Here is a 55,607-nt window from a genome sequence, read left to right on the forward strand (position 1 = left end):
CCGGGGGCGGCCAGGGCGGGCTGTTCCCGGTCCAGGTCCCACATCCTGGCGCCGGTGCGGCCGATCAGCTGCCAGCCTCCCGGGGACCTGCGCGGGTACACGGCCGAATAGTTTCCGGCCAACGCCACCGAACCCGCAGGGACCGCGGTGCGCGGGGAGCTGCGCCGCGGCACCTCACGGTCCTGATTCTCCCCCACCATGTAGCCGAAACCGGGGGCGAAGCCAGCGAAGGCCACGGTCCAGATCTGGCCCGTGTGGGCTGCGATCACGCCGTCGGGTCCAAGGCCGGTCAGCTGCCCCACCTCGGCGAGGTCCTCGCCGTCGTACACGGTGTCGATGAGCACCAGTTCGCCGTCCCGCTGCACGGGGGCCGTGAGGTCGAGCTGGAGCAGCCGGGCCGCGATGCGCCGGGCCGACACCGGCGAATCCGCGGTGACCAGCACCGTCTGGGCCGCCGCGAGGACGTCCAACTGCCCCGGCAGGGGGTGCTCCAGGAGCAGCGCCTGAAGTGCCAGCACGTCCTGGGTTCCGGAGAGCTCGGCGAGTACCGCGCGGGTTCCCACGGGCCGCACCGAGCTCACTTTGGAAACTACCGCGTTCTGTACTTCCAGGGTTTGCCCTGCTGTCTCAATCATGAGCTGCCTTCATCGTTGACGGTGCTTCGAGGTGGTCCGGCCCACTTAGGCGGGGGCGAATGCGGCGGTGCTGATGCCGGCGGCGGCCAGGGCCTCGCGTACTGCGGCGGCCATGGTGACGGCTCCCGGGGAGTCGCCGTGCACGCAGATGCTCTCTGCGCGGATCTTCAGGATGGAGCCGTCGATGGTGCGGACGGCGGAATCGGAGGCCATCCGGAGGACATGCTCAGTGACCTCCGCGTGGTTGTGCAGGACGGCTCCGGGCAGGGTGCGGGACACGAGGGTTCCGTCCGGGTTGTAGGCGCGGTCCGCGAAGGCTTCGGTCACGGCGCGGAGGCCGGCGGCCTCGGCCAGCCGGAGCACTTCGGAGCCCGGCAGGCCCAAGATGGACAAGTTCGGATCGACGGATTTTACGGCGTCGACGACGGCTTTCGCCTGCGCGGTGTGCGCCACGATCGCGTTGTACAGGCCGCCGTGCGGCTTGACGTACGCGACCTTGCCGCCTTCCGCGGCGGCGAGGGCCTGCAGCGCGCCGATCTGATAGACGACGTCGTCCGCGAGTTCGATCGGGTCGATGTCCAGGAAGCGGCGACCGAAACCTGCGAGGTCCCGGTAGCCCACATGGGCGCCGATCACGACGCCGGCGGCCACCGCCTCGCGGCAGGTCTTCCGGATCACGCTGGGGTCGCCGGCATGGAAGCCGCAGGCCACGTTGGCGCTGGAAACCGAACGGAACATCGCCGTGTCGTCTCCCAGGCTCCAGCGGCCGTAGGACTCGCCGACGTCGCTATTTAGGTCGATGGTTGCCATTTGTGATCCTCGTCTCATTGATTCCCTCTATCAAGGATGCATCAAATCTTCGGATTGTTCAACAATTCCTGGAATCCAGGATATGGCGGTCGTGTAAATTTTCACGTATGACCAGCGCCGAATCAGGATTCCGTGGCATTCCCGGCTCGGCCCCCGCGGGGGGCAGGCAGTCTCCCGGCGAAGCTGGTGCGACCCTGGGGTTGGCGGCCCGGCTGCGGGTGGCCATCCCCTCGGTGGCGGACAGGGTTGCGGCGGAGCTGCGGCTCCAACTGGCGGAAGGGCTGCTGCTGCCGGGTGCACGGCTGACCGAGTCAACCATCTCCGAGGAGCTGGGCGTTTCCCGCAACACCGTCCGCGAGGCCTTTGCCGAGCTGGCCGCTGAGCGGCTTGTGATCCGGCAGCCCAACCGGGGCGTGTTCGTGGCGAGCCTGGGGCCGGGTGACATCCATGACGTCTACACCGTGCGCCGGTTCATCGAGGTGAGCGCCATTCGGGGCGGCGGGAGCCCGGAGCGGGTGGCGGCAGTCCGCGCGGCCGTGGAGGAAGGCAGGGCCGCGGCGACCGCAGACGATGAGGAAGCCCTCGGCACCGCCAACCAGCATTTCCACGGAGCGATCGTGGCGATGGCCGAGAGCCGGCGCCTCAACACAATCATGGGCCAGGTACTGGCGGAGATGCGGCTGTTTTTCCACAAGGCCACCGTGGATGCACACTTCTACCGCAGCTACCTCGACGACAACGAGGCAATCTGCGAAGCCTTGGAAGCCGGCCAGCTGGAGCGCGCCGCTGACCTGCTGCTGGCCTACCTGAACCGCTCAGAACAGAAGCAGAGAGCCGTCCACGGGGACTGAGCGAAGCGCACCGTTCCGGCGGCGCAACGTCCGCCGGCGTCGACGGGGGCGGGAGAAGCCCCGTCCGATTGTTGAACAATTCCTTGCGCAGATTGTTCAACAGTCTGTACAGTGGGTGGAAACAATCGTTGTGACGCAAGTCACCCAACTGTTGGGACCCCCATGGAAACCACCACCGTCAAGGCCGCGTTAAAGCCGGCCGCCCGGCGTTCCGCCCTGCTGGGCGCCATGTTCCTCATGGCCACCAGCGCCATCGGCCCGGGGTTCATCACCCAGACAACGGCCTTCACCGTCCAGCTCGGTGCCGCCTTCGCGTTTGCGATCCTGGTCTCCATTCTGGTCGACATCGCCGTGCAGGCCAACGTCTGGCGGATCATCGGCGTCTCCGGCCTGCGGGCCCAGGAGCTTGGCAACAAGGTCCTCCCCGGCGTCGGCTGGTTCCTCGCCGGGCTCGTCTTCCTGGGTGGCATCGTCTTCAACATTGGCAATATCGCCGGCACCGGGCTCGGCACCAACGCCATGATGGGGCTGGATCCCAAACTCGGCGGGGCCATCTCCGCCGTCCTTGCCATCCTCATCTTCCTCAGCAAGCGGGCGGGGGTGGCCCTCGACCGGATCGTGGTGATCCTCGGCGCCCTGATGATCCTGATGACCCTGTATGTTGCGGTGGTTTCCGCCCCGCCGCTGGGTGAGGCCCTCAAGAACACCGTAATGCCCGAGGAGATCGACTTCCTGGTCATCACCACCCTTATCGGCGGAACGATCGGCGGCTACATCACGTACGCGGGCGCCCACCGCATGCTGGACACCGGCGTCACCGGTGTGGCAAACGTCAAACAGATCACGCAGAGCTCGATCGTGGGGATCCTGGTCACCTGCGTCATGCGCATCCTGCTGTTCCTGGCCATCTTCGGTGTCGTCGCCGGCGGCGTGGCCCTGACCGGCGACAACCTGGCCGCGTCGGCATTCCAGGCCGCAGCGGGAGATATCGGCATGCGGGTCTTCGGTGTCATCCTGTGGGCTGCTTCCATCACCTCCGTGATCGGCGCGGCGTACACCTCGGTCTCGTTCGTGACGAAGTCCAGCACCAAAGACCGCACCCGCAACCTGATCACCGTCGGCTTCATCGCGTTCTGCACCGCGGCCTACCTGCTGATCGGCCAGGCCCCGCAGCAGCTCCTCATCTTCGCGGGTGCCTTCAACGGTCTCATCCTCCCCGTCGGATTCGGAGTGCTGCTCTGGGTGGCCTGGCGCCGCCGGGACCTCATGCAGGGCTACGTCTACCCCAAGGGCCTGCTCGTCATCGGCATTGTGGCCTGGCTGCTGACCTTGTTCCTCGGCTACAGCTCGCTGACCAGCCTTGCCAAGCTGTGGGCCTAGAACCCATGAAATTACGTGAGGTGAACGTGCCGTCCGGCGTCTCCCGTCCCGCAAACCCGGCAGGGCTGCTCCCGGCCGACGCGCGGGCCCTGTTCCGCGCCGGCCTGGTGACTCCCACCTCCGGCTGGAGCAGCGGCTACGCGCAGGCCAACCTGATCATCGTGCCCAAGGCGCAGGCCTTCGACGTTCTGCTGTTCTCGCAGCGCAATCCCAAGTCCTGCCCTGTCCTGGGCGTGCTGGATGCCGGGGACACCTCCGGGCCGCTACTGGCTGGAGGGGATATCCGCACCGATGTGCCGAAGTACGTGGTGTATCAGGACGGCCGGAAAGTCGACGAACCAACCGACATTTCGAACCACTGGCGCGATGACCTCGTGACGTTCATTGTGGGCTGCAGCTTCACGTTCGAATCCGCCCTCCAGGACAACGGCATTCGGGTGGCCCACATCGACCAGGGAGTGAACGTTCCCATGTACCGCACGTCGGTCCGCTGCGAACCGGCCGGACAAATGGCCGGTCCCCTGGTGGTCTCCATGCGCCCCATTCCGGCCTCCCAAGTGGCCGACGCCGTCCGCATCACCTCCCGCTATCCAGCCGTGCACGGCGCCCCGGTCCACGTGGGCAACCCCGCCGAGCTGGGGATCACCGATGTGGGCCGCCCGGACTTCGGCGACCCGGTCAAGGTCCCGGACGGCCATGTGCCGGTCTTCTGGGCGTGCGGGGTGACGCCGCAGGCAGCCGTGATGGAGTCAAAGCCGGCGCTGGCAATAGGCCACGCCCCCGGGCACATGCTCATTACGGACGCACGGGACACGTCGTACCAGGTCCCGTAGCTTCAAATCCGCGGAATGGCTCCAATATGCACCAGGAGTTCGTGCTCGGCGGCATCCAGGTACCGGCGCAACTCTGCCGCGGCTTCTTCCCTGTCGCCGGCCCGCAGCTGCGCCACCAGGGCGGCGTTGCGTTCCACGTAGTGGCTGTGGAAGTCGGACGTAGTTGCCATGGCATGGAAAACCAGCCGCATCTGGGCGAGGACCTTGTCCATCAGGGCGGCCACTGACGCACTGCCGGAGAGCGCCACGAGCGCCTTGTGCAGGTCCTGGTTGGCGTCGGCCATATCCGTCACGGACCCCGCATCCAGGGCGGCACGTGCCCGGCCGATGATGGCGTCCAAGGCGTCCAGGTTCTCAGCCCGGTAGTCTCCCCACAGCACGGCCGCCGGCTCGATCAGCCGGCGGACCCGGTAGATTTCGCGGACATCGTCGGCCTGTGGCGCGGAGACGAACACGCCGCGGTTGGGAATGCGCTGCACCACGGACTCACCGGCGAGGACGGTGAATGCCTCCCGCAACGTATTCCGTGAGACGCCTAGGACCTCGGAGAGTTTCTGCTCGGAGAGTTTCGTTCCCGGGGCGAGCTGGCCCGCCGAGATGCGCGAACGCAACACAGTGGCCACCCACGATCCGGTGTGGGCGTGGGTGGCCTGGACCTCGTCGGAGATCCCTTCAAGCGCGGCATTCATCGGCATGGATCCCAATCTACAGAAGAAGCGTGCGCTCCCGGCGCCACGTCCGGCGCGCGCGGTGCTGCGCGGCCCTTGAGTCCAGGCCCCACCGGAATATCGGCGCGCCGGGTATTTCGCGCGTCGTGGAAAATTTCCGAAGCGCTGGCCTATTCGGCCTCAGGGGCGCTGCTGGCCCGCACGACTAGCCGCGCGGGGTAGATCACCGGATCCCGGAAGGCCCCCGGGTCTTCGATATCCGCGAGAAGGAGGCGCCCTGCTTGGACGGCCATTTCCACAGTTGGCTGGTTTATGGTGGTCAGCGGCAGCTCGCCCGGCGCCGTCAGATGGTCGTCAAAGCCGACGACGGCGACGTCCCCGGGCACCGACCGCCCCGAGGCACGGATGGCCGTGATCGCGCCGCGGGCCATGAGGTCGGAGGCGGCGAAGATGCCGTCAAGCCCGCCGTCTTCGGCCAGGAGGCGTTCGGCTGCCTCGGTGCCCCCAGCGGGGGTGAAATCCCCGTGGGCGACCAGTCCTGCCGGCAGGCCGGCTTCCTTGAGGCCGGCCTGCCATCCGTCGAGCCGGTCCTCTGCCGCCGTCATGTCGAGCGGGCCGGTGATCGTTCCAAGCCGTGTCCGTCCGGCCGCTGCCAGGTGCAGCGCGGCCAGCCGGCCACCCTCGAAACTGTCCACATCGACGTAGTGGATGCCGAGCCCGGTATCCCAGGGCCGCCCGATGAAGACGGTGGGCAGGCCCGAGGCGGCGAGCTCTTCTGTCCAGCCATCCGCCTTGTGGTGCGAGACCACAATGGCACCGTCGACGTGGCCTCCACGAAGGTAGCGGACCGTCCGGGAGGGATCGCCTCCGGCCCGGGACATGAGCAGGACCAGCTGCATATCCGTCTCGCGCAGTGCCTCCGTCACCCCGGTGATGACGGCGGCGAAGAACGGGTCCATCATGACCCGGGCATCGGGTTCGTTGATCACCAGGGCAATGGACGAGGTCCGGCGTGTGACAAGGCTGCGCGCGGCCCGGTTCGGGGTGTAGCCGAGGGACAGCACCGCCGCGTCTACCGCCGCCTGGGCTTCCGGGCTGACCCGGGAGCCGCCGTTGATGGCCCGCGAGGCGGTGGAGCGGGACACTCCAGCCGCCGTCGCGAGGTCTTCAAGTGTGGGGCTGGGTCTGGCCGGCACGGTTCGGAGACCCCGGTGGATCTGTTCGTTCATCACTTTGAGAATACGACATCCCCGGTCATGCCACGTGCGAGGCCGCCTGGCTGGATGGGAGGGCGTTCGACGCCGCCACCTTCGCGTACCAGAGGCCGCTCGCCTTGGGGATGCGTTCCAGGGTTTCGTAGTCGACCCGGACCAGCCCGAAGCGCTGGTGGTAGCCGTAGGCCCACTCGAAATTGTCCAGCAGCGACCAGGCGAGGTAGCCCCGGACGTCCGCCCCGGCGTCGATCGCGTCCCGCACCGCCCGCAGGTGGACGTCGAAGAAGGCGCGCCGGTCCTGGTCGTCGACGAATCCGTCGGCGTCGGCAACGTCGGGGTAAGCGGCGCCGTTTTCCGTCATGTAAAGCGGGATGCCGGCCGGCCCCGTGTACTCCCGCTGGAGCCTGGTCAGCAGGCGGGACAGGCCTTCGGGCTGGACCTCCCAGCCCATGCCGGTCACCGGGAGCCCGCGCGGCACCGAGTGCACTCCCTCGGCGGAGACAAACGGCGTTGCCGCCGGCCGCGAGGCCGATTCAGGTGCTGCCTGCGCTGTGGTGGTCACGGTCTCCGGCTGGTCCTGCTCTTCCGCGCGGGCCGGCGTCTTGGTCAGGGCCTCGCCCTGGTAATAGTTGACGCCGAGCAGATCCATGGGCGCCGAGATGATGCCCAGGTCACCGTCCTGCACCACTGTGTCGAAGCCGAGGCCGGGGATGTCTGCCAGCACGTCCGCGGGATACTCGCCGCGGAAGAGCGGGTCGAGGAAAATGCGGTTGTGCATCCCGTCGATCCGCCGGGCCGCGTCCAGGTCGTCCGCCGAGTTGGGGTCGGCCGGATCGGCAACCGTGAGATTCAAGGTGATGCCGAGGCTTGCCTCCGGGTCGAGCCGGCGCAGTTCCGCAGCAGCCAGGCCGTGGCCCAGGAGGAGGTGGTGGGCCGCAGCGAGGGCGGCCGCCGGTTCCTGACGGCCCGGGGCGTGGACACCGGCGGCGTAACCAAGGAACGCCGAGCACCACGGTTCGTTGAGCGTGGTCCAGATGCGGACCCGGTCGCCGAGGGCCTCGTGCATGACGGCCGCATAGGCCGCGAACAGCGAGGCTGTTTCGCGGTTGGCCCAGCCGCCCTCATCCTCCAGTGCCTGCGGCAGGTCCCAGTGGTACAGCGTCAGCCAGGGAGTGATCCCCGCGGCAAGGAGCTCGTCCACCAGACGGGAGTAGAAGGCGATCCCCTCGGGGTTGGGCGTCCTGCCGTCCGGCATGCAGCGCGCCCACGACGTCGAGAAGCGGTACGCCTTGAGGTTCAGCGATTTCATCAGCTCAACGTCCTGGCCCGAGCGGTGGTAGTGGTCGCAGGCCACGTCGCCATTGTGGGCATCCGCGACGGCGCCCGGGACCCGGGCGAAGGTGTCCCAGATCGAGTCTTTCCGCCCGCCGGTGTGTGCTGCTCCCTCGATCTGATACGCAGCGGTGGCCGCGCCCCACAGAAAACCCTCGGGGAATGTAATCGGGGTGGTGCTCATCCTTTGACTGCTCCTTGCATAATTCCTGAAACGAGTTGGCGCCCTGCCGCGATGAAGAGCAGCAGCAGCGGGATGGTGGCCAGTACGGCACCGGCCAGCACCACCGAGTAGTCCACAAAGTGTGCGGCCTGCAGCAGCTGCAGCGCTACCGGCAGGGTGGGATTTGAGGGGTCCAGCACAATGAAGGGCCAGAAGAAGTTGGTCCAGGTGGCGACAAACGTGAAGAGCGCCAGCATGGCCGCGGCCGGCCTCGCCGCGGGCAATCCTACATACCAGAAGGCCTGGATCATGGAGGCCCCGTCCATCCGGACAGCCTCGATGAGTTCATCCGGGAGGGCGTCGCGGAGGTACTGCGTCATCCAGAACACGCCGAAGGCCGTGACAATTCCGGGGACGATGACGGCCCAGAGGGTGCCGGTCCAGCCCAGCTTGGCCCTCACAATGAACAGCGGCACCACGCCGAGCTGCGTGGGCACCGCCATGGTGGCGATCACGAAGACGAGCAGTCCCTTGCTCCCGCGGAAGCGGAGTTTGGCGAACGCGAAGCCGGCGAGGGTCGAGAAGATCACCACCGAGGCGGCCGTGACGGTGGAGACCAGGATGCTGTTGCCCATGGCTTTCCAGAATGGAATGCTGTCGAAGACTTTGGCGGCATTGGCCAGGAAGTTCCCGCCCGGAAGGAGCGGGATGCCCCTGCTCAGCGCAGTGCTGTCGTGGCTGCCCACCAGGAAAGACCAGTACAGCGGGAACAGGGAGGCCAGCAGGACGGCACCCAGGGAACCGTAGGTCAAGAGCCCGGGACGCCGGATGTCTCCGGCGCCGCCGCGGTTCCGGGGCCGCCCGGCCCGCGGGTTCGGGCGGTTGGCGGCTGCCATGGCGGCCCCCTTCCCGGCAGTCTGTCGGATCATGGGGATGGAGCTCATTTGCGGCCTCCCTGGTTGGCGATGCGCCGGGTGAGAAGGAAATTCACGAGGGCGATCAGCACAATCATCAGGAACAGCAGCCACGCCACCGCGGATGCCCTGCCAAAGTTGCGCTGGCCCCAGCCAAGCTCCCAGATGTACATGGTCAGTGTTTGCCACTGCCGGTCGGCGCCGCCGAGTCCGGACTGGTCGAACACCCGCGGCTCATCGAAGATCTGCAGCCCGCCAATGGTGGACGTGATGGCCACGAAAATCACGGTGGGCCGGAGCATCGGAACCGTCACCGACAGGAACTGGCGGACGCGGCCGGCCCCGTCGATGGTGGCCGCCTCGAAGACGTCGCGCGGGATGGCCTGCATCGCCGCCAAGAAGATCAGTGCGTTGTAGCCGATCCATCGGAAGTTCACCATCGTGGCGATGGCAAGGTGGCTGGCGAGCTGGTCGGAGTGCCAGCGGACCGGGTCAAGGCCCAGGAGGCCCAGAAGTTCATTGACGAGGCCGAACTGGTCGGCAAACAGGTTGTTGAAGATCAGTCCAACCGCCACAGGAGCCACAACGAAGGGCACCAGCACCCCCATCCGCCAGAACGTCTTGGCGCGCAGGTTGGCGTCCAGCACCGCTGCGATCAGCAGCGCCAGCACCACCTGCGGCACGGAGGAGAGCAGGAAGATGCTCAACGTGTTGCCCACCGCGTTCCAGAAGTACGGCTGCCCGAGGACAAAACCGAAGTTCTCCAGGCCGATGAACTTGCCCTGCCCGCCGATCAGGTTCCAGTTGTGCAGGGATACCCAGCCTGTGTAGAGCAGCGGAAACAGTCCCGTGACGGCGAACAGCAGGAAGAACGGCGAGATATAGAGGTAGGGCGACAGCTTGACGTCCCACTTTGATACCTGCTGCGAAAACGCGAGCCTCCGGACGTCCCTGTTGCCGGGTTTTTCCTCGTCAGTTGATTGGCCTTGGGGCCTGACCCGGTCCGTTACTGACATGGCCTAGAGCGACTTCACGGCCGTGAGGAACTTCGCCCAGGAGGCCTCGGCGTCGTCCGACTTGTCCACGTCAACGCGGGTGAGCGCCTGCTGCATGGCGTCATTGATGGCGAAGAACTTCGGTCCCTTGAACGGGGAGTCGCCGACGGCCTTGGCACGCTCTGCGAAGATCTTGCCGGTGGGGGCGTTGTTGAAGAACGCGTTGGTCTGGCCCAGCAGCTCCTCACTGGTCAGTGCCTCGACCTGGCTCGGGAACGTGCCCTTGGCGGTGAACGCCTTGACCTGCTGCTCGGGAGCGGTCAGCCAGGCTGCGAGTTTCTTGGCCTCAGCCTGGTTTTTGCCCTGCGACGGAACGGTCAGGTAGGAACCGCCCCAGTTGCCGCCGCCACCCGGGAAGACATTGGCGACGTCCCAGCCCTCGACTCCGGCAGCGTTGCCTTCAATGACACCAAGCATCCAGCCGGGGCAGAGGGTCGTGGCGAACTTCTGAGACTGGAAACCGGCCACCCAGTCGCTGCTCCATTGGCCCAGGTGCGCCGAGAGGTTATCCTTCGTCGAGGCGTTGAGGACCTTGGTGTAGACCTCCTTGACCTCCGGGTTGTCGGCGGCGATGACCGTGCCGTCCTCGTTCTCGTAGGCCTTCGACATCTGGTTGCTCATGCCCTGGTAGATGGCTCCGGCGGAGTCGAACCATGCCGGGCCCGTCCCTGCGGCGACGAACTTCTTGCCGGCGTCGAAGTAGCTGTCCCAGGTGGTGCCGAGCATCTTGGCGACAGATTCGCGGTCCGATGGCATCCCTGCGGCTTCAAGTAGTGCCGCGTTGTAGCAGACAGCCTCGGGTCCGGAGTCTGTGCCGTAGCCGATAAGGTGCCCGTCCTGGGTGGTGGCTGCCTCCGTCTTCCATTCCAGCCAGCGGCCTTCCACGGCAGGATCCTTCAGATCCACGAACTGGTCCGGGTACTCCTTGAGTTCGGACAGCCAGTCGACCTCGATGGCCTCGATGTCCGAAAGGCCTGATCCCGCCGCCAGGCGCGTGGTCAGGTTGTCGCGCGCTTCGTTCGTGGTGGCGGCCTTCTTGTGCTGGATCGTCACGTTGGGGTTGAGGGTCTCGTATTCCTTGAGCAGCTCCTCGTAGCCGAACTCGTTGAAAGTCGCGAGGCTGAGGGTGACCGGCTCCTTGCCTGTTTCGCCAGTGGGCCCGGCGGTCTTGGGGGCATCCGCGCCGCAGCCACTCAGTGCGAGTGTGAGGCAGGCGGCAGACGCCGACAGGGCGGCAAGTTTGCGAGGGAATTTCACGCGGGGACTCCTTTGTCAGGGTGTGGGGACCGGAGGGATGAGGGGCTGGCCGCCCCGGATCGGTCGATGAGAGCGCTCCCAGATCGATCATGGGAGCGCTCTCACCAGCATGGTGTCCTACATCACGCCGGATTGTCAACAGCGGAAAACGGGCGCATCTCGAGCCCTTGCCCGGCCCTGGATGCGGTGTTAGGCTTCCCGGCGGGAGCGCTCCCACACCTCGCGGTCACCGGGAGCAGGGCTCCAGTTCCCCGGCGGCCCCGTGTGCATCCGCAGGGAAATCCGCCCCAACAGAGAGCAGGACCAGCAATGCCGCTAGCCCACTTCCGCCTCCGACCAGGGGCCTCGCAGCCCCGTCTCCGGAGGCCTCTGCGTCTCCACAGCCGGCTGTTCGCCGGCAGCGTCGCCGTCCTACTGGGCGTGCTGGCCACCGGCGCCGGAGCCGCATCGGCGGCCGATACCGCCGCACCGGCGAAGCCGGCCCCGGCCCAGCCGCAGCCCGCGAAAGCGAACACGGCGCCGGCGCCCGAGTTCGGTCCCAACGTCCGGATCTTCGACCCCAGCATGCCGGTGGCCGATATCCAGGCCACCGTCGACGCCATTCACGCCGAACAGGTCGACGACGAAATGGGCTCCAAGCGGTACTCCTTGCTGTTCAAGCCCGGCACCTATGGCAGCGCCGAGGAGCCCCTCATCGTCCAGGTCGGCTATTCGACGGAGGTCGCGGGCCTGGGCGATTCACCCACGGATGTCACCATCAACGGGCACGTGGACGTCTACAACCGGTGCCTGACCGCGGACAACTGCATCGCGCTGAACAACTTCTGGCGCTCATTGTCCAACCTCACCATCAACGTCACCGGCCTTGACGGCTGCCGGAGTTCGGCCAACTTCTGGGCTGCCTCGCAGGCCTCTCCCATGCGGCGGGTCAACATCACCGGTGGCAACCTGTCCTTGATGGACTACTGCACCGCCGGACCGCAGTACGCCAGCGGCGGTTTCATTTCCGATTCAAAGACCGGCCCTGTGATCAACGGTTCACAGCAGCAGTATTTCGTGCGTGACAGCAGCATCGGCGATTGGTCCAACGGGGTCTGGAACCAGGTCTTTTCCGGCGTGGATGGCGCCCCGGCGCAGTCCTTCCCGAATCCGCCCTACACCACCCTCGCGAGCACCCCGGTCAGCCGGGAGAAGCCGTACCTCACCGTCGACGCCGCTGGCCAGTACGGCGTCTTCGTTCCCGCGGTCCGCAAGGACTCCGCCGGGACCACGTGGGAAAACGGCCCGACGGCGGGCCGCAGCATTCCGCTCTCCGACTTCTTCGTGGCCAGGCCCGGCGATTCGGTCAAGACCATCAACTCCCAGTTGGCTCGCGGCAAGAACCTGCTGCTGACCCCGGGGGTCTACGACGTCGACCAGAGCATCGAGGTCAAGCGGGCGAACACGATCGTACTCGGACTCGGCATGGCGACCCTCACCGCTGTCAATGGCGCCGTGCCGCTGACAGTGGCGGATGTTCCCGGCGTCGACATTGCCGCCGTCACGGTGGACGCCGGCGAGGTGAACTCGCCCGCGCTGATGCGGATCGGGAAGGCCATGAAGCCCGGAGCCGGCGGAGTCTCGAGCGCACTGAAGCACAGCGATCCGGCCAACCCCACCACGCTCCACGACGTGTTCTTCCGGATTGGCGGCCCGCACGTTGGCAAGGCCTCGCTCAGCCTGGAAGTCAACAGCGACAACGTGCTCCTGGACCACATCTGGGCCTGGCGGGCGGACCACGGCAACGGCGTCGGCTGGACAACCAACACGGGCGACAACGGCGTCATCATCAACGGCGACCATGTCACGGCCACCGGCCTTTTCGTGGAGCACTACCAGCAGTACAACGTCATCTGGAACGGCGAACACGGCAAAACGGTGTTCTTCCAGAACGAACTGCCCTACGACGCGCCCAACCAGGCTGCCTGGCAACATGACGGTGTCCTTGGCTGGGCCGGCTACAAAGTCGCCGACTCCGTCAAGACCCACGAACTCTGGGGCGGGGGCAGCTACGTTTACAACAACGTCGACCCCACGATTCACGCCACCCGGGGCTTCGAAGTTCCGGTCACGCCCGGCGTCAGGCTTCACGGCCTGCTGACCGTCAACCTCGGTGCAGGGACCCTGGACCACGTCGTCAACGACACCGGCGCGCCGGTCTCGACGGACGCCGTCGGGGTGCCCAGCTACGTGGCCAGCTTCGGCTAAGGCGCCGCCTGCGGGCGGGATCCCCTGTCCCGCCCGCCGGACGGCAGGCCCTTTCGGCCACCGCCCGACACGCCGTCCATCCCGCGCGGCGCTAATTTCCTGTCGCTGCCCGAATACCGGCGCGACAGGAAATTAGCGCGTCGAGGGGGTGGATCCGCGTCGCCGGCGTGACGTCGTGAGCCGCCCGTGCACGGCGGCCGCTCCCCAGACCGTCAGCAGGCAGGCGACCAGCAGCAGCCCGGCCTCGCCCAGGTCGATTCCGCCCAGCCAGGTGGTCACCGGGTCCTCCAGGCCGAAGGCGGCGTTGAAGAAACCGCCCAGGGTGATGAACGAAATGAACAGGGCCGACACGGCGGAGATCCCGGTGATCAGTGCGTTGAAGCCCAGCCGCCTTTGCGGACTGTGGATAGCTGAGCCGTACATGCGCATCATCACCACCCCGTTGGCGGTGTCGCACAGCGTCATGGCGGCGGTGAACGCCAGCGGAAGGGCCAGGAGGGCCAGCGGGGAAACTCCGGCCAGGGATGCCGACGTCGCCATGACCAGCAGCCCGATGGTGGTGGCGGTGTCAAAGCCCAGGCCGAACAGGAACCCGATGACGTAAATGTTCCGCGGCCGCTGGACCCGGCTGAGGGGCTTCGCCAGCAGCCGGGCCACGAATCCCCGGGCCTCAAGATCCTCGTCCCGCACCTCTCCGCCGCCCTGCACACTCCGGTAAGCCTTCGAGGCCCGGAGAAAAGCGGAGCCGTTGAACAGGCCCATGGCCAGCAGGAAGGTCCCCGAGACCCCGCTGCCGACCAGGCCCAGCACGAGGTTTCCGGTGGTGCCGTCCGACATGAGCTCGCCCAGGATCGCGGCACCGCCCACGGCGAGGATGCCGGCCAGGATCACCACCGAGCTGTGCCCCAGGCTGAAAGCGAACCCGACACTCACCGGGTCTTTCCGCTGGGCCACGAACTTGCGGGTCGAATTGTCGATGGCGGCGAGGTGGTCCCAGTCGTAGCTGTGTTTGATGCCCGCCGCATAGGCAGTCAGCACCAGGCCAAGTGCCAGCGGAGCGCCGGACGTCACCAAACCTGCGAGGAGAAGGACGACGGCGGCGGCGTGCAGGGCGACCACCGCACCGAAGGTGATGAACAACCGGGTCCGCAACGGGAGATTCCCGCGCTGACGGTACAGGGCGGCGAATGCGGTTAACGTGGTCATCAGTACTTCCTGAGGTCCAGGGGCGCCGTGCCGTGCCACCGCTGCCGGACCAGCGCGGTGCAGGCCCCCAGCAGCCTCTTGAGTTCTTCGGTGCTGTTCGACAGGGACCGGAGTACCAGACCGCTGATGCCATCAACTGAAGAAGTCAGCGAGACCCCTGTGCAGGCGTCGTGCCTGTCCGTCAGTGCATGCAGTTCGTCCGCGAGTTCCTGGTCGACGCGCCCGTCGACGACGATCATGGATCCCAGATGACTGAAGCCCTCCATAAATCCCAGACCGGTGACGTCGTGCTGGGGAGGCCGGATCAGCAGGTTGTCGAGCGCCAGCAGCCTGCCCCGCCCCGCGGATCCGATGGTGATCTCGGTCCGCAGCCGCAGTTCCTGGTAGCGGAACGCGGCGCCGTCCGGTGACCAGCCGGGAGTGATCACCTCTGACATGACCAGGCTCGACGTCGGGTGCATGGTGATGTGGGTGTTCTGCCGGTAGCTGGCTTCCCGGTAGGCGATCAGCTGGTCCGGCGCCAGTTCCAGCTGGGCCCGCTCCCCCAGCCGCAACCGCATCCGCTGCTCGGCAAACGAACCCGGTGTCCGGTACACCTTGGTGGCCGACTGGGTAGTGAGCAGCAGCTTCGCCCCCGCCGCCACCTCCACGTCAATGACATACAGGTCAGCCCCCAAATACGCCCCGCCAGGATTCACCACCACATAACAAACCTGCCCGGACCCATCCAAGTAATGGGGCCGCAAAACCCGCAAGGCGCCCTGATGAAACTGACGCGCGGCCACGGAGCGGCCCGCACGGTCGGCGATGACAAGCTCGAGGTGACCCATAGGCTCCCGGGCGTTCTGGTTGGCTCCGGCGGCTTCACCGGATTTGGGGCCGTGCCCGCTTCGCGGTGCCCGCCACGCCGCGGCCCCAAAATCCGGCCTCGCCGTCTCAGCGATCAGGTCACCAGCCCGCAGCCCGAGAGTACTCATGGCGCCAGGTCGAGCATCAGGACATCGCGCCGCACCCATTCGATGACCCGCTCCAGCCCTTCATCGGTCTTGAGGTTGGTGAAGCAGAACGGCTTCTCGCCCCGGAATTCGCGCGAGTCCCGCTCCATCACGGCCAGGTCCGCGCCGACGTGCGGCGCCAGGTCGGTCTTGTTGATGATGAAGAGATCGGACTTGATCATGCCCTGGCCGGCTTTCCGCGGGATCTTCTCACCCTGGGCCACGTCGATGATGTAGATGGAGAAGTCCACCAGTTCCGGGCTGAATGTCGCGGAGAGGTTGTCCCCGCCGGATTCCACGAAGATCACCTGCAGGTCAGGGTGGCGCTTCTTGAGCTCCTCGATGGCGGCCGTGTTCATGGACGTGTCTTCACGGATGGCCGTGTGCGGGCAGCCGCCGGTTTCGACGCCGATGATCCGGTCGATCGGAAGGATTCCGTTGGCGGCCAGGATCTTGGCGTCCTCGATCGTGTAGATGTCGTTGGTGATGGCGGCCATGGAGATCTCCCGGCTCATATGGCGCGTGAGTCGCTCCACCAGCTGGGTCTTGCCGGCACCCACCGGGCCGCCGATGCCGATTTTGATGGGCTCAAACATATTCTTCTCCAGACATATTTCTCGTGTGGCGGACTTAGCTCATAAACATGCGGGCACGCTGGCGTTCGTGCCGCATCTGCGAAATTTCAAGGCCGGGGCTGACCGCCCCGAAGTCGGAAAGGTCCAGGCTCCCGGCCCGTGCGACGGCGGCCGTTACGTCGCCGGCGGCCTGCCGCAGCAGCCGCTGGCCGGCGTTCTGCCCCAGAGGAATTGCCCGGACGGCGTTCTGCGTCAACGACGTCACCGCCGCGAAGAGGTAGGCGGAGAGGGCCTCCGGCAGCGGGACGCCCAGGGAACGCGCGACGACGGCGAACGCCAGCGGCTGGTGGCCGGCGGCGCGGCCGGAACCCACCAGCTCCCGGTAGTCCGCCAGTTCAGCGGACGGAAAGATCTCCGCGCCGATCTCCAGCAGCCGGGTGCCCATTTTGACGCTGGCCTCGCGCAGCTGCCGGGGCAGCAGCTGGGCCGTCAGCAATGCATCCAGTTCAGCGACGGAAAAATCCTCATAGAGGAACCGGATAGCCAGGGCGTCCGAATAGGTCAGCTGCTGGCCCACGAAGGCGGACAGCCAGACCCCGAACGACGCCTCATCATGGACCCGTCCGCGCTCGATGTAGCTTTCAAACCCCAGCGAGTGAGCAAACGCCCCGGTCGGCAGCGCCGAATCGCACAGCTGCTGCAGGGCCAGCTGGTAGGGCGCGGGGCTAGTGGCTGTGTTCGGCATGGCGGAAGGGGACGGGCATCACGCGCTCCTGGCGGTCATAGGGCGCTCCGACGAGTTTGAGGTAGTCCTCCACGGTGTGGTCGTACTGGCAGACCATCACGGCGGCGCCATATTCCGAGGAGGGCTCGAAGAACTGGGCTTGCAGGTGCCGGTTCCCGAGGGAATGCGCCACCACGCCCATCTCGTGGATGGAACGCGGCGCGATGACCAGGACATCGGTGGGCAGCACCGACACGACGATCATGTTGGTGTCCGCGACGTGCAGGATGTCGCCGTCGCGCAGGTCCCCGGACCCGGACGGGAGGCGGATGCCGATTTCCTTGCCGTGATCGGTGGTGACGCGCTGGACGCGTTTGACCAGCTGGGCGCTGGGCAGCACCACCCTTTCCCGGTGGAGCCCGGCATACGGGTCGGGTCCGGAGCGAAGGTCGTGGGTGTTGCCGAGGACCTTTTCGATGATCATGCCTGTCTCCTCCGGGAGCCTAGAAAAGGAAGTAGCGCTGCGCCATGGGCAGCACGTCGGACGGTTCGCAGGTGACGTCCTCGCCGTCGACGGTGACCCGGTACGTTTCCGGGTCCACGTCGATGTCCGGGGTGGCACCGTTGTACTTGAGATCCGCTTTCGTGAGGCTGCGGATGCCGGACACGGGCCGGATGACTTTCTCCAGCCCGAGCTCCGCCGGGACCCCGGAGTCGATGGCGGCCTGGGACAGGAAAGTGATGGAGGACTGCTGCAGGGCCTTGCCGTAGGCGGCGAACATGGGCCGCATGGTGCGCGGCTGCGGCGTGGGGATGGAGGCGTTGGCATCCCCCATCAGCGCATAGGCGATCTGCCCGCCCTTAAGCACAAGGTCCGGCTTGACCCCGAAAAACGCCGGCTCCCAGAGCACCAGGTCCGCGAACTTGCCGGCCTCCACCGAGCCGATGGAGTCCGCCATGCCCTGCGCGATGGCCGGGTTGATGGTGTATTTCGCCACGTAGCGCTTGATCCGGAAGTTGTCGCTCTCCGCGCCAAGGCCGGTCGCAGCGCCGTGCACACCGCCGCCTGCATTGTCCCTCTGGGGGTCTTTCAGCACGCCGCGTTGCCGCTTCATCTTGTCCGCCACCTGCCAGGTGCGGATGACCACCTCGCCCACCCGGCCCATCGCCTGCGAGTCCGAGGACGTGATCGCGAAAATCCCCAGATCCTGCAGCACGTCCTCGGCGGCAATGGTCTCGGCGCGGATGCGCGAATCCGCGAAGGCCACGTCCTCCGGGATGTCCGGGTTGAGGTGGTGGCAGACCATGAGCATGTCCAGGTGCTCTTCGATGGTGTTGCGGGTGTACGGCAGCGTGGGGTTGGTGGAGGCCGGCAGGACGTTGGGCAGCCCGGCGATCTTGATGATGTCCGGGGCGTGCCCGCCGCCGGCACCCTCGGTGTGGAAAGTGTGGATCACGCGCCCGTCGATCGCCCGGATGGTGTCCTCCACGAAGCCACACTCGTTCAGCGTGTCGGTGTGGATGGCCACCTGGACGTCGAACTGATCCGCCACCTGCAGCGAGGTGTCGATCGAGGACGTCGTGGAGCCCCAGTCCTCATGGACTTTCAGTCCGATCGCCCCGGCGCGGATCTGCTCGGCCAGGGGCTCGACGGCGGACGCGTGCCCCTTGCCGAGCAGGCCGATGTTGATCGGGAGTCCTTCGGCGGCCTGCAGCATCCGCTGGATGTGCCATTTTCCGGGGGTTACGGTGGTGGCTTTGGTGCCCTCGGCGGGGCCGGTGCCGCCGCCGATCATGGTGGTTACGCCGCTGCACAGCGCGGCGGGAACCTGGTCCGGTGAGATGAAGTGGATGTGGGAGTCCACGCCGCCGGCGGTCAGGATCTTCCGCTCGCCCGCGATGATCTCCGTGCTGGCACCGATCACGATGTCCACGCCGTCGGTGATCTGCGAGTTGCCGGCCTTGCCGATCCGGAAGATATGGCCGTCCCGGAGCGCGACGTCGGCCTTGTAGATCCCGGTGTAATCCAGGATCACGACGTTGGTGATGACGGTGTCCGGAATGTCTTCCCCCTGGACGTCCCCGTCCCGGGTCAGTTGGCCGTTCTGGCCCATGCCGTCGCGGATCACCTTCCCGCCGCCAAACACCACTTCCTCGCCGTAGACGGTGAGGTCTTTCTCGATCTCGAGGAAGAGTTCGGTGTCGGCGAGGCGGATGGCGTCGCCCGTCGTCGGGCCGTACAGGTCCGCGTATTGCCTGCGTGGCAACTCGAAGCTCATTTGCGTCCCTCCTCAACCGGGGCAAGCGGGCCGTTGACCGCGTTGCTCAGGCCGTAGACCTCGCGCCGGCCGGCCAGCTGGATCAGCCGGACGGTCCTGCTGTCCCCGGGTTCGAACCGGGCCGCCGTGCCCGCCGGGATGTCCAGGCGCCGGCCGTAGGCGGCCTGCCGGTTGAACGCCAGGGCGGCGTTCGCTTCGGCAAAGTGAAAGTGCGATCCCACCTGTACGGGGCGGTCGCCGGTGTTGGTCACCACGACGTCGATCGCCTCGCGGCCCGCGTTGACCAGCACCGGCTCCGTGTTGAGGACGTATTCTCCGGGAATCATGCAGCTCCCCTATCGGATGGGATCGTGGACGGTGACGAGCTTGGTCCCGTCCGGGAACGTGGCTTCAATCTGGACGTCGTGGATCATCTCCGGGACGCCTTCCATAACGTCCTCGCGGCCCAGGACGGTGGTGCCGTAGCTCATCAGCTCCGCGACGGTCCTGCCGTCGCGGGCGCCCTCGATCAGCTCGTAGCTGATGATGGCCACCGCCTCCGGGAAGTTCAGCTTCAGCCCACGCGACTGGCGACGGCGGGCGAGGTCGGCCGCGACCACGATCATGAGCTTTTCCTGCTCACGGGGCAAGAGGTGCATGACGGATTCCCTTCACACCGGCGGTCACGGGCCTGGCGGCGCCGTGGTGTTGCCAGAGTAGACGGGGAACGTTTCCTGCAGGTTTCTTACGTCACAAACTGGTGTGCAGCTGACGCAAGCCGGGGCCTGGGTTCCAGCCCGCCTCACGGCCGGAACGTTGCCGGTACCCCGCCGGCGGGCAGCTTCCGCCCAGCCTCCCTTGTTAGGGTGGAGGCATGAAACTCCGCCTCGCCGCCCTGTCCGCTGCCACGCTCATGATCGCCCTGACGGGCTGCGGTCAGGTGCAGGACGCCGCGAACAAGGCCGTCAGCGATGGCGCGTCCCAGGTTGCCACGGCGGCCGGCAGTGAAGTGAAGAAGCAGGCCTGCGCGGTCGTGGAGGACGGCCTGGTCAGTGTCCAGGACAAGGAACTGCTGGGCGGTCTCGTCGCCGGTGCGGAAACCGCGGGTGTTCCCGCCGAGATCACCACCCCGTTGCGCCAGATCGCCGAGTCCGGCGACCAGGTCCCGGGCGATTCCGTCAAGGCCCTCCAGGACGCCTGCGCCAAGTAGCGGCCGCAGGACAAGGGCGGGCCTTAGCGCTTGCCCTTTTTCCGTGATCCCTTGCCCCGGCCCTTATCCGGGTTCGGCGCGTAGCGCTGCGCCACCTTGGGCTTCTTGACGGCCGGACCGCGGCGGTCCGGTTTCGGTTCCTTCTTCGGCTTCTCCTGCTGGGCGGAAGGCTGGCGGGAGCTCGCGGCGGTGCGGCCCCGGACGATCCCGATGAACTCCTCGATCACCTCATCCGTGCTGTCGCTCGGCCAGGCCACGGCAATCTCCGTCGTGGGTGCACCGGTGAGCTTCCGGGCCACGGTGTCCTTGACGTTGAAGTGCCGCGCCACGGACATCGGCAGGATCACCAGGCCGGCGCCGGTGGCCACCACCTGCAGGGCCATTTCCGGTCCGCCGAGTTCCGCCACGTCCAGGAACGTTTCCTTGGACAGGTCTGCCAGGGCCACCTCCTCGAACACCGAGATCTCGTGTCCCTTGGGCGCCACCACCACCGGCTGCTCCTCGTACAGGGGAATCACGCTCAGCCCTTCGCGCTCCACCGGCAGCCGGACGAAGCTCAGGTCCGCGGTTCCGTCGCGCAGCACGGCGAGCTGGGCGCCGTCGTCGGACATAAAGGAGTGCAGCGGAACATCAGGCATCCGCTCTTCCCAGCGCCGGGTCCACTTGCCCGGCGTCACGCCGGCGACGTACGCGAATCGCAACTCCCGCGCTGCTGCTTCGGCCGGGACGGCGGCGGTTTCGTCGGGGGTCTGGGGCGTTTCTTCGGCTGCGGACACATGTTCACAGTACCGCCCGGGCGGTCGCATGGCGGGTGTCAGTGCTCAGCGCCGGTGCCCAGTCAGGCTCTGGCCGGATACCCTTGAACCATGACCTCTGCAAACTCCCAGTCCATGAAGCCGGCCACCGTTGCCAAGAAGCTTGGCATCTACCTGCCCGCAACACCCCAGGAGTTCCAGGATTCGGTCATCTCCCGCGCCGATTTCGCCGAGCTTCAGGCCAACCCGCCGGAGTGGCTCGCCGAACTGCGCCGCAACGGCCCGCACCCCCGTCCGGTGGTGGCGCAGAAGCTCAACGTCTCCATCAGCGGCCTAGCCCGCGGCGGCGTCGAGGAAGCGCTGACGACGGCGGAAATCACCGCGCTGCTGCAGGCTCCCCCGGCATGGCTGGTGGCCGAACGCTCCACGCACGCTGCCGTCCGCGCCGAGGCCCAGCGGGTCAAGGACGAGGCCGCGAAAAAGGACGCCAAGAAGGCACGCACCGCCGCCGAGTAGCCGCGGTTCCTCGCCACGGGCTTGGCCCGGATCACGGCGAGGGTCATCTAGGTCCTGCTCAGTCCTGGTGGAGCTGGACGAAGTTCCCGCACCCGTCGTCGAACACCGCCGTGGTTCCGCCGGGACCGTCGGAAGGCTCGCCCTGGAACATCACGCCCTTGGCCGCGAGCCGATCGAACTCAGCCCGGACATCGGGCACACCGAAGACAATCGCAGGCATCCCGGCGTCGTGGAGTGCATCCATGTAGGTGGATCCGATCGGGTTGTCGCTGGGCTCCAGCAGGAGCCCGACCGATCCGCCGCCTGACCCTGCCGGGTCCTTCACGATGAAGAGGTTGTGCTCCGGCATGACCAGAAGGCTCTCAAAGCCCAGAATTCCGGTGTAGAACTCATAGGCGGCGGCGGGGTCCTTGACGTGGATACTCACCATTTTCAGTCGCATGGGCCCTAGGCTACGCCGGAACCGTCACGGGTGTGAACCGCACCCGCCGCGGCGGGTTCCCGCAAACCCCGGACCATTGACGGCCCGCCTTCCATAGATTCCAATGGAATCAGCGGAACCGCGCCCGCCCGGGCCGGATCCCTGGAGGTGTTGGAATGCCGTCCCTTTTCTATCCCGCCCCGTTCGCGCTTTGGCAACTCCTTGCCCTGGCCGTCATCGTTGTGTGCGCTTCGGCAGGCTCGGTGTATCTCATCCGCAAGCACGTGGCCGCCGGCGGTGACGTCTTGCCGGATTCAGTATTCTGGGACGGTTTCGCCGGACTCGCCATCGTTGCGCCGGCCGTGATCCTCCCCGCCTTGGCAGCACCGTGGGCGGGCCTGCTGCTGGGAGTCCTCGCCGTTGCCTCCGCTGCCGCCTCCTATTTCTGGACACCCAGGGAACTCAGCCGGCAGGAGGCCCGGCGTGCGTCCCGGGACATCGCAGCCAGCAACGAGGCGGCTGCCGCCAGGCACCGCAGTCTCCTGGCAAGATGGCAGCGCTACGAATTGGACCCGGCGCTCAGCATCGACTACCCCGCCATGAGTGACTCCCGCCAGCCTGAGACCGCCGCCCTGATCCGCGCGATGAAGGACGCGGAGCGGCTTCGCGGCGGGACGGACGCAGGTTACGCCCCGGCCGTTGCGCGGCTGGAACAGGCCCTCGACGACGCCGAGCGGGCCGCCGGCGTCGGGCGTGAAGCCCCGGCCCGCCCTGCCGGATTCACCAGCACCGACCCGGCGCTCGGCTGAGCGCGCATCCCACCCGCTGGTCGCTGAGGCGGAACGTACCCACAGGCCACGGTCGTCCCCGGAAGGAAATCCCATGACAGACATCACCATCATCGGCAGCGGCAACATGGCCCGGGCGATCGGAACCCGCGCCGTGGCCGCGGGACGTTCGCTGCAGATCCTCAGCCGGTCCCCGGAACACGCCGCCAAACTCGCCGCCGAACTGGGAGCTGACACCACCTCCGGAGGACTGGGCGATATCCCGGAGGGTGACATCGTGGTCCTGGCCCTCTACTTCGAACCGGCCAAGGAAGTGGCGACGCACTACGGCGACACCCTCAGCGGCAAGACGGTGGTGGAGATCAGCAACCCGACCGACCCGGACTTCGATTCCCTCACCGTCGAACCGGGCTCCTCGGCTGCCGAAGAAATCGCCGCCTTGCTGCCGGGCGCGGAAGTGGTCAAGGCTTTCAACACGACGTTCGCCGGCCCGCTGGCGGCCGGGGCAAAGGGCGGGATGCCGCTGGACGTCTTCATCGCCTCGGACTCCGGGGACGCGGCCAACGCGGTCGCGTCGTTTGCGGCAGCCGCAGGACTCCGGCCACTAAAGGTTGGCGGGCTGAGGCATGCCCGGGAACTGGAGGGCTTCGAGCTCCTCGTCATGGCCCTGCAGGCCAACCCGGCCTACGAGTCCTTCGACTGGACCGCAGGGCCCAAGATCATCGACTAGGGACCTACAGTTCCACCGTGCCGCTTTCCCCCACGCTCATGCGGCTGTGCGTGACCTTGGATTTGACCCACTGCAGCACCGTCGCGGCGGTTCCGCCGGGGCTGGTCCAGTATTCAGCGGAGTCGGAATCGACGTGAAGGAGCACCACGTCGGGGGTATCCGGGCCGTCCGGGAACCAGGCCTCCACCATCTGGTTCCACAGCTCATGGATTTTCTGGCGGTCGGTGACGACTTCCGCCGTTCCGGCCACCGACACCCATTCCGTCCCCTTGCCGAACGAGACGTTGACTCCCGGGTGCGCCCGGACATGGGCCACCTGCGAGGTGGTGACGGACGTGAAGAACCACATGTCGCCGTCGTCCTTCACGTCCTGGACGGCCAGCGGCCGGCTGACGAGCGCGCCCTCTTCGTTGACGGTGGTGAACATCCCGATCCGCGAATCGTTGATGATGTCCGTAACTTTGCTGATGTTCTCTGCGTCCGACATGCTGTCACCTCGTTCTGGTTCCAAACAGGGGAAGGTCCCCCTCCCGCCAGCCTATTGGTAAGTTTGCTTACTTTCCAGTGGCCGGCGGGTGGAGGACCTTTGGTCCGTCGCGGTGGGGGCCTAGTACCCCCTCGGCAGGACCTTGCCCTTGAAGAACTCCGGGCGCACCTTGTACATCACCAGCATGAGGACCACACCCAGCAGGATGACACCCATGCCCAGGACGAACACAAGGCCAATCCCGCCGACGGATGAACCGGAGCCGTAGGCCGGATCCATGGAGTCATAGGCGGTCTTGAAGAACATCACCAGCAGGATGACGCCGCCCAGGAGCGGGGAGAGGAACTTGAAGAAGAACGCCTGCGCCCCGCTGAAGGCTTCGCTCCGGAAGAACCAGACGCAGGCCAGGGCGGTGATGCCGTAGTAGAAGCAGATCATCATGCCCAGCGCGGTAATGGTGTCCCACAGGGCATTCTCCGAGGTGGTCCGGGTGATCACGTAGAAACCCGCTGCGGCGATGGCGGCGGCGATCGTGGCGTAGCTCGGGGACTTGAACGTGGGGCTGATCCGGCCGAACTGGTTCGGCAGCGCCTTGTAGTGGCCCATCGCCAGCAGCGTCCGGGCCGGTGAGACGAACGTCGACTGCAGGGACGCGGCCGAGCTGCTCAGGATGGACAGGGACATCAGGATGGCGAACGGACCCATGACCGGCCCGGCCAGGACGGCGAAGATGCTGCCCTGGTTTTCGGGGTTTCCGGCGCCCAGGCCTTCCTCACCGATGCCGGCGTACGTCAGCGTGGCCAGCGCGACGGTCATGTAGATGATCACGATGACGAGCACGGTGACGGTGGCCGCGCGGCCCGGGGTCTTCTCCGGGTTGCGAGTTTCCTCGTTCATGGTGAGGGTGACGTCCCAGCCCCAGTAGATGAAGATCGAGAGGGACACGCCGGCGGCGAAGGCCGAGAAGGATTCGACGGCAAACGGGTTGAACCACTCGGGCGTGATCGCGGTGGCATCGAAGGCGGTGCCGTTGGCGACGTGGCTGAAGGCGGCGATCGCAAACCAGCCGAGCACTAAGAGCTGGAACGCGACCAGCACGTACTGCACCCCCTTCGTGGTTTCCATGCCGCGGTAGGAGATCCAGCAGGCCAGCGCGATGAACACCAGCGTCGTGGCGATGTTCAGCGGCAGGTTCAGGGTCAGGTCGGCCAGTTCGGGGTTGCCGAACAGCTGGGCCAGCATCAGGTAGAAGAAGTCCACAGCCACGGCTGCGAGGTTGGAGAGCACGATGATCGTCGCGGCGATCAGTCCCCACCCGCCCATCCAGCCGATCCACGGACCGAAGGCGCGCGATGCCCACGTGAAGGAGGTTCCGGCGTCGGGCATGGCGTTGTTCAGCTCGCGGTAGCCGAAGGCCACCAGCAGCATCGGGACGAAGCCCACCAGGAAGATCGCCGGCAGCTGGACTCCGACCTCGGCGACGGTGGGGCCCAGGGCCGCAGTCAGTGTGTAGGCCGGCGCAATACAGGACACACCGATAACGACGGCGCCGATCAGGCCCACCGATCCGGCCTTGAGGCCCTTGGCGCTCAGTCCTGCGTGGGTGTCGTGCGAGGTCTTGGCCGCCGCGTGTTCGGTGCTCATTGGGGTGCCTCTCCGGACGTGTCATTCGACGTGGGCTGGTTCTGGTGCTTGAGTTCGTAACCGCTGGGAACCACCAGCATCGGGACCGGCAGGGCGCGCAGGATCCGGTTGGCGGTGCTGCCCAGGAAAATGGAGCGGGCCTGGGCAAGGCGGCTGGAACCGATCACCAGGACCTCGCCATCTTCCCAGTCGAGGTCATCCACGGCCTCTTCGATGCTCCGGCCCTGCGCGACGACGACGTCGGTCTTCGCCGCCAGCTGGACGCCCGACTGGTTGACCGGCGCGGCGGCCGCAACGGTCTTCTCCGCGTACTCGCGGGCGGTCGCAGCCGCGTCGCCGGAGTTGCCGCCGTCGAGCGCCAGCAGGGATACCACCCGTAACGGGACCTTCCGGTTCGCCGCCATGCCGATGGCGAAGTCGAGCAGTTTTTCGGCCCCTGCCCGGGTGCCAAGACCGCAGCTGATCCTGGTCAGGGCCTCCTTGCGGTGGTAGCCGTGCGGCGCCAGGGCCACCGGAACCGTGGATGCATGGAGCAGCGCACTGGCAACGGAACCGATGGTGAACCGCTTGAAGAGCCCGCCGCTGGTTGCCCCGATGACCAGGACGTCCGCCCCGAGTTCCTCGGCCGCCTCTATCAGTGCATGGGCATCGGAGTCGCCGCTGCGGATATGTGCCTCCGCCGGGACGTCGGCCGGAACGAGGGCGAGGGCCTCGTCGAGCCATTCACGTGCCTGCTCGTTAAGGAGGGTCTCGAAACCGGCTTTGGGTGCATGCGCGGCGCCGAACTGCTGGACCTCGGGCACCACCAGTACGAGGTCCAGGCTGGCACCGCGTCCGCGGGCCATCGCTACGGCCAGATTGACGGCATCATGGCCTCTGGCATTGGCTGAATACCCCACTACGTAACGCATCTGGCCGATCCTTTCTGAACTGTTGGCGGGTTGGTTGGAGGCGATGGGCTAGCTGGAAGCTGCGGGGGCACGGTCTGCCGCTGCCACGATCCGGGCCGCCGTGCCGCGTCCCATCCGGACTGCACCGTCGACGTGCTGGTAGCCCTCGGCGGCGAGATCCGAGCACGACCAGTAGATGGGGCCGACCGGCGCGAGCTGGTCCTTGCCGTAGCGATGCAGTCCGCCGAGGTCGTAGCTGGCGGCATAGGCTCCGCGGGTCCATTCCTCGGACCCCCAGTCCGACTCGTAGTAGACCTCCGGCTCGAGGGCCTTGTCGCCCAGGAATCCGGCAATCGATTCCAGGATGCTCCGGCGGCGCTCCTCGGCGCTGAGCTCGAACATGGCGTCGGCCTTCTCATCCGAGACGAAGCCGACCAGCGTGCCGCGGGGATCTTCATGGTTGGTGTTGTCGTAGACCTCCTGGACCAGCGCTCCGGCCCCGAAGCAGGTTCCGGAGAGTCCGTCCTCCCGCCAGAACGGGCTGCTGTAGACGGCGTGGACCTTGATGACCAGGCCCAGAGACTGGTGCTGGTGCATCTGGTGCTGGCGGCGCGGCAGCGGCGGATTAAAGGAGACCCGGGAATACAGATTCGGCGGTACCGCCATGATCACGAAGCGCGCATTCACCGTGGCGCGTTCGGATACGGCGGTCACGGTGCGCCCTCCCGCATTTGCTCCCGCGGCGGCACCCCAGTTGATGGTGCGCACTGGGCTGTCCAGCACCACGTCGTCGCCCAGTTCCGCGGCTATCAGCAGGGAGACCTGCTGCATCCCGCCGATGACCCGCTTGTCCAGGATGAAGTCCTCGTCGGTGAGGTGAGAGAAGGATCCGGCCGAGGCAGCCATCAGGACTGCCTGCAGGGCGGAGAAGGCGTGGGCGGGTTTGGTCAGCATGCCGCCGGCAATGAAGAGGCCGATGTTGTTGCAGGCTTCCTCGTCCGGGGAGTTTTCGCGCAGCCAGTGGTGGAAGGAAATGGTGTCCAGTTCACGCGCCTTGGGGTGGGCCCACGGCTCAGTGGGGCCAATCTCGGCGGCCAGGGAATCCAACAGGGCGGTGAGCTTCGCCATTTCGGCCGCGGTGGTTTCGCTAACCGGGAACGTATCGCCCGTGTAGAGGGTGCGTTGGCCGTCGGAACCGATGTAGACGGACTGGCCCTCGCGGAACCGCGAGTAGGTCTGCAGGCCAAGCTCGTCGATGAGCGCCAGCAGTTCGGTCTGGTCCGGCGAGACCCACTGGCCGCCGATCTCAAGCATGGCGCCGTCGATCGTGTCGGTCCACGTGCGGCCGCCGACGCGGTCGCGTGCCTCCAGGACGGCCACGCTCAGTCCCGCCTTCTTTAGTTCCCGGGCGGCGGTCAGCCCGGCTGGGCCGGCTCCTACGATGACGACGTCGCGGTCAAGTTCCAGCATGATGTCCTCTCTGCGGCCGCCCGGAGTGATGCGGGCCACTAAATGAATGCCGTTCATTTAGACTATAGACCGTTCAGATGCATCAGGGAAGACCTCCGGTCCAAGAATTTTTCGCCCGTAAAGTCGCCCGTAAAGTAGGGGCACAATGGGAGCATCCAGGACAGCGACAGCAGAAAGGCCAGCAATGCCGGCATCAACCAGTGCCACTGCAGATCCGCACCGCCACGACGCGAAGCCGCGCCGCCGGGCGGGCAGGCCGGCTGCTGCCGTTCTCGACCAGGACGGCATCACCGCGGCGGCGCTCCAGCTCATCGGGAAGAGCGGCTATGAGGGGTTCACCATGGCTGCTCTGGCGCGGACGCTGAATGTGGCGCCGTCGGCTCTGTACAACCACGTCTCGTCCAAACGGGACGTCCTGGTCCTGGTTCAAGACCACTTGACGTCGTTCGTTGACGTGTCCGCCTTCGACGCCGAGCCGTGGGACCGGGCGGTGCGCAGCTGGGCGTGGAGCTACCGCGACGTGTTCTCCAAACACACGCCGCTGATCCCGGTGATCGCGGTGCTGCCCGTCACCGATGCGCCCAAGACGCTGGCCATGTATGAGGCGGTCAGCGCCGGATTCCGCCGGGCGGGCTTCCCGCAGGAGCGCATCATTTCGGCAATCGTGGCCCTGGAATCCTTTATCTTCGGCTCGGCTTACGACGTCACCGCACCGTCAGACATCTTCGACTCGGGGAGCATGGCGGAATCGACGCCGAACTTCACGGCAGCCGTCGCACGTCTGGCCGATCAGGGGTACGAAAACCAGGCCGACGTCGCCTTTGAACTCGGCCTGGGGGCCCTCGTTACCGGATTCGGCGCGCTGCGGGGATAGTGCTGGGATAGTTGGGTCGGCGGGTTAAATGAAAAGAACCCCGGTCCGAAGACCGGGGTTCTTTCGATTGCGTGCGCGAGGGGGGATTTGAACCCCCACGCCCTTTCGGACACTGGCACCTGAAGCCAGCGCGTCTGCCGTTCCGCCACTCGCGCGCAACTTCTTCCACTCAATCGTGGCCCGGAATCCGGACCGCCAACCTCGTAAAAGCAGCGAGATCAAGCATAACGGACAACAGCGGGAAAACACCAATCGGCCCCCGAAGGTGTAGCGCAGGAGGGTCCGCAGGGCCTGTGGGGTCGGGCACTTGGCCTGCCCCCGGCCCGTATCCCGGCACGGCGCGGCACGCGCAACGGAACCCTGCCGGCGCAGATGAAGCACGCACCCCGTACGGCGGCGCGCGCCGGTGTCAGCGCATGTCAGGGGCCGTCCGGCGCAATTTCCCGGCACGGAGTGGCGACGCGCATTAAGGCCATTCCCAGACTCGCCCAGTAGTATCTGATGTAGGAGTGCCCGTTACCAGCGGGCTCCCGCAGATGTGGGAAACCGAGTTCCGGAACGAATGCTGCCCTGCAGCCGTCACGAAAGGAGAAGGACCATGGGATTGCTGGACAAAGTCGAGCGCGGCATCGAAAAGGCCGTCCGCGGAGTCTTCTCCACCGGTTCTCGCGCCCAGGTGGAGCCTGTCGAGATCGCCAGCCACCTCCGCCGCGAGGTGGACAACAAAGCCATCACCATCGCCGCGGGACGGACCTTGGCCCCCAACGTCTTCGATGTCCTCCTCAGTGACGACGATTTCCAGCGGGCCCAGGAATGGGGCACCCCGCTGGCCGAAGAGCTGTGCGACGTCGTCATCAACCACGTGCGCAGCCAGGGCTACACGCTTCAGGGTCCGGTCCGGATCAGCTTCCGCCGTGACGAGGAGCGCCGGGCCGGCGACTTCGAAATCAAATCGCGGACCGAAAAGTCCCCCGCCGCCTCCGCGCCTGAACAGCCGGCGCATGGCGGCATGCCCGCCGCGCCGACGCGCCAGCCCTCCCGGATGCAGCCCGTCCTGGACATCGACGGGCAACGCTACTCCTTGAACGCGCCGTCGATCGTCCTGGGACGCTCCTCCGAGGCGGACATCCTGATTGACGACACCGGCGTTTCCCGCCGCCATCTGGAAATCCGCACGGGGTCAGGGGCAGCCCAGGCCGTTGATCTTGGCTCCACGAACGGCAGCTACGTCAATGGCCACAAGGTCGTGGGCTCCTCGGAGCTCACCGACGGCTCCACCATCACGATGGGACGGACCAAGATCATCTACCGCCTTTTGCCCGCCGGCCCAGGCGGCCGCCAGTGAGCGAACTGACCATCACCGCCTTGCGCTTCGGTTTCCTCCTGCTCCTGTGGGTACTGATCTTCAGCATCGTCGCGGCCATGCGCCGCGACCTCATGATCGGCCGCAAGGCAGCAGCAGGCGCCCCGACGGCGCGGCAGGTACGCAAGAACCCGGCCCTGGCCGAGCCCGCCGCCCCCGTCCGGCAGCAGCCCCGGCAACTGGTGGTGACCGAGGGGCCGCTCAAGGGCACCACCATCCCGCTGGCGGCCAGCCCCATCCTTCTCGGCCGCGCCCAGGAGGCGACCCTCGTCCTGGAGGATGACTATGCCTCCGGGCGCCACGCCAGGCTGTTTCCACAAGGCAGCCGCTGGTTCATCGAGGATCTTGGCTCGACCAACGGCACCTATCTGGCCGATCAGCAGCTCACCAGGGCACTGCCCGTGGAGCTCGGTGTCCCCGTGAGAATCGGCAAGACGGTCATCGAATTGAGGCCGTAGCCGTGGCTGCCCCGGATTTGCCCGCAGACAGGGCTGAAGGCAACACTCCTGCCCCGACGCGGCCGCTCATCATGCGCTACGCCGCGCGCTCCGACGTCGGACGTGTCCGCGCGAAGAACGACGACTCCGCGTATGTGGGCCGCCATCTCGCCGTCGTCGCCGACGGCATGGGCGGACATGCCGGCGGCGACGTGGCTTCAGCCGCCACGGTGCTGGACATGATCCATCTCGACACGGATGACTACGACGGCGACGCCGGAACCGTCCTGGCCGATGAGATCCAGACCGCCAATTCACTGCTCTCCGAACTCGTCCACATCAATCCCAAGCTGGCCGGCATGGGAACCACCGTCACGGCGCTCCTGCTGGCCGAGGGCAAACTGCACTTCGCCCACATTGGCGATTCCCGGGCCTACCGGCTGCGCAACGGCGAATTCGAACAGGTCAGCGTGGACCACACCTTCGTGCAGCGCCTCATCGACGAAGGCCGGCTCCGGCCCGAGGAGGCGGAAACACATCCGCACAAGAACGTCCTGATGCGCGTGCTCGGCGACGTCGACGCCAGCCCGGAACTGGACTTGGACACTCTTGACGTCGAACCGGGTGAGCGCTGGCTGCTTTGTTCCGACGGATTGAATTACGTGGCGGGCCACGTCGTGGAGCGCACCGTCCGCGAGACCAGGAACCTGCGCGAATGCGTCGAGCTGCTGGTCGATCTCACCCTTGAGGCCGGCGCTCCGGACAACGTCACGGTCGTGATGCTGGAAATCGCCGAACAGACCACCGATGACGTCCGCACCGCAGCGGTCGAGGTTGTCCCGGCCCCCTCGTCCTCCACCGTGACCGCGACCGTGTCCGAGAACACCCCGCGGCGATCCGGGAGCACCTTTGGGGCAGCGAAGACTATCGAAGCGCCCCGGAACACCGGCGACACCACAGTTGCCGCGGGCACCGGCGAGGCAGCAGCCCCGGAACCGTCCAAGGCCGCGGAACCGACGGCAGATGCCGGCTCCGGGGATGACAAACCGGCCGGCAGCGACTCCGATCAGGCAGAACCCGCAACTTCCACGGATCCGCACCTGGGTGAGCATCTTTCTGCCGAGGTGCTCCGCGAGGAACTTGCCGGCCGCCCGCACGAACTCGTAGGCGCTGCGGCCGCTGCCGCGGAATCCGGTTCCATCCCCACCATCGCGGGGCGCACCATGGCCCGGCGGGCAGCCACCGTGCTGACCCACAAGTCGGAGCAAGCGCGGGAAGAGGCCGAGGAGTACAAGCCGGCCGGCCGGCCCCACCGCTGGGTGACAGTCGCCATCGCCGCGTCCATCGCGACACTGATCACGGTGGGTCTCTGGCTCGGCTATGCCTGGACCCAGACGCGTTACTACATCGGGGAGCACAACCAGCACGTGGCCATCTTCAACGGGGTCTCCCAGCGCCTGGGGCCCATCCAGCTTTCCACCCTCGAAGCGGAGACAGATATCCGGATGTCAGATCTCCCCGAATTCTCCCAGCAGCGGGTGCGCCAGACCGTGCCGGCCCGGGATCTCTATGACGCCCAGCGCATCGTGAAGAACCTGGAACGCACCGGCACCACCGCTCCCGCGGACGAGTGCATCACCCCGTCGCCGTCCCCGTCCGCTGCCACGCCGACAGGGACAGCGAGCCCCAAAGCCACGGCCAGTCCCAAAGCTACGGCGAGCCCGAAAGCCACGGCGAGCCCTGGCGCAGCCGGTTCACCCTCACCCTCACCCTCGCCCACCGCGCCGATCTGCGAGGCGGGCCAATGACACCTATCGATCCAACCCCCAAGCCGCGCCGGAACATCGAACTGGTCCTCCTGGCGCTGGCCCTCGCCGTCGGCATCGGCGCGAATGCCCTGGTAGGCGTGGACAAACAGAAGGCGTTCGACGCTGATTTCTGGTTCCAATCGAGCCTGCTGGCCGCAGCGGCCCTCGCCTTCCACGTCGTGCTGCGCTTCCGGGCCAAATATGCCGACCCAGTAATACTTCCGCTGGTGGTGGCCCTCAATGGGCTTGGCCTGGCCATGATCCACCGGCTGGACCGTGTCGGGGAAGACACGGGCAACAACCAGCTGCGGTGGACCTTGGTCGCGATGGCTGTCTCGATCGCCGTTATCTGGTTCCTCAAGGACCACCGGATCCTCCGCCGTTTCACCTACATCTCCCTGGCAGTCAGCGCAGTTCTCCTGATTCTTCCGCTGGTTCCCGGCATATCGGCCGGTGAGATCCTCGGTGCGCGGGTGTGGATCAAGTTCGGCTCCATGACTTTCCAGCCCGGTGAGATCGCCAAGATCACCCTCGCCATATTCTTCGCCGGGTATCTTTCCTCCAACCGGGACCTCATCCTGCTGGCCGGGCGGAAAGTCGGCCCCATCCAGTTCCCCCGGTTCAAGGACATGGGTCCCATGATCGCCGCCTGGCTGGTGAGCATCGGCGTCCTGATCTTCCAGCGGGACCTGGGCTCCTCGATCCTGTTCTTCGGTCTCTTCCTCGTCATGATCTACGTGGCCACAAGCCGGATCAGCTGGGTGATTATCGGCGTCGGGCTCATTGCGGCCGGCGGATTCGTCGCCTCCCGCGTCTTCTCCCACGTCGCGCTTCGGATTGATGGCTGGCTCAACGCCTTCACCGACGAGGTTTACGGACGGGAGTTCGGCGGCAGCCTGCAGATCGTGGAAGGCCTCTTCGGCATGGCCAACGGTGGGCTGGTAGGCACCGGCCTCGGTCAGGGACGACCCAACCTCGTTCCGTTCGCCAACAGCGACATGATCATTGCCTCCTTCGGTGAGGAACTGGGCCTGATTGGGCTGTTCGCGATCGTCCTGATGTACCTGCTGCTCTTCACCCGGGGCTTCCGCGCAGCGCTCGGCACCCGGGACGCCTTCGGGAAGCTGCTGGCCACCGGGCTCTCGTTCGCCATCGCGCTGCAGTGCTTCGTGGTGATCGGCGGCGTCACGCGGCTCATTCCGCTCACGGGCCTCACCACCCCGTTCCTCGCCGCTGGCGGCTCCTCGCTGCTGGCAAACTGGATCATCGTCGGACTGCTGCTGCTGATTTCGCATTCGGCCCGCGGCCCGGTGGACACCACCCCGCTGGCTCCAGGCGAGGAACCCGACGGACAGAAAGTAACCCCTGCAATGCCTTCGAAGCCGGCCGCCCTTCCCGGAAGTGGACGGACGAATCCGGACGCTCCCACCGAGGCGGTGAAACTGTGAATCAAGCCATTCGCAACTCGTGGATCGCCGCGATCGCCATGTTCGTGCTGATCTTCGGCGCCCTGAGCTACGTGCAGGTAATCGGTGCGGACGATCTTGAGGCCAATGCCTGGAACAAGCGCACCCTCCTGCAGAACTATTGCAACGACCGCGGAGCGATTATCGTCGGCGGCAAACCGGTGGCGGAGTCCGTGCCTGCCGCGGAAACCTGCATGTTCCAGCGCACCTACACGCAGCCGGAGCCGTATGCCGGGATCACCGGCTACTTCTCCCGGAGCTTCGGCGTCACCGGGCTGGAAAAGACGATGAACCAGGAGCTTGCAGGCAGCTCCGACCAGCAGTTCCTGGACCGGATCGGCCAGCTCTTCCTGGGTAACCAGCCCAAGGGAGCCTCCGTCGAACTCACGCTCGATCCAGAGATCCAGAAGCTCGCATTCGACCTCATACCGGACGGCCAGCGCGGATCGATCGTGGTGACCAACCCGAAGACCGGCGAGATCATCGCCATGGTGTCCAAGCCCTCCTATGACCCCAACCTGATCGCCACCCAAGACCCGGTGGCCGAGGCCGCCAACTTCGCCGAGCTGAACAAGGTGCCCGGGATCAACCTGAACCAGAACGTCAGCGGACCCACCGGGGAACTGCTGGCCCCGGGATCCGTCTTCAAGATCATCGACACGTCCGCGGCGCTGAAATCGGGAAAGTACAACAAGGACAGCATTCTGCCCAACCCGGCCGAAATGTCGTTCCCGGGGATCGACTACACGCTGCCCAACTACGCCGGCGGCAACTGCTACACCCGCGATACCGCGACTTTTGCCTTCGCCCTGCAGCAGTCTTGCAACACGCCGTTCGCCAGCATCGCCCTGGATCTGAACCAGAAGGCTATTGCGGATGAGGCGTCTAAGTTCGGCTTCGGGCAGGACTTTGGCGACCAGCTGAAGCTGGACTCCGCCCCGAGTTTCTTCCCCGAGGAAGAGCTGGATGACGCCAGCCTGGCGCAGTCCTCGATCGGCCAGCGGGACGTCCGCGCCACGCCGCTCCAGATCAACCAGATGACCGCCGCGATCGCCAATGACGGGGTGCAGATGAAGCCGAGCCTGATCAAGGCCGTACGCTCCCCGGACTTGCGGCCGATCAGCGAGCCGGAACCCCAGGTCCTGCGCACCTCCACCACGCCGGAGATTGCCCGGCAGATCAACGAGTGGATGGTCAGCGTCGTCAGTGAAGGCATCGGCCGCGGCGCGGCCGTGCCGGGCGTCCCGGTGGCCGGCAAGACCGGCACCGCAGAGCTCGGCAACGGCCTGAACAACTCATGGTTTACCGGGTTCGCCCCGGCGAATGACCCGCAGGTGGCTGTGACTATCGTCATGGAGGGCGTAGACATCACCACCGGCGCACAGCTAACCAGTCCGAATGCGAAGAAGATTTTTGAGGCGGTGTTGAATAAGTGAGGCCTTCATCAGGAATCACCCTCGGCGGCAGATTCCAGCTGACCACGCGCATTGCGATCGGCGGCATGGGAGAAGTCTGGAAAGCCAAAGACCTGATCCTTGGCCGCATCGTCGCCATTAAGGTGCTCAAGGAGGAGTACACGGGCGACCCCGGCTTCCTCCAGCGGTTCCGCGCCGAGGCCCGCCACACCGCGCTCCTCAACCATGTGGGCATCGCCAACGTCTTCGACTACGGCGAGGAAGAGGGTTCCGCCTACCTGGTCATGGAGCTTGTCCCGGGCCAGCCGCTGAGCAGCATCATCGAACACGAACAGGTGCTGTCCCCGGACCGCACCCTGTCCATGATCGCCCAGACGGCGCGCGCCCTCTCGGTCGCCCATGCGCAGGGCCTCGTCCACCGCGACATCAAGCCCGGCAACCTCCTGATCACCCCGGACGGCCGCGTCAAGGTCACGGACTTCGGCATCGCCCGCCTGGCGGACCAGGTCCCGCTCACGCAGACCGGCCAGGTGATGGGCACTGCCCAGTATCTGGCCCCGGAACAGGCCACCGGCCAGTTGGCCACCGGCGCCTCGGACATTTACGCCCTCGGCGTGATCGGCTATGAGTGCCTCACCGGGCACCGTCCATTCTCCGGCGAATCCCAGATCGCCATCGCGCTGGCTCAGGTCAACGATGCTCCGCCGCCGCTGCCGGAAACCCTGCCGAAGCCGGTCCGCGCCCTGCTGATGTCCATGCTGGCGAAGGATCCCAAGAACCGCCCGGCCGACGCCCTCAAACTGTCCGAGGCCGCCGAGGCCATCCGCAACGGTGACATCGCCGCAGCGCACGCCGCCGTTCCGGGCATGCTGCTCTTTGAGCAGGCGACCGGCCCCATCACGGCGCCGGTGGACGTCCCAACGGCAGCGACCGGTGTGATTAGCGGCGCGGACCGGACGACGTCAGCGACGTCGGCTTTGCCTGTGGTGGGCGCTGCCGGCGCCGGCGCCGGCGCCGCGGCGGGGCTGGCTGCCGGAGCAGCCGCCGCCAGCGCGTACGGAGCCCGCAACACGCTGTCGCGGGCCGATGCCCTCGCCGCGGAACGCGATTGGGAGCAGGAGGACGACGGCGACTACGACGAGCCGGCCGAAGAGCCCGAAAAACGCGGCCGCAGCCCCTGGACGTGGCCTCTGATCGCACTGATACTGCTGGTGCTGTTCTCGCTGGTGGGTATTGTGCTGACCCAGGCCGGAATCCTGTTCCCGGAGACGCCTGCGAGCAGCAGCGCGGCCACCACCACCAGCGCGAAGCCGACCACCACCAAAGCCTCGCCCACCTCCAGCAGCCCAAGCCCCACCAGCAGCTCCGCGACGCCGACCCAGTCCACGCCTGCCGCGATCAACCTGATTCCGGAAGAGTACTTGGGCAAGCAATACAACGACGTCCGCAGCGCGCTGATCGGCCTGGGGCTGACTGTCGACGGCGCCGAGGTCTTCAACGACGCCGCTCCCGGGACCGTCGTCGACATCAACCCGTCCGGGCCTGTCCAGCCGGGTGACACCATCACCGTGAGCTACTCCAAGGGCCCGGAAACCAAGGCCCCGGAGACGGTACCGGTACCGACGTTGCAGTCCGGAGCCAGCGAAAAAGCGGTCCAGAAGGCCATTGAGGATGCGGGACTGCGCTGGTCCAAGGGGGCCGACGTCGATCCGGCGAATGGCGAGGAAGCCGGCACGTTCGTCAGCTCCGAGCCCGCTTCGGGTAGCGATGTGCCTGCCGGCTCCGTCGTCACGTACCACCTGGCCAAGGCCCCCGCCGCGGAGCCCAGCCCGAGTCCAACGGGAACGTAGCCACCGTGCCCAATTCACCCCGCACCCCATCGCACCGGGAGGACCGCGGCCCCGTGAACACCCAGCGCGTCCTCAGCGGGCGCTATGAGCTGGGTGAGCTGATCGGACGCGGCGGCATGGCCGACGTCTTCCGCGGCCTGGACACGCGTCTAGGACGCACTGTGGCGGTCAAACTGCTGCGTCCGGACCTGGCCAGGGACCCCCAGTTCCAGGCCAGGTTTAAACGCGAGGCGCAGGCAGTGGCCGCGCTGAACCATCCCTCGATCGTTGCCATCTACGACACCGGGGACCACGCCGTCCCTGGGGACCACGAAGACACCGTCCGGGTGCCGTACATCGTGATGGAATTCGTCTCCGGGAAGACAATCCGGGACATGATCAGGGCCAAAGACGTCAGCATCGACCAGGCGATCGACTTCACGCTGGGCGTGCTCGCCGCCTTGGACTACAGCCACAAAGCCGGCATTGTCCACCGCGACATCAAACCGGCCAACGTGATGTTCTGCCCGGAATCCAACAGCGTGAAGGTCATGGACTTCGGGATTGCCCGAGCCATGGCGGACTCCGCCGCCACCATGACCCAGACACAGGCCGTGGTGGGGACCGCCCAATACCTCTCCCCGGAACAGGCCCGCGGCGAGACTGTTGACGCCCGGAGCGATCTCTATTCGGCAGGCTGCCTTCTCTACGAGATGCTGGCCGGCAGACCGCCCTTCATCGGCGACAGCCCGGTTTCCGTGGCCTACCAGCACGTGCGCGAGATCCCGGAACTGGTGAGCAGCCTGAACCCGGATGTCTCCGAGGCGCTGGACAGCGTGCTGATGAAGGCGCTGCAGAAGAACCGCGCGGACCGCTTCCAGGACGCCGCAGCATTCCGCCGTGCCCTCCGGGCCGCGCGGAGCGGCGTCGGAGTGGTCCCCCCGGCGGCCAGCGAAGCGGCGACCGATCCCCAGGACACGGTTCCGACGCCGGATACCGCCCCGACGGCGGCTTTCTCGGTTACCGGCGCCAAGTTCCTCGACGAAAATCCGACCGGCCGGCTACGTCCCGCGCTGGAGGACCCGGCCGATGATGACAACGCGCTGACGGCGCAGGGCGACGTCTACGGTGCCGAGGATACCGGCAGCCTTCCGCTGGTCCTGCCTCCCGAACGCGAGGACACCCCGCGTCAGAAGTCCCGCCGTCGGACGTGGATTGCCACCTTGGTGATCCTCACCGTCCTGGTGTTGGCAGGAGGCGGCCTGTGGCTTTACAACATGATGAACCAGGCGCCGCCGCCCGTGGCCAAGGTGCTGGTGCCGTCGGTGACGTCGCTGACCGAGACTGAAGCGCTCCAGAGGCTCTACAATGCGGGGCTGAAACCGCAGCTCAGCCGGCTGCAGCACGAGACCATCGCCAAGGGCGTGGCCGTGGGCACTGTCCCGGCCGAGGGGAGCTCACTGGATCCGAACTCGGATATCACCCTCAATATCTCCGAAGGCCCCAGTGTCATCGCCATCCCCGCGGACCTGCCCGGGCGCACCGAGGCGGCCGCCCGTGATGTGTTGCGCCAGAAAGGACTCGCCGGAGCACCGGGGACCACCATGGCCAACAGCCCCACGGTCCCGGCCGGGATCGTGATCACGACCAAACCGGCACCGGGTCAGAACGTGGCACCGGGCAGCACGGTGGAAATTATCGTGTCCACCGGCAAGGTGGCCGTTCCGCAGCTGGTTGGCCTCCCGCGCGCGGACGCTGAGGCCGCGCTGAAGGCTCTGGGCCTTGGCATGAACGCCACGGACGTCGAGAACTCCCAGGTGGAACCGGGAAAGGTCACTGGACAGGCCGACGCTGCGGAGTCGCTGGTGGAACAAGGCAAAACCGTCGCCGTGACAGTTGCCAAGGCTCCCGCGCCTCCGCCGTCCCCAAGCCCCACCCCCACGCCGACCCCGACGTCCACCAGGGGCGACAACGACCGGGACCGCAACAACTAAGTCTCCCTTGGCGGGCGTCCCCGCTAGTGCTTGATGAGCGGGCTCAGCGCCGAGGCGCGCTGCGCCGCGCCGGCCATGCCCAGGGACTCGAGCCAGTTGCCGAGCATTTGGTAGCCGCCTTCCGTGAGCACCGACTCCGGGTGGAACTGCACCCCGCAGAGGGGCGCGGTGCGGTGTTGGAGGCCCATAACAACGCCGCTCGCCGTCTCGGCGGTGATCTCCAGGACCTCCGGGATGCTCTCCCGGACGGCAGCGAGGGAGTGGTAGCGGGTCGCCGTGAAGGGCGACGGCAGCCCGGCAAAGACACTGCCGCCGCGGTGCTCCACGAGGGACGTTTTACCGTGCATTAGCTCGGGCGCGTGCGTGACTGTTCCGCCGTAGGCCTCGGCCAGCGCCTGGTGGCCCAGGCAGACACCCAACATCGGTTTGTTGTGGCGGCCGCACCACTTGATCAGCTCGATGCAGACCCCCGCCCCGGCGGGGTTTCCGGGACCCGGGGAGATGAGGACGCCGTCGCGCACTTCTGCGAGCTCGATCGCCTCGGCCAGGGTGACGTCGTCGTTGCGGACCACCGTGGTCTCCGCACCGAGTTCCTGGAGATATCCCACCAGGGTGTACACAAAGCTGTCGTAGTTGTCGACGACGAGGATTTTGGTTGTGCTCATGGCCTTGCTGAACCAATCGTTGAATCAGTGAACTGGGTGAATTGTGCCATCCAGGGAAAAAGGAACTGAACCATCAATACCAGCACGCCTGCGGCCAACACCAGCGCGGTGGCAATGCGAAGCCACAGGGGACCGGGCAAATGCCGGAAGATCCAGGCGTACACGGCTTAGCCCTCCCCGGAGGCGCGTTGGACCTGGCCGGCGATCTCCGGCGGGGGACCCGCCGACGTCGGTTGCCAGTGTTCCAGCAGCGAGTAGGCGACGATCCGTTCCTGGGAGCCGAACCGCGGATTGCAGCTGGTCATCGTGAAGTAGCGCTCCGTGGGGGTGGCCACCGGCTGCGTCGGCACCGGGAGCAGGACGTCCGTCCTGGCCGGAAGGACAACTTCGCTGTTCCGGAAGCTGTACACGTAGTAGCCGTCACGGGTCTGGATGTAGATCCGGTCCCCGGGAACCAGGGCGTCGATGTTGTCCAGGACCGCTCCATGGGTCTGCCGGTGGCCCGCCACCGCCACGTTGCCCACGGCGCCCGGCATGGCGGTTCCCTCATAATGCCCCAGACCGAGTGAGTCCAGCACGGCCGGGGTGGTTCCCTGGATCAGGGGCCGGGTGTAATCCGCACCGAACCTCGGAACATAGACAATGCCGATCGTCGAGCCCGCACCGGGTTCCGCGGCGACCTTCGGCAAACCGTGGTCGGTATCGGATGAGCCGGCGGGCGCAGCCGGGAGGTCACGGGCGAATTCGCTGATGACGGCACGCTGCCGGACATCCGCTGCCAGGTTGGTCCACCACAGCTGCCAGGCGATAAAGAGGAACACGACTACGCCGGCGGTGATGAGCAGCTCACCCAGTACCTGGACGATGCGGAAGGAAATTCCGGCGCGGCGGGTCGACCCGGCAGCGGAATTCTCCTGCAGCTGCAGCACGTGGCCTCTCCTCCCGGACGTTCGCGGCGGACACCACTGTGGCCTGAACTACAGCTAGAATTGGCTCCGAATAAGAACTCAACCATGACCAAGAGCGCGCTGACCGCCGGTGGATTCCTCTTGCAGGATATCAAGCCAGGGTCCCGCTCCTGTTCCAGCCGTCTAGGAGGACCCGTGCCCGAGTCAAAGCGCCGCAAAAAGGCGAACCACGCAACGCCGCAGACTTCCGCCGCGCAGGCCTACAAACCCAACCCGGTCTGGTTCAAACCGGTGATGTTCGGTCTGATGATCATCGGCCTCCTGTGGATCATCACGTTCTACATCAGCGAAGGCACCCTTCCTGTCGCCGCCTGGGGATCCGCGAACATCATTGCCGGCTTTGGGATCGCCATCATCGGCTTCCTGATGACCACCCGCTGGCGCTCCTGACACCAGCAGCAACAGATGAAAGGCCGGTACACCGCGGGTGCCGGCCTTTTGCGTTAACTCGAGGCCCTGACGGGCCGATAATGCAGGGACATACGAGCGAAGGAACCTCAATGGATGCGGCAGTAACCGGTGCGGTAATCGGCGACGACGGCCTGGCACGGCCCCCGTGGGCGGCGGTTGATCCGAGGCTGCGCGAGTACTACGACACCGAGTGGGGGTTGCCGGTCCGCGATGAACAGGGACTGTACGAGCGCATCAGCCTCGAGGCGTTCCAGGCCGGCCTGTCCTGGGCCACGATCTTGCGGAAACGGCCGGCGTTCCGCGCCGCCTTCCACGATTTCCATCCCGACACTGTCGCCGCTTACACGGACGCGGATGTTGACCGTCTCCTCCTCGACGCCGGCATCGTTCGCAACCGACTGAAGATCCGGGCCGCCATCACCAACGCCCAGGCCACCATTGCGCTGAGGGACGACGGCGGACTGGTTGACTTCGTCTGGGCCTTCCAACCGGAGTCCACGCCCAGCCCAACCTCGCACGAAGAAATTCCCACCAGCTCCGCGGAGTCCATTGCCCTGTCCAAAGCCCTGCGGAAAAGGGGTTTCGCGTTCGTCGGGCCCACCACGATGTTTGCCCTGATGGAAGCGATCGGCATGATCGACACGCACCTGCTCGACAGCCACCGGCGGGGCACCTCAGGCATCTGGCCCCGCTGACGCCGCACTCCTGGGCACACGTGTGCACAACTACGCCCAGAGTTATCCACAGTGTGGATAACTCCAGGAGCCTTTACCCCCGCGGGTCCAGCGTTCCCGCGCGTGGTGGCCCCCGTCAACGGATCCGCCGCAAGTTCTTCCGTGGACTTTCACGGGCGTGAGTTATTAACAGTGTGGATTCCCTGTGGATAAGTTCAGTGGCGGAACGCCGGCACCGGATTCGTCATCCGCAGCGCGCGATTTCCGGGTGGGTTCGCTCCACTTGTGCTCCGTGGCCGGGTTATCCACTTAACAACACTCCGGTACCCACAACTTATCCACAGGTGGGGATAACCGTCCGATGCGAATGCTCCGGACACACTACTCAGGCCTTCTGGCGGCAATTTTGCCGGAAAAACTTGGAGCAACAAGTTATTAACACTGTGAACAACCCTGTTGAAATCAGATTTGAGCCCTGCGCCAGGATCGTCGCGGAGCGAGCGGCCCCGCCGCTTTCCCCACAGTCCGCCGCGCGGTCGCTGGCTGGCTGCGTTCTCCGACCGGGGTTGTCCACTTAACCACAGGGTCGCCCACAGGACTTTTCCACAATTGTGGAGATCCTGGAGGGCGCCAGCCGGAAATCGCCAGTTGTGGCCCTCAGATCAGGGACGATGGCATGAACTACAGGCATGTAAGTTACCAACAGTGTGGATAACACCTGTGGACAACTTTCTGCGCGTCCGCACGCAGTGCCTCTTTTGGGCCGCGAAGGAGCTTGGTGGCCGCCACGCGGAAGGATGCGCAGGGCACGATGTGCTGTGGATAACAGGCAATGGCTGTGGGTAACGGTTTCACCCGCGGCGCGCCCGGGCCTTTAGGCGTCTGGAGGAGGCCCCGCGAGTCTGCCCCGGCCCGACGCTCCAGCCCAGTTGCTTCCACCCTCACGCCGGGGTATCTGCGGCATTCCGGGGTTCTCACAAGCTGCCGCGTCTTCAAACAGCGAGCAACTGGGCAGGAACGTCGTAACGGGGGCGGGGAACGGATGGGGAAGTGCCCACGAGGGCCTGGTGGCCGCACGGAAGGGTCCCGTGGTCAGCGGCGCCAGCGAAGGACCTTAAAGTGCCACGAGCGGCGGGGCGCCGGTAGGGAAGGTCGCAGGGTCAGGTGCTGGCGACGCGGAGGGCCGAGACTGCGATCAGCAGGACCAAAACCAGCACCAGGCCGCCGGCCTGCAGCAGGCCCTGACGCGGTCCGCGGGGCGTGTAGGCCAGGACGGCCGCACACAGTGCACCTGTGACCGCACCACCAAGGTGGGCCTGCCAGGCGATCGATGGCACCACGAAGCCGATGACGCCATTAATAATGATCAGCACCCAGAGCTGCCGGGTATCGCCGCCGCGGCGCCGCTGGACCACCAGCATGGCACCGAAAAGCCCGAAGATAGCGCCCGAAGCTCCTACAACACCGCTCAGCGGCTGGCCCGGGACGTACGCAGGCGTCAACAGGAGGTAGCCGACTGATCCGCCGAGGGCCGACAGCAAATACACCGCGAGGAAACGGATTCGTCCCAGGAGCGGCTCAAGCGCCTGGCCAAACATCCACAGCATGTACATGTTGAGCACGATGTGGAGGATGAAACCCTGGGAATGCAGGAAAGCCGACGTCACCATCCGCCAGGGTTCGAAGACCCCGTACTCCGGGGAGGCATAGACCGTGGCAAAGGCCAGGTTTTGGTAGATCCCGTCGTTGGGAATCAGCCACTGGAAAACAAAGACCAGGGCACAGAGGGCGATGAGGGTATAGGTGACCACGGGCTTGCCGGTGGTCACGGTGCCGCCGTAGACGGTCTTGACGTCCGGCGTCGTACGTTTTGTTTCGTTGACACAGTCAACGCACTGGAATCCGACGGCGGCCGCCCGCTGGCAGTCGGGGCACGCAGGGCGCCCGCACCGCTGGCAACGCACATAGGCGGGCCGGTCCGGGTGCCGGGGGCACACCGGGATCTGCGCGGACGGCTCTGCCGCCGGAATTCCGTAGCTCATGCGCTGGGGTTAGAGCTTTTCTACGCTGATGCTCTTGATGGTGACGTCCTCGACCGGGCGGTCGCCCATTCCGGTGCGGACACCTTCAATGGCGTCAACGACCTTCTTGGAGTCATCGTCCGCCACTTCGCCGAAGATGCTGTGCTTGCCCTGCAGCCAGCCGGTGGGAATGGTGGTGATGAAGAACTGCGAGCCGTTGGTGCCGCGGCCCATCTGGATGCCGGCGTTCGCCATGGCCAGTTTGTACGGTTCGTTGAAGGTCAGTTCCGGGTGGATCTCATCGTCGAACTTGTAGCCCGGTCCGCCCACGCCACGGCCCAGGGGATCGCCCGCCTGGATCATGAAGTCCTTGATGATGCGGTGGAAGATGGTGCCGTCATACAGCGGCGTCCCGGTCTTGTCCTCGCCGGACTCCGGGTGGGTCCAGGCCTTCTCGCCCGTGGCCAGGCCGACGAAGTTGTCGACGGTCTTGGGGGCGTGGTTGCCGAAGAGGTTGACGACAATGTCGCCCATGCTCGTGTGGATGGTTGCTTTTGCGGTTGCGATGGCAGTCATAGGCCTATTCTTCCATGGCAGGCCAGTGCGCACAGGGCCCGCCCGCCAGTTCCGCGCTGGGTGAAATCCGCCCAAAATCGGCCTGAAGAATAGCCGGTGGGGTCCCGGACACGTAGGCTAACAGCAGAACCGTCACATTAATCGGGAGGTAGTTGTGAAGAAAACGGATCGTATTGCCCGTGAGCTGGAGTACTCGGTCAGCACAGGGGTAGAGAACGCCAAGGACTGGGCAAGCCCGCGGGTTGAGGCAGCAGTCAACTGGGCCGTTCCGCGTCTGCAGCAGGGCCTGGATACCGCTTCTCCCAAGATCCAGGAGGGGCTCAAGTCGGCGGCCTACAACCTCGCCGACAGCGTCGCGACGGTAACCCCGCGCCTCCAGGACGGGCTCGCCCACCTCGCACCAAAAATCAACGACGCCGTCGAGGGCGCCACCCCGCGCCTGCACGAAGCGCTGGACAAGGCAACCCCGGTGATCGCCAACGCCCGTGACCGGGTGGTCGTTGAATACCTGCCAAAGCTCTCGACCCAGATCGGCCAGGCGTCCGACGCCGTGCACCGCACGCTTGAGGGCGCTCCGGCCCACGTCGACGCCGTTGCGCAGAAGCTCAGTGACGCAGGGATCATCCACGCCGTCCAGGAGCAGGCGAAGACCGCTGGCAGCCACGTCAAAGTTGCTGCGAAAAAGGCTGGCAAGGCCGTCAACATCGAGGCAGCAAAGCCGCAGAAGTCCAAGCACCGCGGGTGGCTGATCTTCGGCATCATCGCCGCGGCTGCTGCCGCCGCGGCTGCCGCATGGAAGGCTTCCAAGCCGGTCGAGGATCCCTGGAAGACCCCGGCTCCCGTGACGCCCGCCCCCGTTCCGGCCACCACCGTCAACGAGGTCAAGGATTCCGTTAAGGAAGCTGCCGGCAAGGCCGGCGCGGCAACGGTCGCCGCAGCGGACGCCGTCGCGGATGTTTCGGGTGATCTCGCCAAGTCCACCGATGAGGCAGCTGACACGGCTAAGCATGCGGCGGAGGACGCCGTCGAGGACATCAAGGACGCCTCCGCCAAGGTTGCCACCGATGCGAAGACCGCGGTCCGGAACATCGCCGCCAGCCGGAACAACGGTTCGGACAAGAACACCGGCGCCTAGAGAGCGTCCAGGTTTCCTTCGGGAAGCCGTCGAGGGAGGGATTCCGCCGGGGGCGGGATTCCTCCCTTCTTGTGCCCCGAAATTTACCAGTTCGTAGCCTGACCCTGCCCGGCGCCCGGCGGGAAAATTTCCGTTGGTGCTAAATTTGTGGGGATGTCACCCGAAAAATCCTCTGAGGATGCCTTACACGATGCTGTGCAGACACCAGCTGTCTCTATCGTCATCCCGGCGTACAACGAGGAAAGTGTTATCCGGCAGTGTCTCATTGCCGCCGTGTACCAGTCTGTCCCGGCACACGAGATCATCGTCGTCGACAACATGTCGAAGGACCGCACCGCCGATATCGTCCGGCAAATGCAGCTGGAGTATCCGGAGAGCGCCATCATCCTGCTCAGCCAGGACCTGGTCCAGGGCTTGATCCCCACCCGCAACTTCGGCTTGGACCACGCCACGGGGGACATCCTGGGCCGGATCGACGCTGATTCGGTGCTGGAACCGGACTGGGTGGAACAGGTGCAGAAAGCTTTCCGGGACGAGGCAGTCCACGCCGCGACCGGGCCGGTTGTCTACTACGATATGCCGATGCGGCGCTTCGGCCTGAAGGCCGACGACAAAATGCGCCAACTGATGCTCCGGCTGGCTAAACACCAGTACCACTTCCTTTTTGGGTCCAACATGGCCCTCCGCCGGTCCGCGTGGGAGGTCATCCGGGCCGAAGTGTGCCGGGACGAAAAGGACGAAATGCACGAGGACATCGATTTGTCCCTGCACCTGGCCGACCATGACCTCCGGATCCAGTACTGGCCGCAAATGGTCTCCGGAATGTCCGCACGCCGGCTCGAAGACTCACCCCGCGACTACCGCTATTACGTGACACGCTTCGACCGCACGTACAAGGCCCACAACGTTAAGAAAATGGCGCTCAAGGCTCCTATGGTGGTCTTCTTCTCGGTGTACTTCCCGGCGAAGCTGCTGCGCGCGATCCACACGGTGAACACGGCCCAGACTGCCCGCCGCGGCGGCCAGTAGCGCCTAGCGCCGCAGGCCTTCGTCGTCAGTCCGTCCCAAGCTCCGCCAGCGGCGCTGCAGTCCGACGGGCCGAGCGGGAACCCCGCTGACCCACCACGACGACGGCGAGCCCCACCAGGATCATCGCCAGCCCGGCATAGGTGCCGGCCGGCAGGGTTTCGGACAGGAACGCAGCCGCGAGCAGCGCGGCACCGGGAATCTCCAGCAGGATGATCATCGATACCAGCAGCGGGCTCATCGTGGCGAGCAGGTGGTTGAAGGCCGTATGCCCAATCAGCTGCGCGCACACCGTGATTGCCAGGATGCCGAACCAGCCGGCGGCTTCGAACCCGCCAAGGGGCTGCTGTGAAAGCAGTGCCAGCACGGCGACGACGGCCGCACACATTCCGTAGCAGAGCGTCGTGTAGACGCCCGTGCTCATGGTCTGGCGTGCCTGGCCGCCGGCCAGGGTGTAGATGCCCGCCAGGGCCCCTCCTGCCACCGCCAGGAGGTCACCCAGCAGCGCTTCCGGTGAGGTACCCATGTCGAACCCCGTAATCGCAATGACGCCGCCGAAGGCAATGCCCAGCCCCACCAGCACCGGCCAGCGGTGTTTGACGCCCCGGAACATCTGGAAGATGGCGATCCAGCCGGACTGCAGACAGACCAGCGCGGTAGCTGCCGCGACAGAGGTCAACTGCAGCGAGGTGATAAAGCAGGCAAAGTGCAGCGCCAAGGCGACCGCGGCCGCCAGTGACCAGCGGAATTCCCGGCCGGTGACCCGCCGGAGCTGCCGGGGATCCCGGACCAACACGGGACCGGCCATGACCACGGACCCGATCGCGTTGCGCCAAAAGGCGATTGCCAGGGCACTGACCGACGTTGCCCCGAGGGTCGCGGCAATGAGCGGCCCGGATGAGGCCACACCGAGGACGCCCAGGGCCGCAAGGAAGAAGTTCACGGTCCAACAGTAGTGGGGACCAGTGGCCGCTCAACGATCGCATGGGTTCTTGACGGCCAATTACCGCGGTGACAGTCTTAAATCCGGTCTCACCACCATCCACAAAGGAGACCATTATGGCCGCAATGATTCGCAAGAGCCTGGACAGTCCGGAAGAGACACGGCCCGTGAAAGACGGAATGGGCCAGGTGGAGTTGGTCAATCTCGACGCCGGCGCGGTGGGGCGGGCCACCTTCCTGCCCGGCTGGAAATGGTCGCAGCACGTCAAGCCGATCGCGCAAACGGAGAGCTGCCAGTTTGCTCATAAGGGGTACACCGTCTCGGGCCGCCTGAAGGTCGTCATGGATGACGGCGAGGAGAATGAGTTCGGCCCGGGTGACTTCGGTTATATCCCGCCGGGGCACGACGCGTGGGTTGTCGGTGACGAACCATATGTGTTCATTGACTGGCAGGGCATGGACGACTACGCCAAACCCAAGGAGTGAAGCCGGCGGGCAGGTGCCAGGGCAGGTACCGGACCGGATGTTCCCGGGAATGCAAAAGGCCCCGGACCGCGTTTCCGCGATCCGGGGCCTTTCCTATGGTGGAGGCACGGGGACTCGAACCCCGAACCCCCTGCTTGCAAAGCAGGTGCGCTACCAATTGCGCCATGCCCCCATAAGAAGCAACCCGACAATCATACCCTAGTTCGGCGAGCTGTTTTCCAGCTCCCGATCCGGGGAATCCGGGCTAGTCGACCGTATCGGTTGACTCGCTCCAGACCGTTTTCCGGGCTTCGGATTCCTGCACTTTCTTGTAGAGCAGGACACCTGCGATCGTAGCTGCAACAACGAGCAACTTCTTCACATGCACCCCGTTCCGGCTCTTCGATAAATAAATATCAACCGAACCTCCACTTGAATCTGTACAGATTCCGTGGGCGTACCAGGACTTGAACCTGGGACCTCTTCGTTATCAGCGAAGCGCTCTAACCGCCTGAGCTATACGCCCCGATGCCTCATCGGGCCGAGATATGACTTTACAGCACATCCCGGCCCGATCTCAAATCGAGGCATTTCCCCGGGAAAATTCCGGGAAAAACATGGGATTAGTCGTCTGTCAGGGTGACGCCGATGCCGCCCACCAGGGTGGCTGAGATGTTGTACAGCACTGCCGAGAGCATCGACAGGGCCGTCAGCAGGACGACGTTGATGACCGCGATGATGGTGGCGAAGGAGGCCACCTGTCCAAGCGAGGCGACCTTCTTCAATTCGAAGCCACCGCCTTCGGAGCCGGCCAGGGTCCCCAAAAGGCCGTCGACCTGATCGAAGATGCCGGTCAGATCCAGAACCGTCCACAGCACGATCGCGGCCACGACGGTCACGATGCCCAGTGCCACGGACAGCAGGAAGGCCATCTTCAGGACTGACCAGGGATCAACCTTGCTCACCAGCAGGCGGGCGCGGCGGACCTTGGCTTTGGGCGCCGGCTTGATCAGCCCGGACGTGTTCTGTCCCGATGCGGCCGGACGCTGTCCCGGAGCCGCCGGGCGTCCCTGTGCCGGACGCTGCCCTGGCGCCTGTGGCCGCTGGGCCGTGCCGTTGGCCCCGCCGGGACGCTGTTCGGGACGGGACGGGGCGCTCACCCGCGGTGCGGCAGCTGGCTGCCGCACTCCGCCGGGAATGCCGCTGTTCGTCTTGGGATATGAGTCGGAATTACTCACGCGTTACCTCCGGTGTTGTCTTCGTCCAGCTCGGCATTGCCTGATGACTCATCTGACTCCGGGGCCGGTGCTGATTCTTCCGCTGCGGACCCCTCATGTGATCCGGTATCTCCAGCCAACGTTACGTCATCCGGCGCCGATGCCTCACTTTCGGCGCCATCGCTTTCAGCACCGTCGTCGGTCTCGAGGCCGCGTTCGCTGTTCCGGGCCACCGCGATGATGCGGTCGTTCTTGTCCGGCTTGGCAAAAATCACTCCCATGGTGTCGCGGCCCTTGGCGGGGACCCCGGTCACCGAGGAACGCACCACCTTGCCTCCTTCCATCACCACCAGGACTTCGTCTTCCTCGTTGACGATGAGGGCGCCGACGAGATGGCCGCGTTCCTCCTGGTACTTGCCGACCTTGATGCCCAGGCCGCCGCGTCCCTGGAGGCGGTATTCCTCCACCGCGGTCCGCTTGGCGAAGCCGCCCTCGGTGACTATGAAGACAAACGATCCGTCCTGCACGACGTCGGCCGCCAGCAATTCGTCGTCCTCACGGAACTTCATGCCGGTCACGCCCGACGTTGCCCGGCCCATAGGGCGCAGTGCCTCGTCCGTGGCTGTGAAGCGGATCGACTGGCCCTTGCGGGACACCAGCATGAGGTCATCGGTTTCGGACACCAGCTGGGCCGAGACGAGCTCATCGCCGTCGCGCAGGTTGATCGCGATGACGCCCGCGGACCGGTTGGTGTCGTAGTCCTCCAGGCGGGTCTTCTTGACCAGGCCGCGCTTGGTGGCGAGCACCAGGTACGGGGCGTGCTGGTAGTCGCGCAGGTCCAGCACCTGGGCGATGTGTTCGTCCGGCTGGAACGCCATCAGGTTTGCCACGTGCTGGCCCTTGGCGTCGCGGCCGGCTTCCACGAGCTCGTACGCCTTGGCGCGGTAGACCCGGCCCAGGTTGGTGAAGAACAACAGCCAGTGGTGGGTGGTGGTGACGAAGAAGTGTTCCACGACGTCGTCGCCGCGCAGCTGCGCGCCCTTGATACCCTTGCCGCCACGCTGCTGCGAGCGGTAGTTGTCGCTGCGGGTGCGCTTGACGTAACCGCCGCGGGTAATGGTGACGACCATTTCCTCTTCGGGGATCAGATCCTCGATGGACATGTCGCCGTCGTAGCCCAGCAGGACCTTGGTGCGGCGGTCATCGCCGTGCTTGGCGACAATCTCGGCCAGCTCGGTGCTGATGATTTCACGCTGGCGCTCCTCGGAGGCCAGGATCGAGTTGTACTCGGTGATCATGGCCTCGAGTTCGGCATGCTTGTCCTGGATCTTCTGGCGTTCCAGGGCCGCAAGGCGGCGCAGCTGCATGTCCAGGATGGCCCGGGCCTGCACGTCGTCGATGTCCAGAAGCTCCATCAGCCCGTCGCGGGCCGCTTCGGTGGTGTTCGACGCACGGATCAGGGCAATTACCTCATCGAGCGCATCCAGCGCCTTGAGAAGGGCCCGCAGGATGTGCGCTTCCTCCTCCGCCTTCCGCAGCCGGTACCGGGTGCGGCGGGCAATGACGTCCATCTGGTGCGTAACCCAGTGCCGGATAAAGGCATCGAGGCTCAGCGTGCGGGGAACACCGTCAACGATGGCCAGCATGTTGGCGGCGAAGTTGTCCTGCAGCTGGGTGTGCTTGTAGAGGTTGTTCAGCACCACCTTGGCCACGGCGTCGCGCTTGAGCACGATCACCAGCCGCTGGCCGGTGCGTCCCGAGGTTTCGTCGCGCAGGTCGGCGATGCCGGAGATCTTGCCGTCCTTGACCAGTTCGGCAATCTTGATGGCCAGGTTGTCCGGGTTGGCCTGGTAGGGCAGTTCGGTGACCACGAGGCAGGTGCGGCCCTGGAGTTCCTCGACGTTGACCACGGCACGCATGGTGATCGAGCCACGGCCCGTGCGGTAGGCGTCCTCGATGCCCTTGTGGCCCAGGATGGTGGCGCCGGTCGGGAAGTCCGGTCCCTTGATGCGCACGATCAGCTCTTCGAGCAGTTCCTCGCGCGTTGCCGTCGGGTTGGCCAGGTACCACTGGACACCGTCGGCAACCTCGCGGAGGTTGTGCGGCGGAATGTTGGTGGCCATGCCGACGGCGATCCCCGAGGATCCGTTGACCAACAGGTTCGGGAAGCGGGCGGGCAGGATGGTGGGTTCCTGGTTCTTGCCGTCATAGTTGTCCTGGAAATCGACGGTTTCCTCGTCGATGTCGCGGACCATCTCCATGGCGAGCGGGGCCATCTTCGTTTCGGTGTACCGCGGTGCTGCGGCGCCGTCGTTGCCGGGAGAACCGAAGTTGCCCTGGCCCAGCGCCAGCGGATAGCGCATGGTCCAGTCCTGAATCAGGCGTACCAGCGCGTCGTAGATGGCGGTGTCGCCATGCGGGTGGTACTGGCCCATGACCTCGCCCACCACGCGGGCGCACTTGTTGAAGGAGCGCTCCGGGCGGTAGCCGCCGTCGAACATCGCGTAAAGCACCCGGCGGTGGACCGGCTTGAGGCCGTCGCGGACGTCCGGCAGGGCACGTCCCACAATCACGGCCATCGCGTAGTCGAGGTAAGACCGCTGCATTTCCGTCTGCAGGTCAACCTGTTCGACGCGGTCGGTCAGCACATCGGTGTCAAGGACAGTGCCTTCGATGGCGGCCTCATCATCGGCCGGGCCGGCCGGAACTTCTGGTGTTTCGTCACTCATAGTCTATATTTTCCGTTTCAGGTATATATCAGTCCGGGAATATCTGGGGCTCAAGCGGCCGTTAGATGTCCAGGAACCGAACGTCCTTGGCGTTCTGCTGAATGAAGTTACGACGCGATTCCACGTCCTCCCCCATCAGGGTGGAGAAGGTCTGGTCCGCGGCCAGAGCGTCGTCCATGGTGACTTGCAGCAGGGTGCGGTGCTCCGGGTCCATGGTGGTGTCCCACAGCTCTGTGTAGTCCATTTCGCCGAGGCCCTTGTAGCGCTGGATGCCGTTGTCCTTGGGAATGCGGCGGCCGGCGGCCTGGCCGGACAGCAGCCGCGCATCGCGTTCGCGGTCGCTGTACACGTAGTCGTGCGGGGCGTTGGACCACTTGATCCGGTAGAGCGGCGGCTGCGCAAGATAGACATATCCGTTTTCGATAAGCGGGCGCATGTAGCGGAACAGCAGGGTCATCAGGAGAGTGGTGATGTGCTGGCCGTCGACGTCGGCATCAGCCATCAGGACGATCTTGTGGTAGCGCAGCTTGCTGAGGTCGAAGTCCTCACCGATACCCGTGCCGAACGCGGTAATCATGGACTGGACTTCGGCGTTGCCCAAGGCCTTGTCCAACCGGGCCCGCTCCACGTTCAGGATTTTTCCGCGCAGCGGAAGAATGGCCTGGGTTTCCGGGTTGCGGCCCCGCTTGGCGGAACCGCCTGCGGAGTCGCCCTCCACGATGTAGACCTCGCACTTTTCCGGGTTCTTGGAGGAACAGTCCGAGAGTTTTCCGGGCATACCGAAGGACTCCAGCGGGCTCTTGCGGCGTGCGTTGTCGCGGGCTTTGCGCGCGGCCATCCGGGCCTGGGCTGCGGAGATGGCCTTGCGGATGACGTCCCTGGCCGGGCCCGGATTGCGCTCGAGCCAGTCGCCCAATCCATCGGTGACGACGCGCTGGACGAAGCCCTTCACCTCGGAGTTGCCGAGCTTCGTCTTGGTCTGGCCCTCGAACTGCGGTTCGGCCAGCTTGACCGAAATAACGGCCGTTAGGCCTTCGCGGATGTCATCACCGGTGAGGTTGTCATCCTTTTCCTTGATGATGCTCTTTTCCCGCGCATAGCGGTTGATGAGCGAGGTCATCGCGGCGCGGAAGCCCTCTTCGTGGGTGCCGCCCTCGTGGGTATTGATGGTGTTGGCGTACGTGTGGACGCTCTCGGAGTACGCGTTCGTCCACTGCATCGCCATTTCCAGGGCAATGTGCCGTTCCGTGTCCTCGGTTTCGAAGGCGATGACGTCCTCGTGGACCACATCAACCTTCTTGCCGGAGTTCAGGTGCTGCACGTAGTCCAGCAGCCCGTTGTCGTACTGGTAAACCACGGTGTGGAACTCGGCAGGGACTTCTCCTTCGGTCTGGACGACGTCGAGATCCAGGTCCCCGTCGTCGGACGGTTCCTGGGTCGCCTGCCTTTCATCGGTGAGCGTGATGCGCAGGCCCTTGTTCAGGAAGGCCATCTGCTGGAAGCGGGCGCGCAGCGTTTCGAAATCGAAATCCGTCACTTCGAAGATGCCGGCATCGGGGTAGAACGTCTGGGTGGTGCCGGTTTCGGTGGTCTCCTCACCCTTGACCAGGCCGCCCTGCGGCTTGCCGCCGTCGGCGAACGACATCCGCCAGACGTGGCCCTGCCGGCGGACCTCGGTGTCGACCCGGCTCGAGAGCGCGTTGACCACGGAGATACCCACGCCGTGCAGGCCGCCGGACACGGCGTAACCGCCGCCGCCGAATTTGCCGCCGGCGTGCAGGATGGTCATCACGACCTCCACGGTGGGTTTGTGCTCCGTCGGGTGCATGTCGACCGGGATGCCGCGGCCGTTGTCGACCACCTTGACCCCGCCGTCGGCCTGCAAAACGATTTCGATGTGGGTGCAGTATCCGGCCAAGGCCTCATCGACCGAGTTGTCCACCACTTCATAGACCAGGTGGTGCAAACCACGCGGTCCCGTGGAACCGATGTACATGCCGGGACGTTTCCGGACGGCTTCCAGGCCTTCGAGCACCGTGATGTCGCTGGCGCCGTAGCCGTGGGGAGTTGCGGCCTCCGGCGCGGTGTCCGCCGCTTCAGCAACTACTGGTTCCACGGCCGGGATCTCTGCATTGTCGTTAGCCACAGGCGCTTTCGACTCCTCTTTTTCGTTATAGGCCGGCCGATGCCACTTCCCAGGGGAAACAGCTTCTGCCAACGGGCACGTCACTGACCACACCGGTGGTGCTGCTGGCTCGAGGATCCGTCTACCGCACGCGGATGTTGCGTCGGAAACGGACTCAGTCAACGTTTCACCGGCGCCCAGTTATCTTCCACGATTCTACCGTGTTATAGGGACGAAACCCGCATTCTAGGGGCTCAAACGGGAAGGAAAGTGCCGCTGGGAGGCCGCAGACTCCACCTGCAAGGCCCCAGGAGTACCGGACTAGGGTTCCTATACGGCTGCCGGGCGTCCGAGCGCCCTACACGCCGTTTGCGGATTTTTCAAGAGTTTTGCAAGGAGTGCTTCAGATCCGGTGCGCCGCGGGCCGCCGGAGGTGTCCGGAATTATCCGGAGTTATCCGTAAGTATCCCGCGGGCCGCGTCCGTTGACGGTTCGGCCGCCCTTACGCCAGCTCGGCGCCGCAGGTCCGAGGACCTGGATCTTCGTCACGACTCCGTCGCCGAGTTCCGTGCGGAACTTCTCCAGCAGGCTGATGCTGAGCAGGCGAAGCTGAGTGGCCCAGGCGGTGGAATCACAGCGGACGTGGAGGGTGGTGTCGGTAAAACTCTCCGGCGTGCAGTGCGCGGATATTTCCGGTCCCACCAGAGTTGCCCACTCGGCCATCACCGAACCAACTGCCACCGGTGAGCTCCAGCCGCGCTCCGCGACGAGCCGGCCAACCACTTTGCCGAGCCCCATCGGGTCCCTTCCGGTGCCGTGGAACTGTCCGAATCCGCGGGTGCCGCCGGTACCGCGGCCAGGCTTTTGCGGGGTGGTGCCGGGGCGTGGCGGGCCTTTGCGCCGGATTTCCCCCCGGGCCGCTGCCGCCTCGCGCATCCGGTTCAGTGCTGACTGGGCAGCATCGATATCGTCGGGATCGCGGCCCGGCTGCAGGCCTCCGTCGGTATCCTTATTCATCGATCTTCCCGCTCATCGATTCCTCCGGGTACAACTCTCACCCGCCGGCCGGCCAGTTCCACCGGGATGTCATCGTCGACGGCGGCAGTCACCAGCACCTGTTCCGCGCCGGATACTATTGCCGCCAGTTTACGCCGCCGCTGGACGTCAAGCTCGGCAAAGACGTCGTCCAGGATCAGGATGGGGGCGGACCCGCCGGTGCGGGCATCATCGAGCATCACGTAGTACGAGGCCAGACGCAGGGACAGGCACATTGACCAGGTTTCGCCGTGCGAGGCGTACCCCTTCGCAGGGGCCGTGCCGAGGGTGAGTTCCAGTTCGTCGCGGTGCGGTCCGACGAGGGAGATCCCCCGTTCCAGTTCCTTGCGCCGTGACGAGGCGAAGGCCTGGACGTAGCGTTCGGTGAGTTCGTCCACGGAAAG

At 65.8% G+C, this 55,607-nt stretch carries 54 protein-coding genes and 3 tRNA genes (1 of these 57 running past the window's edge); 21 read left to right on the forward strand and 36 right to left on the reverse strand.

The annotated features are described in order from the left end of the window. Together AC6EUH_RS09810 and AC6EUH_RS09815 are read right to left on the reverse strand one after the other, a co-directional pair. The coding region (locus AC6EUH_RS09810) for a 5-oxoprolinase subunit B family protein (protein ID WP_499738505.1) at positions 1 to 635 on the reverse strand (635 nt) is incomplete at its 3' end. A gap of 45 nt (positions 636 to 680) precedes the next feature. Beyond that, the gene (locus tag AC6EUH_RS09815; protein ID WP_499738506.1) at positions 681 to 1,445 is read right to left on the reverse strand and encodes a LamB/YcsF family protein; all 765 of its coding nucleotides are present in this window, start codon (positions 1,443 to 1,445) and stop codon (positions 681 to 683) included. A gap of 107 nt (positions 1,446 to 1,552) precedes the next feature. Between AC6EUH_RS09815 and AC6EUH_RS09820 the strand changes: the two genes are divergently transcribed. The 3 genes from AC6EUH_RS09820 to AC6EUH_RS09830 all read left to right on the forward strand — a co-directional run bounded on the left by AC6EUH_RS09820 (position 1,553) and on the right by AC6EUH_RS09830 (position 4,509). Beyond that, the gene (locus AC6EUH_RS09820; protein WP_499738507.1) at positions 1,553 to 2,296 is read left to right on the forward strand and encodes a GntR family transcriptional regulator; all 744 of its coding nucleotides are present in this window, start codon (positions 1,553 to 1,555) and stop codon (positions 2,294 to 2,296) included. 162 nt (positions 2,297 to 2,458) lie between these two features. Then, complete coding sequence (locus AC6EUH_RS09825; RefSeq protein WP_056428593.1) at positions 2,459 to 3,676, forward strand: NRAMP family divalent metal transporter; 1,218 nt, start codon at positions 2,459 to 2,461, stop codon at positions 3,674 to 3,676. A 5-nt stretch (positions 3,677 to 3,681) separates the two neighbouring features. After that, positions 3,682 to 4,509, forward strand: coding sequence for a putative hydro-lyase (locus tag AC6EUH_RS09830; RefSeq protein ID WP_499738508.1), 828 nt, complete (start codon positions 3,682 to 3,684; stop codon positions 4,507 to 4,509). A gap of 2 nt (positions 4,510 to 4,511) precedes the next feature. Here AC6EUH_RS09830 and AC6EUH_RS09835 read toward each other — a convergent pair whose 3' ends face one another. From AC6EUH_RS09835 to AC6EUH_RS09860, 6 genes are all read right to left on the reverse strand, one after another. Beyond that, the gene (locus AC6EUH_RS09835) at positions 4,512 to 5,204 is read right to left on the reverse strand and encodes a GntR family transcriptional regulator (RefSeq protein WP_499738509.1); all 693 of its coding nucleotides are present in this window, start codon (positions 5,202 to 5,204) and stop codon (positions 4,512 to 4,514) included. Positions 5,205 to 5,347: 143 nt separating this feature from the next. Then, a complete protein-coding gene (locus tag AC6EUH_RS09840) occupies positions 5,348 to 6,406 on the reverse strand; it encodes a LacI family DNA-binding transcriptional regulator (RefSeq protein WP_499738510.1) in 1,059 nt (352 codons plus the stop codon). Positions 6,407 to 6,431: 25 nt separating this feature from the next. Beyond that, positions 6,432 to 7,907, reverse strand: coding sequence for a glycoside hydrolase family 1 protein (locus AC6EUH_RS09845; protein WP_499738511.1), 1,476 nt, complete (start codon positions 7,905 to 7,907; stop codon positions 6,432 to 6,434). Beyond that, on the reverse strand, positions 7,904 to 8,830 hold the full coding sequence (locus tag AC6EUH_RS09850; RefSeq protein WP_499738512.1) for a carbohydrate ABC transporter permease: 927 nt from the start codon (positions 8,828 to 8,830) through the stop codon (positions 7,904 to 7,906). The genes AC6EUH_RS09845 and AC6EUH_RS09850 overlap by 4 nt, the downstream gene beginning before the upstream one ends. Continuing rightward, positions 8,827 to 9,816 (reverse strand): carbohydrate ABC transporter permease, encoded by a 990-nt coding sequence (locus tag AC6EUH_RS09855; protein WP_056428609.1) that lies wholly within the window; start codon positions 9,814 to 9,816, stop codon positions 8,827 to 8,829. Before AC6EUH_RS09855 ends, AC6EUH_RS09850 begins: the two co-directional genes overlap by 4 nt. 3 nt (positions 9,817 to 9,819) lie before the next feature. Further along, positions 9,820 to 11,112, reverse strand: a complete 1,293-nt coding sequence (locus tag AC6EUH_RS09860) for an ABC transporter substrate-binding protein (protein WP_499738513.1) — start codon at positions 11,110 to 11,112, stop codon at positions 9,820 to 9,822. A gap of 309 nt (positions 11,113 to 11,421) precedes the next feature. Between AC6EUH_RS09860 and AC6EUH_RS09865 the strand changes: the two genes are divergently transcribed. Then, the gene (locus AC6EUH_RS09865; protein ID WP_499738514.1) at positions 11,422 to 13,359 is read left to right on the forward strand and encodes a pectate lyase-like domain-containing protein; all 1,938 of its coding nucleotides are present in this window, start codon (positions 11,422 to 11,424) and stop codon (positions 13,357 to 13,359) included. 132 nt (positions 13,360 to 13,491) lie between these two features. On the opposite strand, the gene AC6EUH_RS09870 is transcribed toward AC6EUH_RS09865, so the two are convergent. From AC6EUH_RS09870 to AC6EUH_RS09905, 8 genes are all read right to left on the reverse strand, one after another. Further along, positions 13,492 to 14,565 (reverse strand): HoxN/HupN/NixA family nickel/cobalt transporter, encoded by a 1,074-nt coding sequence (locus AC6EUH_RS09870; protein WP_499738515.1) that lies wholly within the window; start codon positions 14,563 to 14,565, stop codon positions 13,492 to 13,494. Next, positions 14,565 to 15,395: an urease accessory protein UreD gene (locus tag AC6EUH_RS09875; RefSeq protein ID WP_499738592.1), complete on the reverse strand. Its 831-nt coding sequence runs from the start codon at positions 15,393 to 15,395 to the stop codon at positions 14,565 to 14,567. The genes AC6EUH_RS09870 and AC6EUH_RS09875 overlap by 1 nt, the downstream gene beginning before the upstream one ends. Before the next feature lie 143 nt (positions 15,396 to 15,538). Next, positions 15,539 to 16,156 (reverse strand): urease accessory protein UreG, encoded by a 618-nt coding sequence (ureG, locus tag AC6EUH_RS09880; RefSeq protein WP_499738516.1) that lies wholly within the window; start codon positions 16,154 to 16,156, stop codon positions 15,539 to 15,541. Between the two features lie 34 nt (positions 16,157 to 16,190). Continuing rightward, on the reverse strand, positions 16,191 to 16,880 hold the full coding sequence (locus AC6EUH_RS09885; RefSeq protein ID WP_499738517.1) for an urease accessory protein UreF: 690 nt from the start codon (positions 16,878 to 16,880) through the stop codon (positions 16,191 to 16,193). Then, positions 16,861 to 17,343, reverse strand: coding sequence for an urease accessory protein UreE (gene ureE / locus AC6EUH_RS09890; RefSeq protein ID WP_499738518.1), 483 nt, complete (start codon positions 17,341 to 17,343; stop codon positions 16,861 to 16,863). The genes AC6EUH_RS09885 and ureE overlap by 20 nt, the downstream gene beginning before the upstream one ends. Before the next feature lie 19 nt (positions 17,344 to 17,362). Next, a complete protein-coding gene (gene ureC, locus AC6EUH_RS09895; RefSeq protein WP_499738519.1) occupies positions 17,363 to 19,138 on the reverse strand; it encodes an urease subunit alpha in 1,776 nt (591 codons plus the stop codon). Further along, positions 19,135 to 19,464, reverse strand: a complete 330-nt coding sequence (locus AC6EUH_RS09900; protein WP_499738520.1) for an urease subunit beta — start codon at positions 19,462 to 19,464, stop codon at positions 19,135 to 19,137. Before AC6EUH_RS09900 ends, ureC begins: the two co-directional genes overlap by 4 nt. A 9-nt stretch (positions 19,465 to 19,473) precedes the next feature. Next, complete coding sequence (locus AC6EUH_RS09905) at positions 19,474 to 19,776, reverse strand: urease subunit gamma (RefSeq protein WP_056428642.1); 303 nt, start codon at positions 19,774 to 19,776, stop codon at positions 19,474 to 19,476. A gap of 215 nt (positions 19,777 to 19,991) precedes the next feature. Here AC6EUH_RS09905 and AC6EUH_RS09910 point away from each other — a divergent pair, with 215 nt between their 5' ends. Beyond that, the gene (locus AC6EUH_RS09910) at positions 19,992 to 20,327 is read left to right on the forward strand and encodes a hypothetical protein (protein ID WP_056428646.1); all 336 of its coding nucleotides are present in this window, start codon (positions 19,992 to 19,994) and stop codon (positions 20,325 to 20,327) included. A gap of 23 nt (positions 20,328 to 20,350) precedes the next feature. On the opposite strand, the gene AC6EUH_RS09915 is transcribed toward AC6EUH_RS09910, so the two are convergent. After that, positions 20,351 to 21,103: a LysR family substrate-binding domain-containing protein gene (locus AC6EUH_RS09915; RefSeq protein ID WP_200913012.1), complete on the reverse strand. Its 753-nt coding sequence runs from the start codon at positions 21,101 to 21,103 to the stop codon at positions 20,351 to 20,353. 90 nt (positions 21,104 to 21,193) lie between these two features. On the opposite strand from AC6EUH_RS09915, the gene AC6EUH_RS09920 reads away from it, so the two are divergent. Further along, positions 21,194 to 21,598 (forward strand): DUF5997 family protein, encoded by a 405-nt coding sequence (locus AC6EUH_RS09920; protein ID WP_056428648.1) that lies wholly within the window; start codon positions 21,194 to 21,196, stop codon positions 21,596 to 21,598. 58 nt (positions 21,599 to 21,656) lie between these two features. Here AC6EUH_RS09920 and AC6EUH_RS09925 read toward each other — a convergent pair whose 3' ends face one another. Beyond that, positions 21,657 to 22,040: a VOC family protein gene (locus AC6EUH_RS09925; protein ID WP_499738521.1), complete on the reverse strand. Its 384-nt coding sequence runs from the start codon at positions 22,038 to 22,040 to the stop codon at positions 21,657 to 21,659. Positions 22,041 to 22,195: 155 nt separating this feature from the next. On the opposite strand from AC6EUH_RS09925, the gene AC6EUH_RS09930 reads away from it, so the two are divergent. Then, positions 22,196 to 22,828, forward strand: coding sequence for a hypothetical protein (locus AC6EUH_RS09930; protein ID WP_499738522.1), 633 nt, complete (start codon positions 22,196 to 22,198; stop codon positions 22,826 to 22,828). Positions 22,829 to 22,901: 73 nt separating this feature from the next. Then, entirely contained in the window at positions 22,902 to 23,537 is a 636-nt protein-coding gene (locus tag AC6EUH_RS09935) for an NADPH-dependent F420 reductase (RefSeq protein ID WP_056428656.1), read from the forward strand. 4 nt (positions 23,538 to 23,541) lie between these two features. Here the strand turns inward: AC6EUH_RS09935 and AC6EUH_RS09940 are convergent, their stop codons facing one another. The 4 genes from AC6EUH_RS09940 to AC6EUH_RS09955 all read right to left on the reverse strand — a co-directional run bounded on the left by AC6EUH_RS09940 (position 23,542) and on the right by AC6EUH_RS09955 (position 28,028). After that, entirely contained in the window at positions 23,542 to 24,024 is a 483-nt protein-coding gene (locus tag AC6EUH_RS09940) for a pyridoxamine 5'-phosphate oxidase family protein (RefSeq protein WP_499738523.1), read from the reverse strand. Positions 24,025 to 24,144: 120 nt separating this feature from the next. Next, positions 24,145 to 25,668 (reverse strand): APC family permease, encoded by a 1,524-nt coding sequence (locus AC6EUH_RS09945; RefSeq protein ID WP_499738524.1) that lies wholly within the window; start codon positions 25,666 to 25,668, stop codon positions 24,145 to 24,147. Continuing rightward, positions 25,665 to 26,579: a universal stress protein gene (locus tag AC6EUH_RS09950; protein WP_499738525.1), complete on the reverse strand. Its 915-nt coding sequence runs from the start codon at positions 26,577 to 26,579 to the stop codon at positions 25,665 to 25,667. Before AC6EUH_RS09950 ends, AC6EUH_RS09945 begins: the two co-directional genes overlap by 4 nt. Before the next feature lie 48 nt (positions 26,580 to 26,627). Then, a complete protein-coding gene (locus tag AC6EUH_RS09955) occupies positions 26,628 to 28,028 on the reverse strand; it encodes a flavin monoamine oxidase family protein (RefSeq protein ID WP_499738526.1) in 1,401 nt (466 codons plus the stop codon). A gap of 184 nt (positions 28,029 to 28,212) precedes the next feature. Here AC6EUH_RS09955 and AC6EUH_RS09960 point away from each other — a divergent pair, with 184 nt between their 5' ends. Further along, positions 28,213 to 28,902, forward strand: coding sequence for a TetR/AcrR family transcriptional regulator (locus AC6EUH_RS09960; protein WP_082492642.1), 690 nt, complete (start codon positions 28,213 to 28,215; stop codon positions 28,900 to 28,902). Between the two features lie 72 nt (positions 28,903 to 28,974). Here AC6EUH_RS09960 and AC6EUH_RS09965 read toward each other — a convergent pair. Further along, positions 28,975 to 29,057: transfer RNA gene (locus AC6EUH_RS09965), tRNA-Leu, on the reverse strand. Positions 29,058 to 29,500: 443 nt separating this feature from the next. Between AC6EUH_RS09965 and AC6EUH_RS09970 the strand changes: the two genes are divergently transcribed. The 7 genes from AC6EUH_RS09970 to pknB are packed head-to-tail and all read left to right on the forward strand — an operon-like array spanning position 29,501 to position 39,214. Then, positions 29,501 to 30,247 (forward strand): FHA domain-containing protein, encoded by a 747-nt coding sequence (locus AC6EUH_RS09970; protein WP_056428670.1) that lies wholly within the window; start codon positions 29,501 to 29,503, stop codon positions 30,245 to 30,247. Continuing rightward, positions 30,244 to 30,723, forward strand: a complete 480-nt coding sequence (locus tag AC6EUH_RS09975) for an FHA domain-containing protein FhaB/FipA (protein ID WP_224048084.1) — start codon at positions 30,244 to 30,246, stop codon at positions 30,721 to 30,723. Before AC6EUH_RS09970 ends, AC6EUH_RS09975 begins: the two co-directional genes overlap by 4 nt. Positions 30,724 to 30,725: 2 nt before the next feature. Next, positions 30,726 to 32,510, forward strand: coding sequence for a PP2C family protein-serine/threonine phosphatase (locus AC6EUH_RS09980; RefSeq protein ID WP_499738527.1), 1,785 nt, complete (start codon positions 30,726 to 30,728; stop codon positions 32,508 to 32,510). Beyond that, positions 32,507 to 33,958 carry an FtsW/RodA/SpoVE family cell cycle protein gene (locus AC6EUH_RS09985; RefSeq protein WP_056428679.1) on the forward strand — a complete coding sequence of 484 codons (1,452 nt, stop codon included), beginning with the start codon at positions 32,507 to 32,509 and terminating at the stop codon, positions 33,956 to 33,958. The genes AC6EUH_RS09980 and AC6EUH_RS09985 overlap by 4 nt, the downstream gene beginning before the upstream one ends. After that, positions 33,955 to 35,412 (forward strand): peptidoglycan D,D-transpeptidase FtsI family protein, encoded by a 1,458-nt coding sequence (locus AC6EUH_RS09990; protein ID WP_056428682.1) that lies wholly within the window; start codon positions 33,955 to 33,957, stop codon positions 35,410 to 35,412. The genes AC6EUH_RS09985 and AC6EUH_RS09990 overlap by 4 nt, the downstream gene beginning before the upstream one ends. Continuing rightward, positions 35,409 to 37,241 (forward strand): protein kinase domain-containing protein, encoded by a 1,833-nt coding sequence (locus tag AC6EUH_RS09995; RefSeq protein WP_499738528.1) that lies wholly within the window; start codon positions 35,409 to 35,411, stop codon positions 37,239 to 37,241. The genes AC6EUH_RS09990 and AC6EUH_RS09995 overlap by 4 nt, the downstream gene beginning before the upstream one ends. A gap of 5 nt (positions 37,242 to 37,246) precedes the next feature. Further along, positions 37,247 to 39,214, forward strand: coding sequence for a Stk1 family PASTA domain-containing Ser/Thr kinase (gene pknB / locus AC6EUH_RS10000; protein ID WP_056428689.1), 1,968 nt, complete (start codon positions 37,247 to 37,249; stop codon positions 39,212 to 39,214). A 23-nt stretch (positions 39,215 to 39,237) separates the two neighbouring features. Here pknB and AC6EUH_RS10005 read toward each other — a convergent pair whose 3' ends face one another. Both AC6EUH_RS10005 and AC6EUH_RS10010 read right to left on the reverse strand, forming a co-directional pair. Continuing rightward, positions 39,238 to 39,879 (reverse strand): aminodeoxychorismate/anthranilate synthase component II, encoded by a 642-nt coding sequence (locus AC6EUH_RS10005; RefSeq protein ID WP_056428692.1) that lies wholly within the window; start codon positions 39,877 to 39,879, stop codon positions 39,238 to 39,240. Between the two features lie 167 nt (positions 39,880 to 40,046). Next, a complete protein-coding gene (locus AC6EUH_RS10010; RefSeq protein WP_499738593.1) occupies positions 40,047 to 40,805 on the reverse strand; it encodes a class E sortase in 759 nt (252 codons plus the stop codon). Positions 40,806 to 40,982: 177 nt separating this feature from the next. On the opposite strand from AC6EUH_RS10010, the gene AC6EUH_RS10015 reads away from it, so the two are divergent. Together AC6EUH_RS10015 and AC6EUH_RS10020 are read left to right on the forward strand one after the other, a co-directional pair. Then, positions 40,983 to 41,237: a cell division protein CrgA gene (locus tag AC6EUH_RS10015; protein ID WP_056428697.1), complete on the forward strand. Its 255-nt coding sequence runs from the start codon at positions 40,983 to 40,985 to the stop codon at positions 41,235 to 41,237. Positions 41,238 to 41,347: 110 nt separating this feature from the next. Continuing rightward, positions 41,348 to 41,953 (forward strand): DNA-3-methyladenine glycosylase I, encoded by a 606-nt coding sequence (locus AC6EUH_RS10020; protein WP_056428700.1) that lies wholly within the window; start codon positions 41,348 to 41,350, stop codon positions 41,951 to 41,953. A gap of 1,139 nt (positions 41,954 to 43,092) precedes the next feature. Here the strand turns inward: AC6EUH_RS10020 and AC6EUH_RS10025 are convergent. Continuing rightward, a complete protein-coding gene (locus tag AC6EUH_RS10025) occupies positions 43,093 to 43,974 on the reverse strand; it encodes a rhomboid family intramembrane serine protease (protein ID WP_056428703.1) in 882 nt (293 codons plus the stop codon). A 9-nt stretch (positions 43,975 to 43,983) separates the two neighbouring features. Beyond that, entirely contained in the window at positions 43,984 to 44,529 is a 546-nt protein-coding gene (locus AC6EUH_RS10030) for a peptidylprolyl isomerase (protein WP_056428705.1), read from the reverse strand. Positions 44,530 to 44,683: 154 nt separating this feature from the next. Between AC6EUH_RS10030 and AC6EUH_RS10035 the strand changes: the two genes are divergently transcribed. Beyond that, positions 44,684 to 45,664 (forward strand): hypothetical protein, encoded by a 981-nt coding sequence (locus AC6EUH_RS10035; protein ID WP_056428709.1) that lies wholly within the window; start codon positions 44,684 to 44,686, stop codon positions 45,662 to 45,664. A gap of 153 nt (positions 45,665 to 45,817) precedes the next feature. After that, on the forward strand, positions 45,818 to 46,693 hold the full coding sequence (locus AC6EUH_RS10040; RefSeq protein WP_499738529.1) for a glycosyltransferase family 2 protein: 876 nt from the start codon (positions 45,818 to 45,820) through the stop codon (positions 46,691 to 46,693). A gap of 25 nt (positions 46,694 to 46,718) precedes the next feature. Here AC6EUH_RS10040 and AC6EUH_RS10045 read toward each other — a convergent pair whose 3' ends face one another. Beyond that, a complete protein-coding gene (locus tag AC6EUH_RS10045; RefSeq protein WP_056428713.1) occupies positions 46,719 to 47,633 on the reverse strand; it encodes a DMT family transporter in 915 nt (304 codons plus the stop codon). A 116-nt stretch (positions 47,634 to 47,749) separates the two neighbouring features. Here AC6EUH_RS10045 and AC6EUH_RS10050 point away from each other — a divergent pair, with 116 nt between their 5' ends. Further along, positions 47,750 to 48,118 (forward strand): cupin domain-containing protein, encoded by a 369-nt coding sequence (locus AC6EUH_RS10050; protein ID WP_056428716.1) that lies wholly within the window; start codon positions 47,750 to 47,752, stop codon positions 48,116 to 48,118. Positions 48,119 to 48,214: 96 nt separating this feature from the next. Here the strand turns inward: AC6EUH_RS10050 and AC6EUH_RS10055 are convergent. The 8 genes from AC6EUH_RS10055 to recF all read right to left on the reverse strand — a co-directional run. After that, a tRNA-Ala gene (locus tag AC6EUH_RS10055) sits at positions 48,215 to 48,290 on the reverse strand. Positions 48,291 to 48,362: 72 nt separating this feature from the next. Further along, the gene (locus AC6EUH_RS10060) at positions 48,363 to 48,479 is read right to left on the reverse strand and encodes a DLW-39 family protein (RefSeq protein WP_224048067.1); all 117 of its coding nucleotides are present in this window, start codon (positions 48,477 to 48,479) and stop codon (positions 48,363 to 48,365) included. A gap of 70 nt (positions 48,480 to 48,549) precedes the next feature. Next, a tRNA-Ile gene (locus AC6EUH_RS10065) sits at positions 48,550 to 48,623 on the reverse strand. A 97-nt stretch (positions 48,624 to 48,720) separates the two neighbouring features. After that, a complete protein-coding gene (locus tag AC6EUH_RS10070; RefSeq protein ID WP_056428719.1) occupies positions 48,721 to 49,335 on the reverse strand; it encodes a DUF3566 domain-containing protein in 615 nt (204 codons plus the stop codon). After that, positions 49,332 to 52,043 carry a DNA gyrase subunit A gene (gene gyrA / locus AC6EUH_RS10075; RefSeq protein ID WP_499738530.1) on the reverse strand — a complete coding sequence of 904 codons (2,712 nt, stop codon included), beginning with the start codon at positions 52,041 to 52,043 and terminating at the stop codon, positions 49,332 to 49,334. The genes AC6EUH_RS10070 and gyrA overlap by 4 nt, the downstream gene beginning before the upstream one ends. A gap of 61 nt (positions 52,044 to 52,104) precedes the next feature. Beyond that, positions 52,105 to 54,189, reverse strand: coding sequence for a DNA topoisomerase (ATP-hydrolyzing) subunit B (gyrB, locus tag AC6EUH_RS10080; protein ID WP_499738531.1), 2,085 nt, complete (start codon positions 54,187 to 54,189; stop codon positions 52,105 to 52,107). 432 nt (positions 54,190 to 54,621) lie between these two features. Beyond that, positions 54,622 to 55,185 (reverse strand): DciA family protein, encoded by a 564-nt coding sequence (locus AC6EUH_RS10085; protein WP_056428729.1) that lies wholly within the window; start codon positions 55,183 to 55,185, stop codon positions 54,622 to 54,624. Further along, a protein-coding gene (gene recF / locus AC6EUH_RS10090; RefSeq protein WP_056428732.1) for a DNA replication/repair protein RecF crosses the window boundary here: on the reverse strand, positions 55,182 to 55,607 show its 3' portion. Its footprint extends 792 nt past the window's final position; the window shows 426 of its 1,218 coding nt (coding positions 793–1,218); its start codon lies beyond the right edge, outside the window; its stop codon occupies positions 55,182 to 55,184. Before recF ends, AC6EUH_RS10085 begins: the two co-directional genes overlap by 4 nt.

It is taken from the genome of Arthrobacter sp. 001422645, from assembly GCF_059816125.1.

What these genes read in the sequence shown, in the direction of transcription:
- AC6EUH_RS09875 (WP_499738592.1), bottom strand. Translation starts at nt 15,395, where the DNA reads ATGGGTCACCTCGAGCTTGTCATCGCCGACCGTGCGGGCCGCTCCGTG.
- AC6EUH_RS09820 (WP_499738507.1), top strand. Translation starts at nt 1,553, where the DNA reads ATGACCAGCGCCGAATCAGGATTCCGTGGCATTCCCGGCTCGGCCCCC.
- AC6EUH_RS09845 (WP_499738511.1), bottom strand. Translation starts at nt 7,907, where the DNA reads ATGAGCACCACCCCGATTACATTCCCCGAGGGTTTTCTGTGGGGCGCG.
- AC6EUH_RS09825 (WP_056428593.1), top strand. Translation starts at nt 2,459, where the DNA reads ATGGAAACCACCACCGTCAAGGCCGCGTTAAAGCCGGCCGCCCGGCGT.
- AC6EUH_RS09850 (WP_499738512.1), bottom strand. Translation starts at nt 8,830, where the DNA reads ATGAGCTCCATCCCCATGATCCGACAGACTGCCGGGAAGGGGGCCGCC.
- AC6EUH_RS09855 (WP_056428609.1), bottom strand. Translation starts at nt 9,816, where the DNA reads ATGTCAGTAACGGACCGGGTCAGGCCCCAAGGCCAATCAACTGACGAG.
- AC6EUH_RS09960 (WP_082492642.1), top strand. Translation starts at nt 28,213, where the DNA reads ATGCCGGCATCAACCAGTGCCACTGCAGATCCGCACCGCCACGACGCG.
- AC6EUH_RS10085 (WP_056428729.1), bottom strand. Translation starts at nt 55,185, where the DNA reads ATGAATAAGGATACCGACGGAGGCCTGCAGCCGGGCCGCGATCCCGAC.
- AC6EUH_RS09940 (WP_499738523.1), bottom strand. Translation starts at nt 24,024, where the DNA reads ATGTCGGACGCAGAGAACATCAGCAAAGTTACGGACATCATCAACGAT.
- AC6EUH_RS10040 (WP_499738529.1), top strand. Translation starts at nt 45,818, where the DNA reads ATGTCACCCGAAAAATCCTCTGAGGATGCCTTACACGATGCTGTGCAG.
- AC6EUH_RS10025 (WP_056428703.1), bottom strand. Translation starts at nt 43,974, where the DNA reads ATGAGCTACGGAATTCCGGCGGCAGAGCCGTCCGCGCAGATCCCGGTG.
- AC6EUH_RS09815 (WP_499738506.1), bottom strand. Translation starts at nt 1,445, where the DNA reads ATGGCAACCATCGACCTAAATAGCGACGTCGGCGAGTCCTACGGCCGC.
- AC6EUH_RS09830 (WP_499738508.1), top strand. Translation starts at nt 3,682, where the DNA reads ATGAAATTACGTGAGGTGAACGTGCCGTCCGGCGTCTCCCGTCCCGCA.
- AC6EUH_RS09985 (WP_056428679.1), top strand. Translation starts at nt 32,507, where the DNA reads ATGACACCTATCGATCCAACCCCCAAGCCGCGCCGGAACATCGAACTG.
- AC6EUH_RS09835 (WP_499738509.1), bottom strand. Translation starts at nt 5,204, where the DNA reads ATGCCGATGAATGCCGCGCTTGAAGGGATCTCCGACGAGGTCCAGGCC.
- AC6EUH_RS09840 (WP_499738510.1), bottom strand. Translation starts at nt 6,406, where the DNA reads ATGAACGAACAGATCCACCGGGGTCTCCGAACCGTGCCGGCCAGACCC.
- AC6EUH_RS09905 (WP_056428642.1), bottom strand. Translation starts at nt 19,776, where the DNA reads ATGCACCTCTTGCCCCGTGAGCAGGAAAAGCTCATGATCGTGGTCGCG.
- AC6EUH_RS09910 (WP_056428646.1), top strand. Translation starts at nt 19,992, where the DNA reads ATGAAACTCCGCCTCGCCGCCCTGTCCGCTGCCACGCTCATGATCGCC.
- AC6EUH_RS09865 (WP_499738514.1), top strand. Translation starts at nt 11,422, where the DNA reads ATGCCGCTAGCCCACTTCCGCCTCCGACCAGGGGCCTCGCAGCCCCGT.
- AC6EUH_RS09925 (WP_499738521.1), bottom strand. Translation starts at nt 22,040, where the DNA reads ATGCGACTGAAAATGGTGAGTATCCACGTCAAGGACCCCGCCGCCGCC.
- AC6EUH_RS09870 (WP_499738515.1), bottom strand. Translation starts at nt 14,565, where the DNA reads ATGACCACGTTAACCGCATTCGCCGCCCTGTACCGTCAGCGCGGGAAT.
- AC6EUH_RS09900 (WP_499738520.1), bottom strand. Translation starts at nt 19,464, where the DNA reads ATGATTCCCGGAGAATACGTCCTCAACACGGAGCCGGTGCTGGTCAAC.
- AC6EUH_RS09950 (WP_499738525.1), bottom strand. Translation starts at nt 26,579, where the DNA reads ATGCGTTACGTAGTGGGGTATTCAGCCAATGCCAGAGGCCATGATGCC.
- AC6EUH_RS10050 (WP_056428716.1), top strand. Translation starts at nt 47,750, where the DNA reads ATGGCCGCAATGATTCGCAAGAGCCTGGACAGTCCGGAAGAGACACGG.
- AC6EUH_RS09930 (WP_499738522.1), top strand. Translation starts at nt 22,196, where the DNA reads ATGCCGTCCCTTTTCTATCCCGCCCCGTTCGCGCTTTGGCAACTCCTT.
- ureC (WP_499738519.1), bottom strand. Translation starts at nt 19,138, where the DNA reads ATGAGCTTCGAGTTGCCACGCAGGCAATACGCGGACCTGTACGGCCCG.
- AC6EUH_RS09970 (WP_056428670.1), top strand. Translation starts at nt 29,501, where the DNA reads ATGGGATTGCTGGACAAAGTCGAGCGCGGCATCGAAAAGGCCGTCCGC.
- AC6EUH_RS10005 (WP_056428692.1), bottom strand. Translation starts at nt 39,879, where the DNA reads ATGAGCACAACCAAAATCCTCGTCGTCGACAACTACGACAGCTTTGTG.
- ureG (WP_499738516.1), bottom strand. Translation starts at nt 16,156, where the DNA reads ATGTTTGAGCCCATCAAAATCGGCATCGGCGGCCCGGTGGGTGCCGGC.
- AC6EUH_RS09920 (WP_056428648.1), top strand. Translation starts at nt 21,194, where the DNA reads ATGACCTCTGCAAACTCCCAGTCCATGAAGCCGGCCACCGTTGCCAAG.
- AC6EUH_RS09935 (WP_056428656.1), top strand. Translation starts at nt 22,902, where the DNA reads ATGACAGACATCACCATCATCGGCAGCGGCAACATGGCCCGGGCGATC.
- AC6EUH_RS09955 (WP_499738526.1), bottom strand. Translation starts at nt 28,028, where the DNA reads ATGCTGGAACTTGACCGCGACGTCGTCATCGTAGGAGCCGGCCCAGCC.
- AC6EUH_RS09885 (WP_499738517.1), bottom strand. Translation starts at nt 16,880, where the DNA reads ATGCCGAACACAGCCACTAGCCCCGCGCCCTACCAGCTGGCCCTGCAG.
- gyrA (WP_499738530.1), bottom strand. Translation starts at nt 52,043, where the DNA reads ATGAGTGACGAAACACCAGAAGTTCCGGCCGGCCCGGCCGATGATGAG.
- AC6EUH_RS10020 (WP_056428700.1), top strand. Translation starts at nt 41,348, where the DNA reads ATGGATGCGGCAGTAACCGGTGCGGTAATCGGCGACGACGGCCTGGCA.
- AC6EUH_RS09945 (WP_499738524.1), bottom strand. Translation starts at nt 25,668, where the DNA reads ATGAGCACCGAACACGCGGCGGCCAAGACCTCGCACGACACCCACGCA.
- ureE (WP_499738518.1), bottom strand. Translation starts at nt 17,343, where the DNA reads ATGATCATCGAAAAGGTCCTCGGCAACACCCACGACCTTCGCTCCGGA.
- AC6EUH_RS10030 (WP_056428705.1), bottom strand. Translation starts at nt 44,529, where the DNA reads ATGACTGCCATCGCAACCGCAAAAGCAACCATCCACACGAGCATGGGC.